Annotated in this window: 43 protein-coding genes and 1 tRNA gene; 14 read left to right on the forward strand and 30 right to left on the reverse strand. The window is 42.9% G+C overall.

The features are described 5' to 3' along the window. Positions 1 to 79 precede the first annotated feature (79 nt). The 3 genes from serS to F8L24_RS03795 all read right to left on the reverse strand — a co-directional run bounded on the left by serS (position 80) and on the right by F8L24_RS03795 (position 3,403). Positions 80 to 1,324 carry a serine--tRNA ligase gene (serS, locus tag F8L24_RS03785; protein WP_294951966.1) on the reverse strand — a complete coding sequence of 415 codons (1,245 nt, stop codon included), beginning with the start codon at positions 1,322 to 1,324 and terminating at the stop codon, positions 80 to 82. 122 nt (positions 1,325 to 1,446) lie between these two features. Next, positions 1,447 to 2,631, reverse strand: a complete 1,185-nt coding sequence (locus F8L24_RS03790; RefSeq protein ID WP_294951969.1) for a hypothetical protein — start codon at positions 2,629 to 2,631, stop codon at positions 1,447 to 1,449. Positions 2,632 to 2,857: 226 nt separating this feature from the next. Then, positions 2,858 to 3,403, reverse strand: a complete 546-nt coding sequence (locus tag F8L24_RS03795) for an outer membrane beta-barrel protein (protein WP_294951971.1) — start codon at positions 3,401 to 3,403, stop codon at positions 2,858 to 2,860. Positions 3,404 to 3,675: 272 nt separating this feature from the next. On the opposite strand from F8L24_RS03795, the gene F8L24_RS03800 reads away from it, so the two are divergent. Then, a complete protein-coding gene (locus tag F8L24_RS03800; protein ID WP_294951974.1) occupies positions 3,676 to 4,182 on the forward strand; it encodes a transglycosylase SLT domain-containing protein in 507 nt (168 codons plus the stop codon). A 114-nt stretch (positions 4,183 to 4,296) separates the two neighbouring features. Here the strand turns inward: F8L24_RS03800 and F8L24_RS03805 are convergent. Both F8L24_RS03805 and F8L24_RS03810 read right to left on the reverse strand, forming a co-directional pair. Continuing rightward, positions 4,297 to 4,373: transfer RNA gene (locus tag F8L24_RS03805), tRNA-Met, on the reverse strand. A gap of 63 nt (positions 4,374 to 4,436) precedes the next feature. Beyond that, the gene (locus F8L24_RS03810; RefSeq protein WP_294951977.1) at positions 4,437 to 4,679 is read right to left on the reverse strand and encodes a glutaredoxin domain-containing protein; all 243 of its coding nucleotides are present in this window, start codon (positions 4,677 to 4,679) and stop codon (positions 4,437 to 4,439) included. Between the two features lie 180 nt (positions 4,680 to 4,859). Between F8L24_RS03810 and groES the strand changes: the two genes are divergently transcribed. Next, complete coding sequence (gene groES / locus F8L24_RS03815) at positions 4,860 to 5,120, forward strand: co-chaperone GroES (protein WP_294951980.1); 261 nt, start codon at positions 4,860 to 4,862, stop codon at positions 5,118 to 5,120. Between the two features lie 39 nt (positions 5,121 to 5,159). Further along, positions 5,160 to 6,788 carry a chaperonin GroEL gene (groL, locus tag F8L24_RS03820; RefSeq protein ID WP_294951983.1) on the forward strand — a complete coding sequence of 543 codons (1,629 nt, stop codon included), beginning with the start codon at positions 5,160 to 5,162 and terminating at the stop codon, positions 6,786 to 6,788. 66 nt (positions 6,789 to 6,854) lie between these two features. Here the strand turns inward: groL and F8L24_RS03825 are convergent, their stop codons facing one another. The 15 genes from F8L24_RS03825 to F8L24_RS03895 all read right to left on the reverse strand — a co-directional run bounded on the left by F8L24_RS03825 (position 6,855) and on the right by F8L24_RS03895 (position 21,675). Further along, a complete protein-coding gene (locus F8L24_RS03825; RefSeq protein ID WP_294951986.1) occupies positions 6,855 to 8,669 on the reverse strand; it encodes a bifunctional diguanylate cyclase/phosphodiesterase in 1,815 nt (604 codons plus the stop codon). A 93-nt stretch (positions 8,670 to 8,762) separates the two neighbouring features. Next, positions 8,763 to 10,028: an exodeoxyribonuclease VII large subunit gene (xseA, locus tag F8L24_RS03830; protein ID WP_294951989.1), complete on the reverse strand. Its 1,266-nt coding sequence runs from the start codon at positions 10,026 to 10,028 to the stop codon at positions 8,763 to 8,765. A gap of 75 nt (positions 10,029 to 10,103) precedes the next feature. Next, on the reverse strand, positions 10,104 to 10,841 hold the full coding sequence (gene ubiE / locus F8L24_RS03835; RefSeq protein WP_294951992.1) for a bifunctional demethylmenaquinone methyltransferase/2-methoxy-6-polyprenyl-1,4-benzoquinol methylase UbiE: 738 nt from the start codon (positions 10,839 to 10,841) through the stop codon (positions 10,104 to 10,106). Beyond that, positions 10,831 to 11,841, reverse strand: coding sequence for a bifunctional diaminohydroxyphosphoribosylaminopyrimidine deaminase/5-amino-6-(5-phosphoribosylamino)uracil reductase RibD (ribD, locus tag F8L24_RS03840; protein ID WP_294951995.1), 1,011 nt, complete (start codon positions 11,839 to 11,841; stop codon positions 10,831 to 10,833). The genes ubiE and ribD overlap by 11 nt, the downstream gene beginning before the upstream one ends. 117 nt (positions 11,842 to 11,958) lie before the next feature. Beyond that, positions 11,959 to 12,387: a ribosome maturation factor RimP gene (rimP, locus tag F8L24_RS03845; RefSeq protein WP_294951998.1), complete on the reverse strand. Its 429-nt coding sequence runs from the start codon at positions 12,385 to 12,387 to the stop codon at positions 11,959 to 11,961. Then, on the reverse strand, positions 12,377 to 12,757 hold the full coding sequence (gene rbfA, locus F8L24_RS03850) for a 30S ribosome-binding factor RbfA (protein ID WP_294952001.1): 381 nt from the start codon (positions 12,755 to 12,757) through the stop codon (positions 12,377 to 12,379). Before rbfA ends, rimP begins: the two co-directional genes overlap by 11 nt. Position 12,758: 1 nt before the next feature. Continuing rightward, positions 12,759 to 15,539 carry a translation initiation factor IF-2 gene (gene infB, locus F8L24_RS03855; RefSeq protein WP_294952004.1) on the reverse strand — a complete coding sequence of 927 codons (2,781 nt, stop codon included), beginning with the start codon at positions 15,537 to 15,539 and terminating at the stop codon, positions 12,759 to 12,761. Between the two features lie 47 nt (positions 15,540 to 15,586). Then, positions 15,587 to 15,820: a DUF448 domain-containing protein gene (locus F8L24_RS03860; protein WP_294952006.1), complete on the reverse strand. Its 234-nt coding sequence runs from the start codon at positions 15,818 to 15,820 to the stop codon at positions 15,587 to 15,589. Between the two features lie 35 nt (positions 15,821 to 15,855). Then, positions 15,856 to 16,737 carry a homoserine kinase gene (thrB, locus tag F8L24_RS03865; RefSeq protein WP_294952009.1) on the reverse strand — a complete coding sequence of 294 codons (882 nt, stop codon included), beginning with the start codon at positions 16,735 to 16,737 and terminating at the stop codon, positions 15,856 to 15,858. Positions 16,738 to 16,751: 14 nt separating this feature from the next. Beyond that, positions 16,752 to 17,219, reverse strand: coding sequence for a hypothetical protein (locus F8L24_RS03870; protein ID WP_294952012.1), 468 nt, complete (start codon positions 17,217 to 17,219; stop codon positions 16,752 to 16,754). Continuing rightward, entirely contained in the window at positions 17,200 to 18,084 is an 885-nt protein-coding gene (gene lpxC / locus F8L24_RS03875; RefSeq protein ID WP_294952015.1) for a UDP-3-O-acyl-N-acetylglucosamine deacetylase, read from the reverse strand. Before lpxC ends, F8L24_RS03870 begins: the two co-directional genes overlap by 20 nt. Positions 18,085 to 18,190: 106 nt before the next feature. Beyond that, positions 18,191 to 19,597 (reverse strand): M23 family metallopeptidase, encoded by a 1,407-nt coding sequence (locus F8L24_RS03880; RefSeq protein ID WP_294952018.1) that lies wholly within the window; start codon positions 19,595 to 19,597, stop codon positions 18,191 to 18,193. Beyond that, on the reverse strand, positions 19,581 to 20,555 hold the full coding sequence (locus F8L24_RS03885; RefSeq protein ID WP_294952020.1) for a bifunctional oligoribonuclease/PAP phosphatase NrnA: 975 nt from the start codon (positions 20,553 to 20,555) through the stop codon (positions 19,581 to 19,583). Before F8L24_RS03885 ends, F8L24_RS03880 begins: the two co-directional genes overlap by 17 nt. A gap of 3 nt (positions 20,556 to 20,558) precedes the next feature. Then, on the reverse strand, positions 20,559 to 21,377 hold the full coding sequence (gene nadC, locus F8L24_RS03890) for a carboxylating nicotinate-nucleotide diphosphorylase (RefSeq protein ID WP_294952023.1): 819 nt from the start codon (positions 21,375 to 21,377) through the stop codon (positions 20,559 to 20,561). A gap of 76 nt (positions 21,378 to 21,453) precedes the next feature. Continuing rightward, entirely contained in the window at positions 21,454 to 21,675 is a 222-nt protein-coding gene (locus F8L24_RS03895) for a hypothetical protein (protein ID WP_294952026.1), read from the reverse strand. A 334-nt stretch (positions 21,676 to 22,009) separates the two neighbouring features. On the opposite strand from F8L24_RS03895, the gene F8L24_RS03900 reads away from it, so the two are divergent. From F8L24_RS03900 to F8L24_RS03920, 5 genes are all read left to right on the forward strand, one after another. Continuing rightward, positions 22,010 to 23,968: a hypothetical protein gene (locus F8L24_RS03900; RefSeq protein ID WP_294952029.1), complete on the forward strand. Its 1,959-nt coding sequence runs from the start codon at positions 22,010 to 22,012 to the stop codon at positions 23,966 to 23,968. 256 nt (positions 23,969 to 24,224) lie between these two features. Beyond that, positions 24,225 to 24,851, forward strand: coding sequence for a response regulator transcription factor (locus F8L24_RS03905; protein ID WP_294952031.1), 627 nt, complete (start codon positions 24,225 to 24,227; stop codon positions 24,849 to 24,851). Further along, entirely contained in the window at positions 24,838 to 25,893 is a 1,056-nt protein-coding gene (locus F8L24_RS03910; protein ID WP_294952032.1) for a HAMP domain-containing sensor histidine kinase, read from the forward strand. The genes F8L24_RS03905 and F8L24_RS03910 overlap by 14 nt, the downstream gene beginning before the upstream one ends. Further along, positions 25,890 to 26,240: a hypothetical protein gene (locus F8L24_RS03915; RefSeq protein WP_294952037.1), complete on the forward strand. Its 351-nt coding sequence runs from the start codon at positions 25,890 to 25,892 to the stop codon at positions 26,238 to 26,240. Before F8L24_RS03910 ends, F8L24_RS03915 begins: the two co-directional genes overlap by 4 nt. Next, complete coding sequence (locus tag F8L24_RS03920) at positions 26,233 to 27,042, forward strand: thrombospondin type 3 repeat-containing protein (protein WP_294952040.1); 810 nt, start codon at positions 26,233 to 26,235, stop codon at positions 27,040 to 27,042. Before F8L24_RS03915 ends, F8L24_RS03920 begins: the two co-directional genes overlap by 8 nt. A gap of 78 nt (positions 27,043 to 27,120) precedes the next feature. Here the strand turns inward: F8L24_RS03920 and F8L24_RS03925 are convergent, their stop codons facing one another. The 6 genes from F8L24_RS03925 to nadA form a co-directional block, all read right to left on the reverse strand. Continuing rightward, positions 27,121 to 28,878 (reverse strand): hypothetical protein, encoded by a 1,758-nt coding sequence (locus F8L24_RS03925; protein WP_294952042.1) that lies wholly within the window; start codon positions 28,876 to 28,878, stop codon positions 27,121 to 27,123. Between the two features lie 152 nt (positions 28,879 to 29,030). Further along, complete coding sequence (locus F8L24_RS03930; protein WP_294952045.1) at positions 29,031 to 29,165, reverse strand: hypothetical protein; 135 nt, start codon at positions 29,163 to 29,165, stop codon at positions 29,031 to 29,033. A 43-nt stretch (positions 29,166 to 29,208) separates the two neighbouring features. Beyond that, positions 29,209 to 31,935 (reverse strand): UPF0182 family protein, encoded by a 2,727-nt coding sequence (locus F8L24_RS03935; protein WP_294952047.1) that lies wholly within the window; start codon positions 31,933 to 31,935, stop codon positions 29,209 to 29,211. 464 nt (positions 31,936 to 32,399) lie between these two features. Then, positions 32,400 to 32,816: a DUF86 domain-containing protein gene (locus F8L24_RS03940; RefSeq protein WP_294952050.1), complete on the reverse strand. Its 417-nt coding sequence runs from the start codon at positions 32,814 to 32,816 to the stop codon at positions 32,400 to 32,402. Beyond that, positions 32,809 to 33,222 carry a nucleotidyltransferase domain-containing protein gene (locus F8L24_RS03945; RefSeq protein WP_294952052.1) on the reverse strand — a complete coding sequence of 138 codons (414 nt, stop codon included), beginning with the start codon at positions 33,220 to 33,222 and terminating at the stop codon, positions 32,809 to 32,811. Before F8L24_RS03945 ends, F8L24_RS03940 begins: the two co-directional genes overlap by 8 nt. 73 nt (positions 33,223 to 33,295) lie before the next feature. Then, entirely contained in the window at positions 33,296 to 34,291 is a 996-nt protein-coding gene (gene nadA / locus F8L24_RS03950) for a quinolinate synthase NadA (protein WP_294952055.1), read from the reverse strand. Positions 34,292 to 34,373: 82 nt separating this feature from the next. Between nadA and plsY the strand changes: the two genes are divergently transcribed. The 5 genes from plsY (at position 34,374) to F8L24_RS03975 (ending at position 38,094) form a co-directional block, all read left to right on the forward strand. After that, complete coding sequence (gene plsY, locus F8L24_RS03955; RefSeq protein WP_294952057.1) at positions 34,374 to 34,985, forward strand: glycerol-3-phosphate 1-O-acyltransferase PlsY; 612 nt, start codon at positions 34,374 to 34,376, stop codon at positions 34,983 to 34,985. Continuing rightward, positions 34,986 to 35,312, forward strand: a complete 327-nt coding sequence (locus F8L24_RS03960; protein WP_294952059.1) for a dihydroneopterin aldolase — start codon at positions 34,986 to 34,988, stop codon at positions 35,310 to 35,312. Between the two features lie 149 nt (positions 35,313 to 35,461). Continuing rightward, positions 35,462 to 36,139 (forward strand): homeostatic response regulator transcription factor HsrA, encoded by a 678-nt coding sequence (gene hsrA, locus F8L24_RS03965; RefSeq protein ID WP_294952061.1) that lies wholly within the window; start codon positions 35,462 to 35,464, stop codon positions 36,137 to 36,139. A 171-nt stretch (positions 36,140 to 36,310) separates the two neighbouring features. Continuing rightward, positions 36,311 to 36,562 (forward strand): YfhL family 4Fe-4S dicluster ferredoxin, encoded by a 252-nt coding sequence (locus tag F8L24_RS03970; protein ID WP_294952064.1) that lies wholly within the window; start codon positions 36,311 to 36,313, stop codon positions 36,560 to 36,562. 8 nt (positions 36,563 to 36,570) lie between these two features. Beyond that, positions 36,571 to 38,094: a Ppx/GppA phosphatase family protein gene (locus tag F8L24_RS03975; RefSeq protein ID WP_294952066.1), complete on the forward strand. Its 1,524-nt coding sequence runs from the start codon at positions 36,571 to 36,573 to the stop codon at positions 38,092 to 38,094. Positions 38,095 to 38,103: 9 nt separating this feature from the next. Here the strand turns inward: F8L24_RS03975 and F8L24_RS03980 are convergent, their stop codons facing one another. The 4 genes from F8L24_RS03980 to F8L24_RS03995 are packed head-to-tail and all read right to left on the reverse strand — an operon-like array spanning position 38,104 to position 42,241. Beyond that, entirely contained in the window at positions 38,104 to 39,840 is a 1,737-nt protein-coding gene (locus F8L24_RS03980) for an FMN-binding glutamate synthase family protein (RefSeq protein WP_294952069.1), read from the reverse strand. A gap of 12 nt (positions 39,841 to 39,852) precedes the next feature. Then, positions 39,853 to 40,470 (reverse strand): hypothetical protein, encoded by a 618-nt coding sequence (locus tag F8L24_RS03985; RefSeq protein ID WP_294952072.1) that lies wholly within the window; start codon positions 40,468 to 40,470, stop codon positions 39,853 to 39,855. Between the two features lie 11 nt (positions 40,471 to 40,481). Then, entirely contained in the window at positions 40,482 to 41,477 is a 996-nt protein-coding gene (locus F8L24_RS03990) for a hypothetical protein (protein ID WP_294952075.1), read from the reverse strand. After that, positions 41,474 to 42,241: a DUF2092 domain-containing protein gene (locus F8L24_RS03995; RefSeq protein ID WP_294952077.1), complete on the reverse strand. Its 768-nt coding sequence runs from the start codon at positions 42,239 to 42,241 to the stop codon at positions 41,474 to 41,476. The genes F8L24_RS03990 and F8L24_RS03995 overlap by 4 nt, the downstream gene beginning before the upstream one ends. A gap of 298 nt (positions 42,242 to 42,539) precedes the next feature. On the opposite strand from F8L24_RS03995, the gene F8L24_RS04000 reads away from it, so the two are divergent. Further along, positions 42,540 to 42,804 (forward strand): DUF3302 domain-containing protein (locus F8L24_RS04000; protein WP_294952080.1); only part of this gene is annotated, 265 nt, incomplete at its 3' end.

The following is a 42,804-nucleotide window of genomic DNA, read 5'->3' on the forward strand; positions in this document are numbered from 1 at the left end:
CTTGTGGTTGCCCTTGCCCTCAAAACAACAAACATAATTGTCGTTCAAAGGGTAGCCACATAGGGCTACCCCTACGGGATTACATATATTTCTTCAATACCTCTGGAATCTCAATGCTTCCATCTTCATTTTGATAATTCTCCATGATCGCTATCAAAGTACGTCCTACCGCCAGAGCAGAACCGTTCAGTGTATGTACCAGTCTGTTTTTCTTGCCCTCTTTAAACCTGATTTTCGCACGTCTAGCCTGGAAGTCCCTTGTATTGGAAATTGAAGAAATTTCCCTGTATTTATTTTGACCGGGGAGCCATACTTCAAGGTCAATAGTCCTTGCCGCAGAGAAACCGAGGTCACCCCCGCAAAGTTCTACCACTCTGTGCGGAAGCCCAAGTGCCGCCAATATATCCGAAGCATTCTGGACCATCATTTCAAACACTTCATCACTTTGGTCGGGGTGGGCAATGGCAACCATTTCCACTTTATCGAACTGATGCTGTCTGATCATTCCTCTCGTATCACGCCCTGCCGAACCAGCTTCTTTCCTGAAACACGGTGTATAGCCTGTCATCAGTACCGGCAGCTCTTTTTCAGAAAGTATCTCATCATTGTACATATTGGTAAGCGGTACTTCTGCGGTTGGGATAAGATAGAGATCCTCCCCTTCTATTTTAAAGAGGTCGTCTTCAAATTTAGGAAGCTGCCCTGTCCCCTGAAGCATCTGTGCATTGTTCATAAACGGTACACAAAGCTCTTCAAATCCTTTTTCTCTGTTGGTATCAAGGAAAAAGTTTATCAACGCTCTTTCAAGCCTTGCCGCATCGCCGCGAAGTACTGAGAAACGGCTCTTTGCAAGTTTTACACCACGTTCAAAGTCTATCCACCCGTTCTTCTCTGCCAGAGCCCAGTGTTCTTTGGGTTCAAAGGTAAAGCTTTTCGGTTCCAGTACTTTACGAAGTTCGACATTGTCATCCTCATCTGTGCCGGCCGGTACAGAATCTTCAGGGAAATTCGGAACGGCCAGGGCAACCCTGTAAAGTGCTTCTTCCGCTTCTCTGGCTTGTTCCTGCAAAGGAACCATCGCTTCCTTATTGGCATCCACTTTGGCCTTGAGTTCAGTAATATCTTTGCCTTCGCGCATATACTGTCCAAACAATTTGGACATACTGTTCTGCTCTGCTTTGGCTGCTTCCAGTTTTGCATTGGCTTCTTTAAGGTTCTGAAAAAGTGCCTGAAGCTTTTCAAGTGTACCTGTGTCTACACCTTTTTTTTGCAACTTGCTGCTTGCTTCATTAAAATTGTTCTGAAGATATTTTAAGTCTATCATAAAATGTACCTGCTTGAGAAATATATATGGAATTATAGTAGAAAGTATTGAAGATTAACGCTCTCTTGCAGAAGTTGGAGAAAAGATGTACTCCAACTTCATCGTTTTAATGAAAACTGATCTTAATACTCATAAAGTAACGATGAAATATCTCCATCCCACTTTATGGTACAGTTCTCTGTTGCTGTTGTATTTCCGTCTGTATTGACAGCAATAACTACGGTTCCGTAACCATCAGTATGGAAATCACTCTCACCATGGTCGATCTGGCAATTCTTTCCGGGTTCTGCATGAAAACTGCCTGGACTTAGAGGTACATCTATAAGAGGCTGGTTCCCTACACAAGTAGGATTGATGGTAATAGGAATACGCGCTTTTACCAAGCCTCCTGCATTTGGAACTTCGGTATCCGGAGCAGTGAAACTGTCTCCTTCAAGTCTTAAGCCTGTCTTCATAGCTACCCCAATACGGCGTCCGTCTTCATTTCCATGTGCTTCTACGGTCACGGTATGTCCTGCCAGAATAGGATCAAAAACAATATCAAAATAGACATACCCGTTGTTATCGGTGGTGTAGTTAGGTTCAACATGGGCTGTAGCCAGTCTGCCTGCCGCTCCGTTCTCTCCGCCAAGCAGCCTTTTTTCATTACCTATCATATATGTCAGTGTATTGTCCTGAACAAGATTTGTATATTGCTCACCCAATGTTAAAATATCACTTACTGACTTAATATCCCATCCTCCGATATAAGAGGCATCTGTCCGTCCCTGTGAAGGGAAGATGATCAGATTATCACCTTCTTTGACTCCTGCCTGGGAAAAATCTGCACTTCCATCGGCAAAATCTATAGTACTAGTTACCTCTGACGGATTTTCATAGAAAATACTGCCTTTTCCTTTTTGTACCTTTTCATTGTTGATCAGCGTTATACCATTCACCAAAGAAACCCTTACAGGTATATCGACAACAGGCACTCTGGAAAATCTGTCAACTGCATGAATGGCATAATGTCCTATGATACCCCTCGATGCGTCACATTCTGACGTCAGATAAGTTATAGAAAGTGTTGTTGCACGTCCATCAGTAGGTATATCTGTATTCAGGTCAAACGTCAGGGTCACTGCCTTCTGAAGGGTAATGTTTCCATCCGTAAATACAACATACAGTTTTTCACGTTTATCCGGGAAAACTGCAGGCGGCGTGTAAGTAAAGGCACCTTTTCCGTTTGCATCTGTTGTAACAGTATAAGTATTGATCGAACCGATACTTTTATCAGGTACTTTCATAGAAACGATAGCATCAGGCACGACCAATCCGTTTTTTGTCAATTGAAAGCGGATTGGGTATGTTTTGTATTCATCAATATTCAGTTCAGAAGTAAAATTCGCGAATACATATCCACCTGGAGGCGGTGGCGGTGGCGGTATCGGATCTTTTTTACTATTACTCCCACACGCTGTCAATAATATACTTACTGCAACCATTACAGTATATAAAATCTTTCTTTTCATAAACTTACTTCCTTAAATTTGTTTAAAATATATAGTTAACACCAAAAACCACACTGCCTATATGATCCAAAGCATCAGCATCCGACAATGAGTATCTGTATCCGAGATCTACATTGATCATATCTGCTACTTCTATTACAACACCTGCCTGTCCGCCATACAGAAAACCACTGTCATCGACGTAGTCGCTTTCATAATTGGCATACCCCACATTAAATCCGATATACGGCTTAAATGCAGAATCATTTTCAAACAAATAGTAATCTATTGTAAACAAACCTTTTTCGTAATTCTGGTCGTTATCTGTACTGTCATAGTAGTCAAAGAGGAAAGTAGTTCTCCACTGTCCGTTCTGTGCACCGATACGCGCTCCGAATTCAACATCATTGTCACCGGTAAAGTTCGGTTCAATGATTACTTCATCCCCTGCCATGGATCCGACACTGCCCTGAACTTCAGCATATCCGACTTCCAGACCTATAAATACTTTACTTTCTGATATCTCCGTTGCATAAAGCGAACTTCCCAATCCTATACCCATTAAAAGCATTGCTACTTTCTTCATCATCACCAACTCCTTGTCCTTGTTAAAATTATGCATTATAAATGCTAATATCACAAGAATATCATAAATTTATATTTTTTAATCTTAAAACAAGACAATTTTTATAAAAAATAGACTATATACGTAAAAATTATCCATAGTAGATAGGTACGTTGGGCATTTGGAAGAAAAAAATATTCCCAATATACCCTTATATTTCCTCCTAAAAAATGATATACTTAAAATATAAAGTAAAATGGATTCTTATTGAAGTGATGAGGGGGAATTATTTTAACATGAAAAAATATGTGGTTCTACTTACAGGGGGTCTTTTGTCAATAGGGCTGCAAGGCTGCGGAGAGCCTTCGCTTAATGAGATCAAAGACAAGATAGTGAAGGTTGAAACACCAAACGGAAAATATACTACTGTCAATAAAAATTCCGGTGCCTATGGCAAATATCAAATTATGCCAAAAACGGCAAAACATTACACCCGAAAACTCAAAATCCCCCGTTCAGAATGGAAAAGACCCAAAAACCAGGATAAGATATTTACAGCCTTATTGGAAGATAATATAAAAAACTTGAAAAAACATAAATTCAAAGTAGATGCTTTTACGGTATATGGCTGCCACCAGCAAGGGGCAAATGGTTTTATATGTATCATGAAAAATCAAAATCTTTCGAATAAATCATATAAGAAATTAAGAAGAAACCTACCAAGAAAATATAAAAATATAGACAAAAATCAATTGAGAAAAATGTGGATAAACTATTGGAAGAATAAAATGAGGGAGGTTTAGCATCACCAATTCTAACAATAAACGCAATTTTTGGGAAGAGACGTGAAAGAGTGGTTTAATTGATCGTAGGCTAAATTAAAATTATTTGTAGTACGTTATATTTGGGATTTATAGTGGTAGCAAGACGGGAACTCGAATCCCGGACCTCCGCCTTATGAGAGCAGCGCTCTAACCAACTGAGCTATCTTGCCACTAATGAAGAGACCGGAATTTTAGCGAAAGTTTGCTTGATTGTCAATAGTTTTTTCGAAAAATCATAAATTTAACAATTTTTCAACTTTTTTCTGGTCGAATCCGCAGATCCACTGTGAACCGATCAGGTAGACGGGAACCCCTCTGCATCCATGCTGTTCACAGTCTTTCGCTGCTTTCTGGTCTTTGGAAATATCAATGAGCTTAAACTTGATACCGTGTGATTTCAAATGATTTTTTGCTGTACTGCACCATTTGCAGGTCGGGGTCGTAAAGAGTACTACTTTTTTTTGTTTTTCTTCCATGATAACATTTCTCCTTATTGTTTTTTTAAATAATATTATACTTTATTTATAGGTTGATTTCAAGTATATATTAGAGTAAACTGTTAAAAAACTTTAGTGTAGTTGACTAAAGACTATTGACAAACTTAACATTTTTTTGTATGATGCCACTACAAAATATAATTTTCAAAAGGAGATATTATGAATTTTAAGCCATTAGGTGACAGACTTTTGATCCAAAGAGTTGAAGAAGCCAATACCACAGCTTCAGGAATCATCATACCTGACAATGCAAAAGAGAAGCCGTCAAAAGGCAAAGTGATTGCTGTAGGCAGTGAAGTCGAAGATGTCAAGGTAGACGATACCGTCGTGTTCGGAAAATATTCCGGCAATGAGATCATCCTGGATGGCACAGAGTACCTCATTATGGAAAACTCTGACATTTTCGGGATACTTGTATAACATCAAAGAAATTTACAAAGAATTAAAAAAGGATAGAACATGGCAAAAGAAATATTTTTTTCAGATAAAGCAAGAAACGGACTGTACGAAGGTGTGACCAAACTGGCAAATGCAGTAAAAGTCACTATGGGACCAAGAGGCCGGAATGTACTCATTCAAAAAAGTTTTGGTGCACCGCACATTACAAAAGACGGTGTAAGTGTGGCCAGAGAGATAGAGCTCGAAGATACGCTTGAAAATATGGGTGCACAACTTGTCAAAGAAGTGGCGAGCAATACAGCAGATGAAGCGGGTGACGGTACGACCACAGCGACCGTACTGGCACACTCCATTTTCAAAGAGGGATTGAGGAACATCACGGCGGGGGCAAACCCTATCGAAGTAAAAAGAGGTATGGACAAAGCATCTGCTGCGATCATAGATGAGCTTAAGAAAGTATCTAAAGAAGTAAAAGATAAAAAAGAGATCGCACAGGTAGCGACTATTTCCGCAAACTCCGATGAGACCATCGGTAATCTCATTGCCGAAGCCATGGAAAAAGTCGGCAAAGACGGTGTTATCACTGTTGAAGAAGCCAAGGGGATCAATGATGACCTTGAAGTGGTCGAAGGTATGCAGTTCGACAGAGGATACCTTTCACCCTACTTTGTAACCAATACAGAAAAGATGACATGCGAGATGGAAAATCCGCTGCTTCTCATTACTGACGGGAAGATCACTTCGCTGAAAGACCTTGTGCCTATTTTGGAACAGATACAGCAAAGCGGAAGACCGCTGCTTATCATTGCAGACGATCTTGAAGGCGAAGCCCTGGCAACACTGGTACTCAACAGACTCAAGGGAGTACTCAATATTGCTGCTGTCAAAGCACCCGGTTTTGGTGACAGGAAGAAAGAAATGCTCAAAGATATCGCCATCCTCACTGGAGCGAATGTCATTACTGAAGAGCTTGGACTCAGTCTTGACAAAGCAACACTGAATGACCTTGGACAGGCTGCAAGAGTAGTTATTGACAAAGACAACACTGTCATTGTAGACGGTAAGGGCGACAGCACTGCCGTTGAAGCAAGAGTAGCTGAGATCAAAGTACAGGTCGAGAACACTACCAGTGAATATGACAAAGAGAAACTCCAGGAAAGACTGGCAAAACTCTCAGGCGGTGTAGCGGTCATTAAAGTAGGTGCAGCCACTGAAACAGAAATGAAAGAGAAAAAAGACAGGGTTGATGATGCACTCTCCGCAACCAAGGCCGCTGTAGACGAAGGGATCGTCATCGGTGGCGGTGCAGCACTTGCCAAAGCAAGCAAAGCAGTCAAGCTGGACCTTTCTGATGATGAAGCAGTAGGTGCAGATATCATTCTCAGAGCCGTGTATGCTCCCATGAAACAGATCGCTGAAAATGCAGGATTTGACGCAGGTGTCGTAGCAGATAAAATCGCCAACAATGATGATGTAAACCTTGGATTCAATGCAGCAACAGGAGAATATGTGAATATGCTTGAAGCCGGGATCATAGATCCGCTGAAGGTAGCACGTGTAGCACTCCAGAACGCTACCTCTGTAGCCAGTCTGCTGCTCACGACCGAAGCAACTGTCTCAGACATCAAAGAAAACCCTACTCCGGCTCCGGCAATGCCTGACATGGGCGGTATGCCTGGTATGATGTAAGACGCATAAAAAACGTGAACTGCTTCACGTTTTTTTACGTCGGAACCAATCTTTTACTTTTTGTCTTTATTGACGCAGCATTTTTTGAAATTCAAATACCGGCAGGGGTTTGGCGAAATAGTATCCCTGCATACAGTCACATCCGTAACTCGCTATCAGATCAGCCATATTCTGATTTTCAATACCCTCAACAACAACTTTCATTCCCAAACTGTGCCCCAGGTCAATGATCGACTGTACAATATGCTGATCTTCCTCATTGGTAAGAATATAATCAATAAGTGCCTTGTCGATCTTCAGGATCGTCGCAGGAAATCGCTTGAGATAGGCAAAAGAAGTATATCCCGTTCCAAAATCATCCAGAACAATTCCCACCCCCAGTTTTCTCAACTCTATGAATTGCTGGGCAGATGATTTTTCATCCTTCATAGCAAGCCCTTCAGTAATTTCAAACTTTATCAGTTCCGGATTGGCATGATGATATTTGAGCCTATCAATGACATGATCGACAAAATTACCTGTTTCTATTTCAAGCAGTGAAAGATTTATGGAAACTTCAATCTGTCTGAATTTAAAAAGTTCCCATCGTTTCTGCTGCTTGAGTACTTCATCAAGTACAAATCTGCCCAACTCGACAATAAAACCGGTTTTTTCCATAATAGAGATGAACACATCCGGCGGTATCATGCCGTATTTTGGATGATGCCAGCGGATAAGCGCTTCCGCAGATTTGATCTCTTTGCTCTGAGCATCTACAATAGGCTGGTAGTACACTTCAAACTGATCACGTGCAAGTGCTTCATGCATATCGTTATAGAGCATCAATTCATCATAGCCGTGTTTCTGTATCTCCGGAATATAGATCTCCATACGCCCATAACCGGTTTTTTCTGCTTTTGCCAATGCTTTGTAGGCATTGTCAAACAGTTTTATGACAGGACCACTGTCCGGATAAACACTCATACCCATAGAAGCAGACAGATAAAGTCTGCTGCCCCCTATTTTATAGAAAGTACTCAATTCTTTTTCTATCCTCTCTCCCCATAGTTTGATCTCTTCTATATCGTCAACTTCCGGGATGATCAACAAAAAATTATTGTAAAAGGTATGATAGACTTTAAAGTGCTTTTCCTGCCCCAATTGTTCAAGATAACGGGCAAATTTTTGAAGTATGGCATTGGTTTGTTCATATCCGATAATAGAACGCAGCACCAGCAGCTTATCGATCTCTATCAGTACCAGTACCAGCTTTTTATCGGAGAGATGCAGTTTTGCATTCAAGGCATTGATATCATGCAATGCCTTTATCTGATTGGGTAAATTCGTCAAACGGTGATAATACTCGGCTTCTTCTTTCTTCTTCTCCTCGCTCAGGTCATGGATAGATATAATACTCCAGCCTGAGGTAGTGTTTTCCCCTTCTTCCACGGTATCTATATAAAGATTGACCGGTATTTCTTTTTTATCAAGGGTCAAAAGTTTTGTCTGCATAAGAGAAAAGCGATATGCTTTTTTTGACATTTCCTTCTCTTTAATCAATCGGCTGAGTGTACGCCACTCTTTTCCGGCCTCAACCTTGATCATGTTGTTCAAAAATGTTTCATAATAATTTTCATCCAGTTTGAGCAGTTTTTTCATCGGTTTGTTGGCATAAAGTATTTCCTGCGTATCCGACAGGATCAAAACAGCATCTTTACAAACTTCAAATGCTTTTTGCATTACACTGATCTTGTCTGAAACCATGGAGCGCAGTTTCTTTTTTTCTACCCGAAGCCGGTATCTGTAAAAGAAGATAAAGAACAGCAGCAGGATACTACCTGCAATGATATTACCCCAGCCTGCCTGCTGAATAATCTTGCCTATTTCCGATACAAAACCCATTACTTGCCTTCGCTGAAACTGACCCGTTGGAGTGTTTCATTTGTTTCATTTGTTTCATTTTACAATGATTATATCATACCGCTGTTAAAACCCTTACCTGTCAAACAGTACTTTTTTGTCAAGACATACAGCTTCTATCTTTGTCAGAGTATCTTCAAGTACAAAAATCTCATCTTTGTTGATATGCTCAAGCGTTACAGGTTTGCCATTTTGTGATATCTGCGCCCATCCCTCCCGGCATTGCAGGCGCGGATCGCTCAGCTGCAGTTTGTTCGCAAGATAATCAACATACTGTTCTTTTTGCTGAAGCATCAAATGCATGGTTTGCCCCAATAGTTCTTTCTGGTTTGGCAGTACAGAGGAAAAGTGTTCCATTTTATAGGAAATCGCCCGTCGGAACTCTTCTTCGAGACGGGAGAACTCAGTTTTCGATACTTCAAGTCTGCGCAGGGGGGAAGTGCGTCGGAACATTTCTTCCGCATGTCTGAGTTCACGCACCGACTGCCCAAGTTTTGATCCGACAGCCTGACTGAAATGCTTTTCATTTTCTGAAAGCGTATAAAGGATTTCCTGAAGATCCGGCAGGATCATCTCTATGGCAGCACTCGGAGTAGGTGCACGCAGGTCGGCAACAAAATCACTGATCATCACGTCAACTTCATGTCCTACCGCACTGACCACCGGTGTATGCATGGCAAAGATTGCATCTGCTACTTTTTCTTCATTAAAACACCAGAGGTCTTCCGTACTTCCGCCTCCGCGCCCAACCACAACAATATCTGCATTCAGACTGTCTGCATAACGAAGCGCATGGGCGATCTGTGCAGCTGCCGCGTCACCCTGTACCAGAGTATCTACAATCATTACTTCCAGCAGCGGCCAGCGTTTCTCTATGATCTTAAGCATATCGTAAAGTGCCGCACTCTCTTTGGCAGTGACAAGTACGATCTTCTGTACCGTTTTGGGAATGGGCTTTTTTTGATGTGTATCAAAATAACCTTTGGTTTTCAAACGTTCTTTCAGCTGTTCGTAGGCAAGTGCCAAGGCACCCTGGCCGTAAGGTTCTATATGCACTGCATAAAACTGGTATTCCCCGCGTGGGGTATAGACCCCGACGGACCCTTCTATGACAATATGCATACCTTTTTCTATGCGAAATTTGAGTTTGGAAACGGAGGAACGCCACATTACACACTTAATGGCACTTTTATCATCTTTGACGGAAAAGTAAAGATGCCCTGATGAGTGGTAGGTAACAGAAGCCACTTCTCCTTCGACAAGGATGTGCATAAAAGTAGCTTCGAGAAGAGATTTTATCTTGGTGTTGAGAGATGAAACAGACATCATGTTTTGTGACATAATATATCCTGTAGGGTACGCAGTTACGCACCTTTTTATGAAATCTTTTGGTACATTTTAAGATGTGGTAAGTATCTATTTTTTTTGTGCTACCAAAAGTGTAGAGATCCCCATTGAAAATGATTTGGTATACTTCATCTCGAATCCAGCTTCTTCAAGCTCCCGACTCAGCATTTCCGTTGTCAGAAATTCTTCGATGGAATCAGGCAGATATTTGTAGGCTTCATAGTTTTTTGAGATCAGTCCACCGATCCTCGGCAAAACATTTTTCATACCGAAATCAACTACCTTGTCCACCATACCGCTTCTGTCCTGCTTTGTAAATTCAAGGATCACAACGATACCTCCCGGTTTCAATGCTCTGTAAAATTCCTGCAGTGCTTCTACCCTGTCTACTACATTACGAATACCGTAAGAGATGGAAATGACATTCGTACTCTCATCCTCAACGGGAAGTTCCTGCGCTTTCCCTTCGATAAAATCGGCAAAATCTACCTTTTCTCTTGCAACATCAAGCATACCTACCGAAGGATCAACACCCACGAATCTGTCTATATCTATACCGCGTTCCCGGGCAATATCTCTCCAGTAGATCAGCAGATCTCCCGTACCGGTCGCAACATCTGTAATTTGTGTCAGTCTGTCAGTATTCAGAATATCATAGGCTTCATTGCAGCCTTTTTTTCTCCACTGTTTGTCGATACCAAAACTTAATACTCTGTTCGCAAGGTCATAGGTCGATGCAATATCATCGAACATATTTACTATTTTTTCCTGTTTTTCCTGTTTGTCCGTCAGTTTTTCAATGCCCAACTTGTCTACTCCATATTATCAGATCTACATCTTTTTTCGCTTGATGCAGAAATTGTAAATTCATGTCGATATTATAGGATAATTGATTGGTAGAGAGCTTAGGCGTCTGATAGATGAGCATCCAGTCGATCTTCTCTTTGAGTGCTTTCAGCATTCCCTCACCGCCTTCTACCAATACAAAAGAGGGGGTTTCCATAAAGTTCAGTTGATCTGTAACTGTGACCGTTCTGTTTTTTACAGCAAAAAGCGGTATTTTTCTGTCTGCATCATCTTTTTTGGAATAGATCACAACATCCGGTGCAGTACCATCCGTAAACCGGCAGTCCAGTGTCGGTCGGTCTGTTCGCACCGTATTGCCACCGATAAGCAGTGTGTCGCACACTTCTCTCAGCTGATGTACATGTTTGAGTGAATTTTTTGAACTGAGATATCCGCCGCCTATGCGTCCATTGACTGTCTGTGCCAGCTTAAAAAGTACAAAGGCCCGCTTCTGCCATATCATAAAGGGTTCCAGCAGAGCTTCACATTCTTCTGCCAGTACGCCCACTTTCACCGTCGGGGGCGGGGTGCCCCGGCCTACGATCCCAATACCGCCGCCATGCCCGCTGATAGGGTCTTTGATGCCTATGAAAACCTTTTTGAGATTCAAGAGGGCCAGCAGTGTCGCGCACGAAGGTGTTCTGCCTTCATGGGAACAGGGTTCAAGCGTCACATAAATACTACACTCGGAAAAAAAACTTTGGGGAAGTGCACGCAGAAATTGATGGGCTTTTTGCGCGTTCATCGGATCGAAATCAATACTGTTTTGGGAAATGACTTCATACGCACTGAGGAGAGCCAGAACTTCAGCATGGGAAGTTCCTGCTTTCTGGTGTGCTTCTATAGCAAGAATTGTACCATTAAGTGTTACCACAGCCCCCACCGCAGGGTTCGGATAGGTACGGAGCTGATATTCCCAGGCTTTGTCGAGTGCGAGCTGCATATAAAATTCATCGTTCATCGCAACTCCTTCCATCATTCGCATTAGGTTGACAGGTTTAGTCTACGGGTCGCTCTGCTCCACCGCTTCGGTTTCGAACCTGCAAATGACAAGCAGTTCTCATTTGCTTAACGGTTCTCACCACTCAAAATATGTTTTGACTGTACCTAAGTCACCATAGGCAAAAGTCTCTTCACCCTGCTTTGTCTCAACAGTAATACCCTTCTCATCAGCCTCTTTCAGTACGCCTTTGAGTTTGTCGCCGCCCAAAAGTTTCACTTTGACTTTCTCACCGATAGCATTTTTAAAATGTACAGGCTTTGTCAGTTTTCTTTCAATCCCGGGAGAGCTCACTTCCAGACGGTAATGCCCGTTCATTGGGGGATGTACGTCGAGAAAGGGGGAAAGCTCGCTGGAAATTGTTGCACACAGGTCAAGATCTACTCCGCCTGTTTTGGTAATGAGCACACGATAGATCGTCTCATCAAACTCATTGGCTGTTTCAATATCGTAAAGTGCCGCTCCGTTCGCTTCCACGATCTTTGCGATCTGTGCTTCAAGATTCATCTGCGCTGTCCTTTGTTTCTTTGTCTCTGCTGATCTGCTTGAAGAGTTCTTCCATACGGCTCACTTTTTCAAGCTGTTCATCAAATTCAAATGTAAACCTTGGTGCTTTAAACCAGCCTTCACTCTGTTTACAGTGGTTCTGTATGTACCCTGCAACCGCTCTAAGCTGTTTAAGTGCTTCACTCTGCTCTTTAGGCGAGAGGAAAGATTTGTCCAGGTACACCTTGGCATCCGAGCGTCCTTTGGAACAGACGACATCAGTGACAAGAAGTGCATTAATGCGGGTATCGTCCAGTGTAGCAAAGGCTTCGGGAATAATTTCTTTGAGCACAGACTCTACCCTGTGCCGTTTAATTTCTTCCTGTGTCATTTTACAGTGTGACCTGCTCTTCGACATCTTTGAATGTTTCGATCACATCACCTTCTTTAATATCATTGAAGTTTTCAAGCATAATACCGCATTCGTATCCGTTCTTGACTTCCCTGGCATCTTCATTGAAACGTTTAAGTGAAGCGATACTGCTTTCATAAATAACCACACCGTCACGGATCAGTCTTGCTTTGGAATTTCTGGTGATCACACCCTCCGTCACCTTACATCCTGCGATCGTACCGACTTTTCCGACCACAAAAGTCTCTCTGACCTCCGCCTGTCCTGTTACTTCTTCTTTTATAACCGGACTCATCATACCGCCAAGCAGTGCTTTCACATCGTCAAGAAGATCATAAATGATCGTATAGGTTCTGATTTCCACACCCAGCTCTTTGGCCTTTTTCTTGACTGATCCGGTAGGACGTACATTAAATCCAAGGATGACAGCATGTTCACTGGCATCTGCCAGGGTGACATCACTCTCTGTTACGCCGCCCACCCCTTCATGGATAATATTGACTTTAACTTCTTCGTTCCGGAGTTTCTCCAGACTGCCCTTGATCGCTTCAAGCGAGCCCTGGACATCTGTCTTGATAATGACAGGAAGTGATTTGAGCTGTCCTTCGGCAATAAGTGCTGAAAGGTCATCCAATGAAGCTTTTGTACTCTTGGAAAGCTGTTTGGCACGTTTGTACTCTGCCCGCTTTTCTGCAAGTTCTCTCACCTCTTTGTCGCTTCCCATCGCTACAAGTGCTTCACCTGCACCCGGTACGTCATGCAGTCCTACGATCGCTGCAGGTGTACTCGGTCCGATCTCTTTGACGGATGTTCCGTCATCAAGTTTAATCGCTTTGATACGTCCGTAAGTGGTACCGACAATCACATTGTCGCCTACATGCAGCGTACCGTTCTTGATGATCACATTGGCTACCGGTCCAAAGCCTTTTTCCAGAGAACTCTCTACCACAACAGCTTTTGCTTCTCTTTCAGGGTCTGCTTTAAGCTCCATGACTTCCGCCTGAAGCAGAATAGTTTCAAGCAAGTCATCAATACCTAATCCTGTATGAGCGGAAACCGGCACAAATTCATATTCTCCGCCCCAGTCTGTTGCCATAACATCGATTTCTGCAAGCTGTGACTTGACATTGTCAGGGTTGGCACTTTCTTTATCCATTTTATTTACAGCAATGATCATCGGAACACCTGCCGCTTTGGTATGTGCGATCGCCTCTTTTGTCTGAGGCATGACGCCGTCATCCGCTGCAACTACTATAATGACAATATCGGTTGCCTGTGCACCGCGCGCTCTCATTTCTGTAAATGCTTCGTGGCCCGGGGTGTCGACAAAGGTAATTTTTTTACCATTCTTTTCTATCTGGTAGGCACCGACATGCTGTGTAATACCGCCGGCTTCTTTATCTGCCACTTTGGCAGAACGTATTCTGTCAAGCAGTGATGTCTTACCATGGTCAACGTGACCCATAATGGTAATAACAGGAGGTCTCTCTTCCTGATGCGTGTCTTCTTCGGCATCATAGACCTGTATATAGTCAAGTTCATCAAGAGGGTTCATTGTAGTAACTTCCACTTCAAACTCTTCTGCAAGGATCTCTATCTCGTCTTTTGAAAGGAAATCGTTCTTTGTCACCATCATACCGAGTGCGAAAAGGACTTTGACCACTTCACCCACAGAACGGTTTACCTTTTCGGCAAACTCATATACTCTTACATTTTCCGGGATTTCCACTGATGTTACAACCTCGCTGTGCTCTTCTTTTGTATATTTCTTGCGTTTTCCGCCACGTTTCAAAGAGCGTCTCTGCTGAGGACGGAACGGCTGTCTGCCTTTTGCAGGACCACCGTTTGCCGCTTCTCTTTTTTTCATCTCTTCTCTTCTTTTTTGCTCCTGACGCATCATATCTTCATAAATATTTTTGTCAGAAAAGTCAAGCAGTACTACTTCCTCTTCTCCAAAACCGCTGTCAATATCACTGCTCATACTGTCATGGTTGAAGATATCGATCTTTTTACCGCTCTCTTTTGCCTGTGCCGGCCCTTTTTTCACTTTTTTCTTTGAAGGCAATGCCGCTGCATCTCCCATGGAGATTCTTGTGGCTGCCCTCACCGGTGCCGGTTTTGCTTTTCTGACGATCTTGATGCCGGTACGGGAAAGGGTTCTGCGTCGGGGCTTGGCTTCGTCTGTTTCGCTTTTTATCTCTGCTTCCGTTTTTTTACTGACGACAGAAATACCTTTACGCTTTTTCACTTCTTTTGCCACCGGTACTTCGGCAGGTGCTTCAACTTCTTCAACTTCTTCAACTTCTTCTTCAACGACTTTTTCTTCAACGACTTCTTCGGCAACGGCAGTTTCCGGCTTATTTTGTACTTCTTTTACTGCTTCTGTTTCCGTTTTTTCTTCCGCAGCGGGCACGTTTTTCGATTCATCAATCGACATGCTTTCCGGTTCAGCAACAGGTGCCTCAGTCGTTTCTACAGCTTCTGCAACTTCTGCTTCATCTACGGTTTCCTTCGTTTCTTGTGTTTCTTCTTCGACAACTTTCTTTTTTACCACTTTAAGCTTTGGCTTCTCGCCTGGTTTGCTAAAGCCTTTTGGCAGCACTCCGCGTATAGCATAGTCTACGAGTACACCTGCATCATCCATACTGATAGCACTGTTGGCTGCTTTGACATTGAAACCAAGCTCCTTGGCTTTCTCTATCAATTCGCCGTTCGACAATCCCGCTTCTTCTGCTATTTCTTGGATTTTAACTTTATCCATACTTGATTAACTCCTTTAATATAATGCGATACTACGCATATACCGGCTTATGCCAGTGTACCCAAAAGTCTTGTCAACTGCTCCAAATCCTGTTTGAAACGTTTGGCAAGACCTTTGCGTTTTTTTTCATCTTTTACACAGCTTCTACAGAGGTAAAAACTTCTGCCTGTACCATCAAATGCCACTACCTCTTTACTGTTTTGCTTTAATCTGATCAAACTTTTTTGAGGATGTCTACTGCGGCAGATGATGCACATTCGAATGGGCTGTGAATTTTTCATGCGTATTATACCTAAAAAGAGATTAAGCCTATCGCTTAATTTCTGGTGGTCACACCATTATTGTCCAAAGCCAGTATAAAAACCCTGAACTGTGGAAATCTGGCCCTTAGACTCTGGGCGATCTTTTCTGCATCTTTTTCGTAAACCAGGTTGAAGAAAGTGGAACCCGAACCTGAGAGTGTACTCATTAATGCGCCGTGTTTAAGCGCTGTTTTCTGTACATCAAAAAGTTCCGGCATCATTTTCATACGTCTTGCCTGATGCAGTTTGTCTTTGGATGCAATACGGAGCAGATCCCAGGATTCACTCATAAAAAGTGCTGTCATATAGGCAGCCCGGGAAAGAGAATAAACCGTTTCCTCTTTTCGGTACATTTTCGGCAGTACAGTGCGTGAACGTGCTGTAGATATCGTTCTGTTGGGGACAACAACAACGGCACGAAGGTAGTCCGGCATACGCCGTTTCTTGCTATAGACCCGATCTCCTTCGACACAGGCCACATTAAATCCGCCCATGACTGCAGGCGTAATATTGTCCGGGTGATGTTCGTAGCGCAGTGCCTGATTGAGTATCTCTCTTTTATTGTATTTGATTCCCGCCATGACATAGGCACCGCTGAGTGCCGCAACAATCACAGCCGAAGAACTGCCTAATCCGCGGGATATAGGGATACGGTTTGTGAATTCAAATCTGAAATTGTCCGTTTTGCCGCTCAGACGCTTATAATTCTCATTGAAAATACTCAAAAAAAGCGAATTCTTTTTGATTTTTGGATTGTCAGCACCCTCGCCATGGGTCGAAAGACTGAGAAATTTGGAAGGCTTGATGATGATCTCGTTTCTAAGATCGACTGCAAGTCCCAGGGTATCGAACCCCGGTCCCAAGTTTGCGCTGGTTGCCGGTACACTAATAAGCATCGTAATATCTTTTCCTAAACAGCCGGCAGCAGATACTCAGGTGTCGATTCTTCATCCAATTCAAGATCATGAATACGCTGAGGCAAGCTGAACTGTGCCAGAGGCGGCTGTTCATATTTTTTTGTAATTATAGTCTCTTTTTCCTTGATAAAATAGAGATTGCCTATTGCTTTGATAGGCTGACCTCCGTTAAAGAGGAAACCGCTGCATCCGTAGCAGGGAATATCGCGTACGATCTCGATCGTTTTCAGCATAATATAGGTAAGCTTTGTTGCCATATAGGAACCTGGGCTTCTGGTGTAGATAATACTCTCTATCGGGTAGTCTTCCAGTGCTTCCTTAATGATCGGAAGAAGAATATCCGATGTTTTTTTTTCACTGCTGAAGGTTTTGATCAGTTTTCCGTGCGCATACACACCGACAAGAAGCGGTGAAGCAATGGAAATAACAAGCAGCTGGTATTTATGCGAAGGATTTTGCAAATGCTCTGCTTTGTAACTCGTCTACAGCAACGAATTCATAGTTTTTACTGTCAGAGAGAAGCTTTGAAGTCAGTCTGTAGTTCAGGTTGTGGCTCCCTGCAAATGATTCGTATTTTGCCAGAATATTGTGACCTGAAACCATCATATCTCCCATTGCATCGAGAATTTTATGTCTCACAAATTCATTTTCAAAACGCAACCCTTCAGGATTGAGTACTTTATGGTCATCAAGACCGATCGCATTTTGCAGCGTAGCACCAAGAGCCAGATTCTGGCTCTGAAGGTACTGAATATCTTTGGCAAACCCGAATGTTCTCGCTCTTGCAATCTCTTCTATGAAGTTGTGGGTGCTGAATTCAAAATGTTCACTCTGCTCACCTATTACTGGGTGGTTGAACTTGATCCGGAAATCAAACACAGCTTTGTTTGAAGGAAGCAGACGTACAAATTTGTCGCCTTCTTTGATCTCAACAGCTTTTTTGACACGGATGATCTTTCGTGGCACTTCCAGTTCTTTGATACCCGCTTCATCAAACAGCAGACAAAATGAAATTGCCGAACCATCCATAATGGGCATTTCGTTACTGTCCACAACCACACGCATATTGTCTATACCATAGGCATAGACAGCTGACAGAAAATGTTCTATCGTCGAAATAAACCCTTTTTCACTGCCTATGACCGTGGCCATACGTGTATCAATGACAGCCTTGGGAGAAAGCGGTATGCTTAGTGCAAGATCTTCACGGTAAAAAACGATACCCGCATCCGCCGAGAGCGGCTCCAGTCTCAGTCTGACAGGCTCGCCTTTGTGCAAACCGATACCGACCACTTCAATCGCTTTTTGAATAGTTCTCTGCTGCATCTGCTTCTCCTTTCCCGAAATTTTTTTATTATACTATAAAATATAAATAATTACAACTCTATTATTTTTTCGGAATTTTACCTTAACATCATGAATGTACAGTAAATCAAACCTTTGATTTTCCTTTTGCCGGCGGCGGAGAAATAATCGCATCCGCCTGTTTAAATACATGATTGATGAATTTGTTGATCCATGACTGGTCAAACCATTCTATCGGTCTGACTTCAATACCCTGGACCAGGATACCGAAATGAAGGTGATCACCCATTGCAAGGCCTGTCATTCCCGTCTTTGCGATCACTTGGCCGGCATGGACTTCGTCCCCTTCATTGACAAACAGTTGAGAACAGTGCCCATACAGTGTATACAGTCCAAGACCATGATCTATCATCGGCATATTTCCATAAATTCCGTTATCTTCCGCAAATACCACTTTACCCGGATTGGAAGCTTTTATATCAGCCATACTGTTGCTGGCAAGATCGTACCCTACATGATAGGATTCTGAAACAATGTTGTTTTTGTTACCATAGTAATAGTATCTGTGGTCACCGAAACTTGCTACTTTTTTGCCGTTTCTGAGCGGGTAGAACTTTTTGATCTTCCAGCTGTCAAGCATTTCATCCGAGACATGCCTGCTCAATTTGTGGATCAACGCTTCATTTTTCAAACGCATCGTTTCATTGATCGCTTTAAGTTTTTTCAGCTTGTCCATAATGGTCGCATATTCCGGATCACTTGATGCCAGATCCGTGATCTTCCCGTCAATAAACTTATCTGTTGCACGAATATAGGATGTTTTATAATGCGGATTCCCATGGTAGAACGGTATGTGTACTTCCCGTCTGTTGCCTGCCATATCGGTTGCTACAATTTTTGCATCAAACGTGTTATCTACAAACGGCCATGCGACCAGTGCCGCATAATATCCCTCTTTTTTGTAAGGTTCCGCTTTAAAGGTATTTTTATTGGCTTTAATATAAAGTTTATCCATATTCTTGTCATCTGCCTGGAAAACGACCAAGGCACTTCCGCCCTGATTGATCATGCGGGAATTGGAAAGGATATTGACATTGGGCCTTTTATAGTCTACGGTAATATCAATATTTTTTGTCGCTGTATTGCCTGCCATCATATGCCACATACTTTTATCGCCGACTTTTATGGTCAGTTTGTAGTCATTTGCCTTGGGATCGAGCACTCTGCCTTTGGGATATTTTACTTCGATGGTCTCTTTTTTGGGGCCGTTATCGAAAAAGCCCTGATCCAAAATCACTTTCTTCTTGCCGTCAGAGAGTGTCACTTCATAAGAGTTCAGTCCTACATTGTCGGATACCTTGATTTTTAAAGGCGTTCTACGGTTCCAAAAAATATGTTTCGGGCTTTCAATCTTCGGTGCGACTCTTTCAAACTCGGGTGCAGTATAGATATACCAGGCACCCACGCCCACACCGACCAAGAGGAGTAGACCGAATATTTTATTTGCGATATTCCCTTTACTTTTTTTTGCCATTTATGTATCCTGTATCTTGAATTTTTGCTATAATTGTATCTATTATTTGTTGTAAACTTCCTTCCCCGAAAGTGATGCCGGCGGCAACTTTGTGCCCTCCCCCGCCAAAGCAGGCGGCAATGGCATTGACATCTACACCTTTGCTGCGTAGGGAGACACGAATACTGTCCTCAAGCTCCATGGCAAAAAGTGCCACTTCTACGGTTGCCAGAGAACGTGCATAATCCACAATGCCGTCCATATCGGGTATCGTTGCTCCCGTTGCGCTGATATCTTCTTTGCTTACAGAAAGCACTGCGATCTGCGCATCAGCATAAAGGCGCAGGCTTCCAAGCGCTCTTTGCAGTATACGCAGCGAACTCAAAGAACGTCTCTGGGTAAAATTGTATGCTGTTTTTGCAGGGTCAGCTCCCAAAAGAACCATTTCATGTGCTGCTTCAAAAACCCTGGCATTGACACTGTCGGTAGTAAAATAGCGTGTATCTGAAAGCAGTGCTGCATAAAAACACTCTGCACTTCGGGCAGAAACAGGGAAAATTTTCCTGAAAAGTTCAAATGCAACCTGCGAAGACGAGGCGTATTCCGGAATCACGACATTCAGAGAACCATACAGATCATTGCTTTTATGGTGGTCAATATTGAGGATATCTCTGTCCGGAAGCATAAATCCGAGTCGCTCGACACTGCCGCAGTCACAGGCAATGATCAAACTCTCTTCATAATCGATTTTTTCTTTGATCTTCCCATACCCTGAAAGAAAATCAAGATACTTGGGAAGCACTCTGGAAGCATTCGCTACCTCAACCTTTTTGATACCGGCTTCTTTGAGCAGCGTATAGATACCCAGTGCCGTTCCAATGGCATCAGGATCCGGATTGAGATGGGAAAGGATTGTGATTGAATCAGCACTTTCTATCTTTTCTTTGACTTCATTACGGGGAAAATATCTGTCATCCATAAACTATTCGACTTTCATGGAGAGGTCTATCCAGTTTGCCTGGTGAATGATAGCACCCGAAGAGATCGCATCGACACCTGTTTCGGCAATAGCACCAATAGTTTCAAGCGTCACATTACCGCTTGCTTCAAGCAGAATATGGGGGTAGTTGGCATTTCTGTAGGCAACGACCTCTTTTGTCTTTTCAGAAGACATATTATCGCACATCACAATATCTGCTCCTGCATGCATTGCTTTTTTTACCATTTCCAGTGTTTCACACTCTATCTCCACTTTCGAGGTAAACGGGATTTTCTGACGGACTTCCTGCATGAATCCATCCAAGTCATCTATGGTCTTTAAATGGGTATCTTTCAGCATGAGACAGTCATCCAGCCCCATACGGTGGTTCAGTCCGCCGCCGCATCGGACAGCGTACTTCTCAAACTCCCGCAGCAGCGGTCTTGTCTTGCGGGTATCAAGCAGTTTGACCCCCGTACCCTCAATCGCTTTGACATACTTTGCCGTCAACGTAGCAATAGAGCTGGCATGAAGCACCATATCCAGAATAGAACGCTCCAGTGAAAGTATGATTTTGGAATCGCCGGAGATGAACAAAAGTTTTTCTCCTTTGGAAAAAGATTCCCCGTCAGTGACCTTCCATTCAAGTTTCAAATCATACATCTTTGCAAAAGCATCCACATACTCCTGCCCTGCAAATATCCCGTTACTTTTGGCGACAATATACGCTCGTATAGGCTTTGAAGTGCTAATACGTGCAAACAAATCACCACGGCCTACATCTTCAGCAACCAAAGCTTTTAAAAATTCTTCTTTTAACATCTGTTTCCTTTAGGGTCAGGCGCTGATTATAGCACTGTTTCTTTTTATCTTGTCTTTCTCTTTTGGAAATAGCTATCTAATGCTTTAAATCCTGCAATGCTTCTGCATCCAAAGGCACACCTGTCATCTTCTGTATATTCTCACAAAAAAGCGCTTCAACAAGTTTTGATTTGTTTGCACAGGCGACGGGTTTGTTTTTGTTCAGTATGACAGAACCCAGTGTACAGGGGTACTCTCCCACTTCATTTACGATGTCTGCTTTTACGGGATTTTGTTCTATGTATGAGTGTGTAGTCATATGCTTCATAAAAAGAGAAAGATTCTCCAGCCAGGTTTTTACCAGCAAATAAAAATGATTTGTTATCAAACAATAGTCATGCAAAACAACCCTTCAATGCCTAACTTCTCTATACTACCTCTTTCTCTTTTCGTAGCCAAACGATACCTATTGTAGAGACAAAATCTAAAATATATCACGGTTCCAATGGTAGACTTAGTATTATTTCTACTAATACTTAGGTAATACTCTTTTTGATACAATTAATTCTGTATGGAAATGATTAAATGATAGTAGGTGCTATACATACAGATAGTGTCTACAATCCAACCAAAAAATTATGAAAAGGATTGCGATGAAAAGTATATTATTAAGTATATCACTTTTATCTTTTATAGGTTTACAAACACTTCATGCAGATGATCATGGAGATAAACATAAGACCTATAAATTAAAAGTAAAACACGTACAAACAGGAACAGAGGTGGTGGTCAGGTGTAACAATGGCTACTATGAGAAAAAAACCGCTTCAGAAGAGGAAGACAAACTCAAATTTAAAGTTCCAAAAGACGCAACATGTACACTTGAGGTTACAACGGATGAACCTTGTTATAAAAACATGAAGATGATACTAGATGGAGAAAATAAAATTGATTTGAAAGATTTCTATACGAAATCATGTGAAGATATACCTTCACCTATGCCTTCACCTACACCCACTCTTCCACCTGATACAAATACTACACCTCCAATGAATGGTAATTACATGCTCACCGCATGGAATGACTTAGGAATGCACTGTATGGACGGGAATGATTTTTCTGTATTCTCTGTACTTCCTCCATACAATAACCTTCATGCACAACTCAAAGATAAAAATGGAGATTTGATCACTTCAGGTGTCACATTAACGTATCAAGCTACCACAGGAACAGATGGTCAAATCAATACTTCAAGTAGCGATAAGACTAATTTCTGGGACTTTAGCAATAAGCTCTTTCCAAATTCAAACCTTCAACCCGATGTTGGTCTACTTGGTAACAAAACACCAAGTACTACACCACAGGCCTTGACATTTGATACCAAAGAAAAATGGTGGAAAGCAGAAGGTTTACCCCTTACCCCTTACAATGACAATGGGAGTAAAAATTACTATCCACTTATAAAAGTTACAGCTAAAGATAGTACAGGAAAGGTACTTGCCACAGCTAAAGTTGTACTACCTATCAGTGATGAAATGGATTGTAAGCGTTGTCACGCAACAAATTCACTTTCACCGAAAGCAAAACCAAATGCAGGATGGGTTGCTGACACAGACCCGGAAAAAGACTTCAAATTGAACGTACTGCGTCTGCATGATGAACGTATGCCAAATGCAGTCAAAGATCATATGGCATCACTTAATGCAAAAGGATACACTTATGATGCCAAAGGACTTGAAGCAACTGCAAGAACAGGCACACCTATCTTATGTGCAGCATGTCACAGTTCAAATGCACTGCCAGGTACAGGTGTAGATAATATTAAAGCTTTTACCACAGCTATTCATAGTTACCATGCTAAAGTCATCGATCCATATACTAACTTGACAATGAATGACAGTACCAACAGAGGTGCATGTTATGCTTGTCACCCAGGAGCAACAACCAAGTGTCTCAGAGGTGCTATGGGAGATGCCAAAGATACAAACGGACAAAATATTATGCAGTGTCAAAGCTGCCATGGGCATATGAGCAATGTAGGAAATGCCAACAGAAAAGGTTGGTTAGATCTACCAAACTGTCAAGCATGTCACCACAACGGTGTACGTGAAACATCGGCGATTGATCCAGCGACAAATACACTCAGACATGTGATAGACACAAAATTTGCAACCAATCTTAATACACCTGCGAGTGGCATAAGTCTTTACAGATTTAGTACAGGCCATGGTAAGTTACAATGTGAAGCCTGTCACGGTGCCACACATGCCATCTATCCTGCACACAATGCTGACAATATCTTAAGTGAAGGAATCCAGGGACATACAGGCACCATCGCAGAATGTGCTTCTTGTCACACCAGTGTACCAAACACAATTACAGGTGGACCTCACGGTATGCACCCCGTTGGACAGTCTTGGGTCAGCAGTCATAAACATGTGGCAGAAAAAAACCCAACACAATGTAAAGTCTGTCACGGACAAAACTACAGAGGGTCTGGCCTTTCTGAAATGTTCACAACACGTACACTCAGTGTTGAACATGGAAGTAAAACACTTCAAAAAGACCATCAGGTCTCTTGTTATGACTGTCATAATGGCCCAAATCCTTAAGAAGCATAGACTTCTTTTACTTCAATGAGTAGGTAAGATTAGTCTCCTGCCTGCCCATTTCATTAAACAGAGTAAAGATACTCTTATTGCCGATTTGTCCAATCCGAACGCTATAACTGGCAAATATTGCTCACATTAAAAATATTGCCAAGGAGAATAAGGATATACTCACTATTATTAATCTATTGCGTGGTTGCACTCAAAAGAGCTTTGGTTTATATGCGAATTGAGTTACTTATAATTAAGGGATAGACAAATGAAACTCCTTCTGCTGGAAGATGACCAGATATTGAGTGAAACACTGGAAGATTTTTTGCTCAGAGCCGGCTATGAGGTAGACCTGGCTTTGAGTGAAGAAGAAGCAGAAGAGTTAACCTTTGCCAGGAAGTATGACCTCTATCTTTTCGATATCAATCTCCCTACCGGCAACGGTCTGGATTTCCTGCGTGCGCTTCGCCATGCGGAAGATGAAACCCCCACCATATTCATTACCGCATTGACCGATATGAACTCTATGGCCCGTGGCTTTGAACTTGATGCGATCGACTACATTAAAAAACCTTTTGAACCCGAAGAACTGCTGATACGCCTCAAGGCAAAATTCAAAGATGATCTTCTGTATTATGATGACATACAGTACGATCCGAAGAACAATATACTGCGTAAAGCGGGAGAGGTCGTGCATATAGGGAAAGTTCCCTGTCGGGTCTTTGTCACACTGCTGAAGCATAGGGGCAATGTCGTCACACAGGAGATACTCTTTGAATGTCTTGAACACCCTTCGGGCAATGCGCTCAGGGTAGCCATTAACAAAGTGAAACAGAAGCTGGATATAGAGATCACCAATATCCGGGGAGAAGGATATATGCTTGAAGCGGTATGAAAAAGAATCACTCCTTAAAAACTTCTTTGTTTTCTTCTCTTTACTGGAAATACTGCTGATCCTGCTTTTTACGGAGTTGTACCGTACAGAGAAGAGAGAATACCACCAAACACTTTTTCAAACGATGCAGGTGTGCAGTTACACATTGGAGTGTGAACAGTTCACGTTCGACTTTGTATCTAAAGAGAGCGGAAAGCCCAATACCCTATACGGAGAAAATGAACTCTACAGCTATTTTCAGATCCCCAAGTCGGACAAATTCTATATCAAAATCGCCTACCCTCCCGGTTCGTTACAGGCAGACATGCGAAAAATCATCTCTACGCTACTTGTCAAGTTCGTTCTGGCAACACTGCTTTTGCTTCTGCTGGCACTCTTTTTCACTTTTTACAGTCTGAGGCCCATCAGGAAAGCGCTGCATCTGAATGACGAGTTCGTCAAAGACATACTGCATGACTTCAACACGCCTGTTACCTCTATGATGCTTAATCTAAGAATGTTCAAAGAAGAGTGCGGGGAAAATATTTTTGTAAAAAGGATCTCCCACAGTATCGATACACTGCTTTTTTTGCAGAACAACCTCAAGAGCTTTCTGTATCATTCTCCTGTACAGAGCAGTGAAGTGAATATTGCCGGTTTAGCTGAAGAGCGTATGCAGTTGATGTCGAATGCCTATCCAAAAATATCCTTCTCCTTTATGCGAGGGAATATGCTTTTGAAGGCGACACAGCCTGAACTTCTTGCCCGGATCCTTGACAACCTTTTGAGTAACGCTGCCAAATATAACAAAAGTGACGGGAAAGTGACAGTAAGGGTGGCAGGAGAGACGATTACTATCGAAGATACGGGCAAGGGCATCGAGAATGTAGACAAGGTGATGCAGCGTTACTACAAGGAACAGGAGCGCGGTCTTGGTATCGGGCTGCATATTGTTAAAAAGCTGGTCACGGAGCTGGGTATTGGAATGCGGATAAACTCCCACAAAAGCAAAGGTACAACAATAGTACTGGATTTCAGGAATCTTCCGGAGAAGCATACATGAGAGCTGTGATCGTTGCGTTGTACATTACGCTGTACAGTGTGCCGCTTTGGGCAAAGAGTATAGATACCCAGATAGAAGCCATACAGAAAGCGCCCGTCAAGGAACGTTTCAAGCTGATGAATGCTCTCAAAAAGCGTCTGGTTAGGATGAAAGAGAAGGAACGGATCGAAGCACTTTCCCAACTGCGTTCAAGCACGAAAAGCAAAAGTGCGAAAAAGGCTATTGAAAAAGTGGAGAAAGATACAAAACGTATCTCAAGAGAGCATTTGGAGAATGAGATGGAGAGTCACATAGAAAACGAGGTAGAGGAGAACAATGCCGACCATAAAGGAGGTGATGATGATTAAACCGTTTTGTATAGCACTTTTGCTGACAGGGAGCCTATGTGCCAAGGAGATCACCGATATGGATTTTGACGGTGTTCCGGATACACTTGACGAATGTCCGAATACCCCCTTTCTCCACCAGGTGAATGCCAGGGGATGTACGACGGTGGAATTGAGGCTTCCGGACGAAACCGACCATGACAGCATGACCATGACCCTTTCGAGCGGATATCAGAACAACGATGACCTGCCGAGCTATCTGAAGCAGTACAGAACCAAAGTGCAGCTCAACTACTACCACAATGACTGGGCCTACTCTGTCCGTACTTCCTACAATGCAAGAGAAGAGAATGAGGGCTTTGGCGATACGACACTCAAGGTCAGAAAACGTTTCAGTCCGAGTGATGACCTTCGACTCAATCTTGGCGTAGGGATTAAACTGCCGACCTATGACTATCCGGGTAACAGGACGGACTACAAGCTTTACAGTTCACTCTATTACTATCCTGCGGAAGGCCTTTCCTTTTTTGGAGGGTTCAATTATACTTTTATACAGGACAAAGAGGTTATGGGTCCACTGCAGAACAAAAGTAATTTCTTTGTGGGTACAGGGTATTTTTTCACGCATAGTCTCTATGCCAATCTGGGGTATGCCTATGAACAGAGCAAATATGTGGATGAACATTCGGAACATTCTCTGTCAGTAACACTTTTTTACCAGATCACAGCTGAATGGTTCACTTCGGTATACTACAAACAGGACATTATGGATGAAGATTTCCATGATGAATTTTATTTCAACCTGGGATACAAGTTTTGGTAGGGTATCTAAAAAATGATAGAGAGGACAGAGTGAAGGGTAAAGAGAACCTTAACCCTTCCGGAGGGAGGGAACGGAGTGCTAATCTCCATTCGGTCCGTTGTGGCAATCGTAGCAGCTAACCTTGTGTCCTTTGGCGAAGTTCTTCTGTCCCCATTCGGTGGAGAAGGAACGGTTCATCCAGGTAGATGAGAGTGCAGAACCTCTATAGTCCTGGCCATGACACACCTTACATTGTGCCGCATTCTTCTCTGCCACATCTTCATGGCCCTTGACCCAGCTTTGACCTACAAGGTGCATGTCGTGCGGCCCTCCGGTAACGGTATTTGGCACGGAGGAGTGACAGGAGCTGCATTCTGCAACGGTACCCGTATGTCCCTGGATCTGACTGCTTAGAATGTTGTCTGCATTATGTGCAGGGAATACGGCATGTGTTGCACCGTGACAGGCCTCACATTGCAATTTTCCGTGTCCTTTGCTGTAACGATACAGGCTGAAACCCGTTGCCGGTGTATTCATGTTGGTCGCGAACTTTGTATCGATGACATGTCTGAGCGTATTGGTCGCAGGATCGATAGCAGAGAGCTCTCTTTTCCCGTCATGGTGGCATGCCTGACAGTTCGGTTCATGCAGCCATCCTTCACGGTTCTTGTCTCCCACTGCACTCATATTTCCATGACAGCTCTGGCACTGCATGGCATTGTTGCCGTTGGCATCCTTGGCATCCCCCATGGCACCTCTGAGACATTTGGTCTGTGCCCCCGGATGGCAGGTGTAACAGGCATTTCTGTTATTGATATCATTAAGCGGCAATCCGTTGAGCGGATCGATCACCTTGGCATGTTTGCCGTGAATGGCTGCCGTGAAAGCTACAATATTGTTGACCCCGGTATGAGGCAGGGCATTGGTTCTGTGGCAGGAGGCACAGAGAATGGCGGTGCCGCCATTTGCCGTGGCTTCAAGTCCTTTTGGATCGTAGTTGTATCCTTTCGACTGCAGGGCTGCAGCATTCTTTGTCACGGCATCCGGGTTCTTCTCATCATGCAGACGAAGGATGTTGAACTTGTAGTCTTTTTCCGGGTCGGCATTGTTCACCCATCCCGCTTTCGGCTTTGCAGCGTTGCTGGATGCATTGCTCTGATGACAGCGCTTACAGTCCATTTCGTCACTCACAGGCAATACGGTAGTGGCTTCGGAAAGAATATTTCCCTGTGCATCTTTTGCCACGACTTTGACAAGAGGATAGTAGTTCTTGCTTCCGTCATCATTGTACGGAGTAAGAGGAATACCTTCGGCCTCCCACCATTGGTGCGCAGCATTGAATGTCAGCTTCTGAGGTGTGGTGCTCGGTGTCTTGACACCAGTAAGTCCGGTATCCTGTGCCAAAATAATACCAAAGAGCTGTTTACTGTGGCTCCAAAAGTTCGTTTTATCTGCACTTGAAGTATTCCATTTTCCGTCAGTACCCTGTACCGATTCATAGGTAAGAATAATCCCTGAAGTGACCAAATCACCCTTCTTGTCCTTTATCTGTGCATGTAGGTTGTTGTAGGGTGGCAGTACAGAAAAGACGGAAAAGTCATTCCCGTCCATACAGTGCATTCCCAAATCATTCCAGGCAGTGAGCATGTATTTAAAGTTTGACTGTGGTGTGGTTGTCGGATTTGTATTTGGGTTATCTGATTCTTCTGAAGAGTCATTTGTTCCAGTTTCGTCATTGGAAGAAGTATCCGAATACGTACTGTTTTGTGTATCGGTATTTCCGCCACCGCTACCACCTCCGCATGCCACAAACAAGGGTGCTGCCAATATAAGTATCCATAGGGATTTTTTTTTCATTTTTCTCTCCTTCAAATAATAGAATATTCTACATTCTAACCAATGAAGTGTTAGCACTTTATGTCCGACAGGAAAGAAAAAAAATACTGAGGCCGCAGCAAAATTGAAAAAAGGAGAGAGGAGAGTGCTTTCCTCATCTGAAAAGGGGAGGCTCATCGTTTGGCGACCACCGCCATCAATGATGACATATCAGCAGGTTTTGTCTTGACATGGCAGATACCGCACTTGTTGTCAAAGAGCGTTTCTGGATTTTGTGCAGTCGCAGTAGTGAACACACCTTGCGGCATACTTCTTTCATAGTTATTTTACGGATCTGGATTTAAGGGAACCTCATTCTTCCTGGGACATTTTGGAAAGAATAGATTTTACCTGTTGCATCTCTTTGCCGAAACCTGCCCAATTTTCCTTTTGTAAGAATTGCAGTGCTTGATTATAATGTTTAAGTGCGGCTTTTGCCTCTTTGGACAGCACAGGCTTGTTCGCACTTTGTACTCCCATTGTTTGTACCGCTTCTTCTTGGGATGAAGATATGTTAAACACGGCTTGAAGTGCTTCATCCAGGGTTCTTCTCATCGCAATTTTATCTTTGAAAGCTACGATCACTCTTTTGAGTTCCGGGATCTGACCCTGTTCTGACTGCAAATAGACAGGTTCCACATAAATGAAAGAGTTTTTAATAGGAATGACCAGCTGATTGCCTTTTATGACGCGTGAGCCTTCTTGCCCCCAAAGTGTGAGTTCGGCAGAGATTTCCGGTTTTTGGTTAATTCGCGCTTCTATTTGCATAGGTCCGTAAATAAGCTTCTCTTTAGGCAGTGTGTAGACTATCAAATCACCATAATGAGGCATATCACATCTTGCACACATCCATGCTACCATATTGTCCTTTTTTGAAGGATTCAGCGGCAGCATCAAAATATACTCTTCACTTTTCATTTTAGGTAAACGCATAATAATATAATACGGAACCATCTTTTGCTGTCCGCCCTGATAGATCACATTTGGTATTTGCCAGTAATCTTCCTGATTATAAAACACTTTCGGGTCAGTCATGTGGTAGGCATTGTATATCTTCACCTGAATATTGAACAGATCTGTAGGATAACGGATATGTGCCTGTAAAAAGTCCGGCATTTCCTGAAACGGTTTGAATAGTTTTGGATAGATCTTTTCATAGGTCTGCAGCAATGCATCGTGAGGATTAACAACATAAAAAGAAACAGCACCGCTGTAGGCGTCAATCACTACTTTGACAGAGTTTTTAATGTAATTTACCCCTCTTCTTATTGGGTTGCGTGAGAGCGGTTCTGAGTAAGGATACATATTGCTGGTTGTGTAGGCATCCTGTATCCAGTACACTTTTCCATCTTTGCCAACTACACTGTATGGTTGTCTGTCATAGGCAAGAAAAGGTGCCAGCGTTGCAGCGCGCTCGGTAATATTTCTATACAACATCAGACGACTTTTATCACTCAAATAAGTTGTAAAAAGAATGTTGATATCAGAAAATTTCCACGCATAGACAAGGCGTTTAAAAAGAGAAGCAATTTGTACCCCTCCATTTCCTCTGTAGTGAGTATAAACGTTCTTTGCCCCTTTTGGATAATCAAATTCTTTTGCCTTTGTATTGACCAGAACAAATTGGTCTGTTGATTGACCGTAATAGATGCCCATTTGCTTTAGTTTTAAAGGTACACTGCTCACAGGCGGAATGTCTTTGACGATAAGATTTGGCATACCGTTTGAAGTTATTTCATTGACCGGATTCATGACAATTCCGTACCCATGAGTATATATGAGATGTTGATTGACCCATGTTTGTGCTCTGTAGGGTATCTCTGAAGCTGGAAGCTCTCTTGCGCCAAGAGCCACTTCAGTGTATTTGTCAAAATGATAACGATCCACTTCTATATTTTTAAAATCATAGTAAAGACGGATCTCCTGGAGTTGTCTATAGGTTTGTATCAGAGGTCTTCTGTCCCATAGGCGGATATTTTTGATGGTGTTATGATTTTCTAAAATATCCTGGTAGCTTGCATTGTTGTCTGCTGCAAAAGGTTTGACTTGAATCTTATCGAGCCCATAGGCTTTTGTGGTAAATTTTATGTTGTTTGCAATATAAGGAGTCTCTTTTTGTAATTCGGTTGGTTTTACAATGTATTTCTCAATCAGAGTGGGATATATCCAGACAAATCCTATAAGAACAAGCAGCCAAAAAAGCAGTGCCCCAATAACAACCTGCATTTTTTTATAGAGTGGATAAAAGAACAGAAGCAGCGTAACAACGGCTGTCATAACAATAATAGTTTTGTAAGCAGGAATTTGTGCATGCACATCCATATACGAAGCCCCGTAGGCAACACCATTGGACGAGTAAAGGAGATTATAAAGTTGTATTATAAAATAGGCACAGACACCCAAGGCAAAAAAAGCACCTAAAAGCAAAACATGGTTTTTTGCTTTTGTTTCCACTTGAAGTTTACGCTCTTGGTAGTTAAAAATATTGTGCGTATAATAAAAAAGCAGAACGAAAAAAGTAGTCAAAACGAGCATGGTAAAATACCAGTTTAGGACAATTTGATAGACAGGCAGCTTAAAGAGGTAAAATCCTACATCTTTACCTAAAACAGGTTCCTGCAGATGAAAAGAAGTGGGATGCAGAAATTTTAAAAAATCGATCCAATACTCGGATGCAGAAGAGCCCATAATAAGCCCAAACAATACAACTATAGTACCCCATGCTAAAATGGAGAATTTTTTATGGCTTAGAAATGAAAGCTTTTGCCGTAAATCATTATCAAGAAAAGCAATAGAGCTCTGATGCTCTTCATGTTTATGATACGCATAATAGAGATTAAGCCCAGCGAACAAAAGAAAAAGAAAAAAGAACAGAACAAAAGAGAGAATCTGTGCTAAAAGATTGGTATCAAAGACTGAGCTGTATCCCAAATGTTTAAACCACAGCCAATCCCCGTAATATCCTACAAATAAGCCAAATAGAGAGATAAATACTATTAATAAGGCTAATGCAACCATTCCCTTTATCGTTTTGTTCATAATTCTGTTTTCCTAAAAATTGAATTTTATAACAGTAACCTACTCAGGCTCAACACAAACCAAACCACAACGGACTGAAAGTCCATACAATATAGGCCTGCATTTGACTGACGGTATGTCCACTGCTTCTCATGCAACCATTTTAACACATTTGTAGAAGCTAAAGCTTTGCAATGAAAGTGCATAGTTTCGGACTATCATGTTTACCCTAAAATCGAAATAGGAGAAAAGCCGCCAGAAGCCCTACCTGACCGTTAACACCCGTTGGGTGAGACTTCTGCCAAGGAGTAGAAGTATGACACAGGGAGTGTTGCCCTGAACGTAGCGATGAAATGCCCTTGGGGTGAAATTTTACTGTAGAAAGTACCGATGAGACTTAGGAGGGTCAGGCGTTAAGAATACACTTTTTACCATTCTAATTTCTCAAATTTAAGGAACTAAATCCTAACTTAACATTCAAACATTCAAACATCCAAATACCCCTCAAAAACCTCTCTCACAAACCCTTCAAAATCCCCAAGATGATTTTCGACAATAGCCACGACTATCTCGATATTCAAATTCTGATAATCATGCACGGCTATGTTACGGAACCCGACCATCCCTTGCATTTGCTTACAAATTTTCTCACTGATGATACCTGCATTTAAGAGCATACTAAACAGTTCACGGCTGGAATTAGGCAGACCCAGATTTCTTGTTTTCACAATGTGCGTAGCAATGTCAATACTCGCTTGTGAAGCACGCTCCAAATTAAGTATCACCGAGTCTTGTTTCGTATAGTTTTCTTCAAAACTCTCTTCATATCCTATGTATTCTTCACGTATACGTTTTAAACATTTTTCAATGGTCTGTATTTTATTGAGCACTACGTTAGGCATGTGCACTTCCAAAGACAGATTTGTTTTTCAAGATTTCATCTACAATAGGCTGACGCTCTTCTTTAAAGCGAAGATAAAAACTATACGCCAACGTTTCAAAACTCTCCACCTCATACCCTTCACCGTAAATCCGCTCTGCGGTAGAGAGAATCTGATATTTAAAAACCGTATTGGCAGATGATAGTTCTATTAAATCCACATCAAGAGAAAGTAATGAAGCCAGTTTTTGAGAAATATTCCAACGTTCCCAGGATGTGAGAGAATTTTGACTCAAATAAGCAATATCTACATCACTCTTTTTCGTAGCAGAACCATCATTTTGGCTTCCGAACAGGTAGAGTGCCTGAAGTTTAGGTATCTCTTGTTTTAAAGTATTGACAATCAGTTGCTTGTCTAATGTTTTCAACACCACCCAAACTCCTTTTTTTAACTTACAGTATACCTGCTTTTCTTCAGATCAGACGTTGAGAATACAGGTATTATTTAATCGCCAGCATTCTTTCCAATGCAAGATTGGCATACTTGACCGTATGCGGATCAACAACGATCTCATTGATCGGGTTACCGTCCTCTATGGACTTGAGCGTATTGTAGAGGTCTTCAAGTGTTGTTTCGTTCATGGTCGGACATTCCGGCTTGGTAGAAGAGAGTACATAGGTATTTTTCGTTCGCATTCTGTTGACCAGATTGTACTCAGTCCCTACCGCTACCTTCTGTTCCGGATCAAGCTCGGAAACATACTTGATAAGCTGAGAGGTCGAACCGGAAAAATCGGCAGCGGCAACGATCTTCGGATCACATTCCGGGTGTACTGCTATCTTGATACCGGGGAACTTGTTACGGTAGAATTCGATATCATCCAGCGTAAAAAGCTGATGCACGGAACAAAAACCATTGAAACAGATCACATCGGCCTCTTTGGGGTCACACTCCCCCTCCCCGATCACACAGGACTTCAAGCCCATTTGAATGGCAAAGTTCTGTCCCAGACACCTGTCCGGTACAAAAAGAATTTTCTTCCCGCTTTCAAGTCCCTTCTCGATGATCTTGAAGGCATTGGAAGAGGTACAGACCATCCCGCCCATTTCTCCGACTTTGGCTTTGACTGTCGCATCGGAATTGATATAAGTGATAGGCAGAATATTCTCTTTGGCAATACCATGCTGCCCCATATATGCCACAGAATCGTCAAAATAGCTTCCATCAATCATACGTGCCATGGCACAGCAGGCAATTTTCGGCATCAATACACGTTTTTCGGGAGCAATCACCTTGACACTCTGTCCCATGAAACCCACGCCGCAGAACACAACCCAGGGGTTCTCATCTGCCTTGCATTTACGTGCCAGTTCAAGGGAGTCACCGGTAATATCGGCCATTTCAAATACTTCATCTCTTTGATAATAGTGGGCCACCACAGTTACAGGAAGCTCTTTCTTTAATCTCTCTATCTCTGCTTTATAATCTATACTCATTTATCATCCTATAATTGATTGAATAGTCATTTTAACAAAATTCGGCTAAAATTGCAGTATAAAATTTAATTGTGGAACAATCATGAACATTAACCTTATACTTTACCTTTCGGCCTATCTGATAGCAGGCATACCTTTTGGATACCTTTTAGCCAAAAAATTTGCCGGTGTTGACATTAAAAATGCAGGAAGCGGCAATATCGGAGCCACCAATGTCCTCCGGGTAGTGAAAGAAAAAGACCCGAAACTTGCCAAAAAACTTGGCGCTGCCACACTCTTTCTCGATGCCGTCAAAGGGATCGTGATTATCCTTATTGCCAAAATGCTCGGTGTGCCGCAAAGTGTCCTCTGGACACTTGCGGTATTATCGGTCGTGGGTCACTGTTTTTCTGTATTCCTCATGTTTGAAGGCGGCAAAGGCGTTGCCACAGGTTTTGGTGTACTGCTTGTTATGATGCCTGTTCCGGCACTGATCGCAATCGCTGTCTGGCTGGGGGCAAGCAAAGGGTTGAAAATTTCTTCTCTCTCCTCTCTAATCGGACTTGCCGCATTCATTATTGCTTCATATATACTATACCCTGTAGTACCCGGCATTGGCTCTCATGCTCCTATCTGGGTCATTGCCATCATTATTTTCTATAAGCATATTCCCAATATTGTACGGCTTTTCAAACGGGAAGAGGCAAAAGTATAAATGACGATCCATATAGAAGCTCTGACCCTCGATGTCATTATCGGTCTGCTCGACTTTGAACGCGAGCGGACACAGCGTGTGATCATCGATATGAAAGGCTCCTACCGTTACGAGTCGGAGAACTTCGTTGATTATGCGGATATTGTCCTTCTCATAGAAGAAGAGCTTAAAGAGAAACGCTACGAATTGCTTGAAGAAGCCCTGCTTGGACTTCAAAATGTTATCTGTACCGCCTACCCTCAGATCAAAACGCTCAGCCTGAAGATCACAAAACCCGATATTTTAGACAAATGTCATGTGGCATTAAGTCAGCAGTGGACATTTTAAGCCATTTTATCAGGAATACTGCTCTGCTTTTAAAAAAACTTTCAGAAACCCCTCTTTTTATGCTATAATTAAGAAACATTTAACTTTAGAGGGCCTCTAACAATCTATAAAAGTCCATGTGACTGCTGACAAAATGAAGAAGGGATAACATGAGAGTATTGATCATTGAAAAAGATGCAACATTAGGCAAAACACTTATCCAGATGCTTGGTGACAACAATTATCAGTGCGACCTGGCTGAAAATCTGGGAGATGCAAAATACTATCTCGATATCCGAAACTATGACCTTGTATTGATCGGATGGGGCAGCGGTAGCGGGGAGCACAATACGTCGCTGATTGCTGATATCAAAAAAGAAGCACATAAAACATCCGTTATCATTCTTTCCCAGGACAGCGACAAAGAGAGCGAGATCGAAGCCCTGCGTTCGGGAGCGGACGATTTTATCCGTAAACCTGTAGATGAAGAGATCCTTTTGGTGCGCATTGAAGCCAAACTGCGTTTTGGTATCTCCAATATTATTGAAATCGAAGATTTGATCATCAATCCGGAAGAAGAGAAAATCATTTATCAGGGCAATGAGATAGAGCTTAAAGGAAAACCGTTCGAAGTGCTTACCCATCTTGCTATGCACAAAGACCAGATTGTTTCCAAAGAACAGCTTCTCGATGCTATTTGGGAAGAACCTGAGCTTGTTACGCCCAATGTCATTGAAGTGGCCATCAACCAGATCCGCCAAAAAATGGACAAACCGCTCGACATCACCACCATAGAAACAGTCAGAAGACGTGGCTACCGCTTCTGTTTTCCAAAGAAACTGGGTTAGCGATATCTCATCTGTCAAAGGGATGAAGAAGTATCAAAATGCTTCTTCATTTTCAAAAATTCTCCCAAACCTCTTTTTTCCTTTTTTTTTAAATAAAGCATAAGGTTTGTTGGGTTATAACTCCTATACATAATTAACGGCCTCTTGCAAGGCCGGCAAACAGAGGAAACAATGGCACTATTAATAACAGATGAATGTATAGCGTGTGACGCATGTAGAGAAGAGTGTCCGAATGAAGCGATCGAAGAAAATGATCCCATATATATTATAGACCCGGATCGCTGTACGGAATGTGTAGGACATTTCGATGAGCCCCAGTGTATTGCAGTCTGTCCTGTTGACTGTATCATTTCCGATCCGGACAATGTGGAGAATATTGAAGAGCTTAAATTCAAGTTCAACAAACTTCAGGAAGAAGAGTAACCACCGTCATGGCCAGGCGGACCGCAATCATCGATATCGGTTCAAACTCAGCCAGGCTGGTTATTTTTGAAAAAAGCAGCCATTACGGCTTTCACCTTATCTGTGAGCAGAAATCCAAAGTCCGTATCGGACAGGGTGCCTACGAAAAAGAGGGTTATCTTCAGCCCATCGGTATTGAACGTGCTTTCCTTGCACTTCAGTCTTTTATCAACACCATTCAAAAATACCGCGTACACAAAACGATCTGTGTAGCTACCTCTGCACTCAGAGATGCACCCAACGGCAGACAGTTCACACAATGGATCAAGAAAGAGCTGAACCTCAGTATCAAGATCATTGACGGAAAACAGGAAGCACGTTTCGGTGCGATCGCAGTAAACAATCTGCTTCCGCTTGACAGTGCCGTCACCATTGATATCGGCGGCGGTTCTTCCGACATGGCACTGATCGAAAAGGGACAGATTGTCGATACGTTCTCACTCAACCTCGGCACGGTCAGACTCAAAGAACTTTTCTTTGACAAAGAGTGCCCGGTCGAAGAGAGCCATACCAAAGCAAGGGAATTCATCCGGAAGGAACTGTCTCGTCTGCCCAAACATTTCAGACACAGCTTTGCCGTAGGCATCGGAGGTACTGCAAGGACATTGAGCAAAGGAATTATGAAGCGCAGCGGCCATCCCCTTGACAAGCTGCATGCTTTCACCTATGAAGTCGATAAGTGGTCTGCCTATTTTGCCAATATTCCTCTAAGTTCGGCCAAAGGGCTGAAAAAGTTCAACCTCAAAAAGAACCGTTACGATACCATACGTGAAGGGACACTCATCTTTCAGGAAATTCTTGCCTGTATCGGTGCACAAAAAGTGATCAGCAGTGCTGTCGGTGTACGGGAAGGGGTCTTTCTTGAACAAATGCTCCGAAACGAAGGCCACCGTTTTCCCAAAGACATCAATCCCAGTGTCATTTCCATTCTTGACCGCTTTCATCCTCTGACAAAAATTGAACGCAGGAACAGAGGCAAACTGAAAATGGCATCACATCTTTACAGTGTTATGCAGCAGGAGATCGGTGACGCTAAAAAATATGAAACCCAGCTCAACTGGGCATTGAAACTTTCCTACATCGGTAAGATTCTCAATATCTACAGTTCGCATCAGACAGCCTTTTTCATTGCCATACAGGAGCTGAACTACGGTTTTACCCATGAAGAGATCGTGCTGATCTCTTCTTTGCTTCGTATGCACGGCAAAGAACTTCTTTTCCCTCCGCTTATCGAGCAGTACGCTACCCTTTTGCCCCCCATACAAACACTTTCATGGCTGAGTTTTATTTATACACTGACTATCTTTCTGCATGAAAATTCACACTCCGCCCAGATCGATTTCACCTATCGTGACCAAACATTGACCATCACTTCCGACCAGCCGCTCTATCTTGCCAAAGAGAAGATCAAAAAGCTTGAAAAACCCGTACCTTTTGCCATCATTATCAAAGACAGGAACAAAATCCCGCATAACAGGGTTTTGGGGATATAAACAAAGGGCCTAATGGTCTCTGTAAATATGGAGTTTGCTTTTGAAGTACTCTTCCACATCAAAAAATATTTCGCCGTTTCGGTTTCGGAATGTCAAATTCTTTTTGCCAAGCTTGCTTTTATGGTCAAAGCCCATGACTGCCAGCATCATCTTCATCCCTTTAATAAGATTATTGTGATAATTTGACATTTGGTATGCCTGTTTGACAACCATATAGGAAGCCCGTTTTTTAGGATCCTGCGTTGCCATTCCTACAGGACATTTATGGCTTCCGTATCCCGAACACATACGTGCACGGATACATCCGCCGCTCATCATGAACCCTCTTGCAATACCCACGGCATCTGCACCGAGGGAAAGCATGATGATCACATCGTCCGGGGTCAGAATTTTACCACTGATGATAATTTTTATATCATCTTTAAGACCATGCCGCCTCAATGCGGAATCGAGGACATAAAGTGCATTGACCGTGTTGAGTCCTACAGACTCCATCAGTTCCAGAGGAGCAGTTGCACTTCCCCCTTCCCCGCTGTCCACGGTAATAAAATCAGGAACAGGAAGCCCCTCTTTTTTGCGTTCAGCCACCCTTTCAGCAAGCTTGTCTATCATATTTTCATCAGAAATGACGATCTTTACTCCCACAGGTTTTTTGGATATTTCCTGCAGTCTTCCGATAAAGTCCAGTAAATGGTCCGGTGTATCGGCATAGGGAAAACGGTTGGGAGAAAAGAGATCTTTTCCCTCTTCCACCCCTCTGTAGTAGGCGATATCAGCTGTGACCTTCGTTCCTGCCAGTTTACCGCCGGTCTGCTTCGCTCCCTGTGCAATTTTGATTTCTGTCATACGGCAGAAAGTCATTACTTTGGCATAGCGTTCTTCATCGAAGTTCCCGTGCTCATCACGTACACCGTATAGGCCTGAACTCATTTGAAAGATCATATCAGGCAGAGATGCAGGAATCTCTTTGGGGAAAGCACTCAGCGGTGCCTTCCAGTTGACCCGGAAAAGGACATTGGCGTCCTGTCCGTAAATGTAGGTATTGGCGGTACGTTTATTCAGCAGGACTTTTCTGTAAGCCTTGATCGCATAGGTACGGTTGACAAACTTCTCGAGCATCTTGAAAACAATATCTGCCAAGGGTGTACTCTTGATGATTTCCAGATACTCTACATTGTCATCCGGAGCAGGATTGAGTGTATAAAGGTGGTTTGAAGTCAAACCGCCTTCCCCGGTATTGAGCGTATAGCCTGAAAGGGCAGCTCCCAGAGAAAATGCACGTACCGCTTCCGGGCTGAGCGCCCCGTCTGACATGGCAGAGCGGATAATCGGTGTTTTGCCGACATAAGGATATTCGCGTGTTTTACCATAGGTAACGGTCATATCGTCTGACACTTCATTATCGTTCAGTACGTTGGTAGCATGTTTGACAATGAAACGGTCTTCTGAAAAAGGCTGATCAACCGAGAAAGATTTATAGTTTGGAACATCTTTCGCTGCTTTATATACCCAGTCGACCTTGTCTCTGGACTCATAAAAGTTCTCTTCGGCAAAATACTGTCTGAGCGGCTCGCGCAATGCTTCAAAAAGATATCTGAAACGTCCAATGACCGGATAGTTCACCAACAGTGAATGCTTACGCTGAATATAACGGTCATAAATAAAAAGGACAATCAAGCCCAGAAAGAACAGACTCAATACATACGGAGTGACTATTTCCAGGAATACCCATATCTTAGCTAACATTTCGATCCTTATTTATATATTTAACGATGCAGGTCTGTGCATATCAAGTTTGCCGATAGACGTACCGTTTTCACGTTCCACCTTTATTTCTGCATCGTAAGGCGGCTTATGGTCGGTCAGAACAGGGATAAGGTGGCTGAATACCAGTCCATAGTTATTTCCCAGTGAAAATATGATCTCATTGATATGGGAATCATGTATTTTATCTGCCAGTGCATTCAGCGCACATTCATAAGCACGTTCATTTGTCACATACTGAAGATAATAGTCCCGCATAATTTTAATATTGCCCAGCCATGCTTTCCGCTCATCTTCTGTAATATTGACATTATTTTTTACGCGTAGCGTATATTTGTCTATCAGTGCATTGGTCATCTCTTCACGTTTGTCAAAGATGGTATCCAGGTTCGGACAGTATTTCTTTAAAAGATCCATCATCTGTCTGCCGCTGTATATGTTTGTTTTTATTGCCCTAAGATCGACCGTTTTTTCTTTCTGCCCATTTTTTTCAAGGGCTTCAAGCAATTCAAGTGCCGCATTCAGAAAAGTATATCTGTCCGGTTTCGTTTGATCGAACGATACACCTTTGGCTGAAACACTCGGTTTGGCTCCTACATATTTTAATTGCATCTGTTATCCTTTTATTTTTTAATTTCTACCACTTTGTACTCTACGTCATTTCCTTCATAAACCGGTTCGAAAAGTACACCTTTACACTCTTTGTAATATTTGCCGTCTATATACATATCGGTACAATCATTATCCGGAATAGTGGAGACGATCGCACCGATCGTAATGGCACTGCCCCAGAACCACGGCCAGTATCCGCCCCATCCATAATGCGGATAGTGGTGATAATGGTGATGATGTCCGTGGTGTGGATGATGCCCATGGTGCGGAGGCCGATGATGCGGCGGTTTGCCATGTCCCGGACGATGACCGTTACCGGGTCTGTTCCCGGGAGGACGGACTCCGGGCTTGCCAGGTCTGTTTGGTCTATGTCCATTGCCGGGTCTGTTCGGTCGATTTGGTTTCCCGGCTCCCGGTTTGCCGGGCCGGTTAGGTCTTTGTCCATTGCCAGGCTTGTTCGGTTTTCCGAAAGAAGGTCTTCCCGGCTTTTGTGCCGGTCTGGTCGATGGACGTGTACCGGGACGTTTTGAAGGTCTGGCGGCAGGCCGTGTCGATGGTTTCTTTGCAGGCCTGGTCGATGGACGTGTCACAGGTCTTGTTTTGGGCCGGCTGACAGAGGGGCGTTTGCTCTTGGAAAAATTTCCTCCCTGATAACGGTTACGGCTGGGAGCTCTCATACTGCTTCTGTTGAAACTGCTGTGATTGAAACTTCCTCGGTTGAAACTGCCACGGTTAAAACTACTGCGTCCCATTCCTCCGCCTCTGCTGAAACCACCGCTCCGTCTCATTCCGCCGCCGCGCATCCCGCCGCCACGCATTCCACCACCACGCATTCCACCACCACGCATTCCGCCGCCGCGTCTTGCTTCCACTTCATTGAGAATCGTAAAGTGTACTTCCTGCATACCGGTTGAAGGGTCAACCTGTACATTGACACTCGGAGAAAAGAAACCTACGGCAAGAAATACCACAAAGAATTTTACGCTGAATATACTAAAATTTTTCATGATTGCTGCTCCCGGACTGTGTCAGGTTCTATAGATATCTCTACGGTATTTTTCGGTGGAGTGAATTCAAAAACTTCGTCATTGAAGTGTGGTGAAAGATCCCACCGAAGCACAGTACTGCTTCGGGGCAGAAGCGCTTCAGTTTTGTCAATTACGATGAATTTTCTTATCAACGGTCTTTTCCCCTTTTCTATCCAGTACTGTATTTCCTGTACTTTGTTTGAAAAACCGATATGATGGCAAACGATACCATCCACGTCAGAGAGGCCGAAATAGTACCCCTCCTGCTTTGGCGGGATACGTTTGTACAGATCAGAGTAGAGCACATTTGCCAGTGCCGTCTTGATGTCATACTGTTCAAACAGATCATCCAGCGCCGCATCGATGGAAACAGGCAGTTTCAATTTCCCGTAGTAGCCAAGTACTTTGTCATAGATCACAAACCGGCCATTGTTCAGGTAGAAACTTCTCTCTTTCAAATCACCATCAACCGATATATGAAGTTTTCCAGGACGCTGGAGATCGATATGTATCCAGTGGGTATAGGTTACAAGCATTTTATTCCGGAACACATCATCATTGCTGGTCACGGCATCAAGAGAAAATTGATGCTGTTTCCCCAGATAACGGAACGCATCCATCACGATCGCTGAAGGTTTGGAAGAGAACATTTTTGCCCCATTCATTTGATGCTTGTCTCCGGCAGACAGTATTACGGTACTCATCAATGACGCGAGCAACAGGTAAAACATCTTTTTTTTCATCCTTTTCCCCCTTTGAATGACCATTTTTTATGGATTGATTCTATCACAGGCTTTCATAAGTATCGCTTTCCTTCAAGTCCATGTAAACAAAGTACTTGGAAAGTATCAGAAGACTGTGTATATCTTACTCCGTAACAGGCTATCGCTTTGTTAAAAAGGCTGCCTTTTTTTCCTAAAACAGTTTCACTTGATGGTATGCGTTCTCTCTATTATCTCTATAAGACTGTTCTGATACAATAACTACGCATAAAACTTTCACTATTGCAGCAAGCAATACATGAATCTGTAAGGAGTATTTATGGCACTGGCTATTGACCCCAGGACACTGGATTTTGTGGCACTTGGTATTTTTGTCACCGTTGTTATCGTTTTTATCTATCTTGTTATCTATATTCATGACATTCCCTATGAAATCGCAAAAAAGAGAGATCATCCCCATCGGGATGCCATACATATAGCCGGATGGGTGAGCCTCTTTCTCATGCATGTCATCTGGCCGTTCCTCTGGATCTGGGCTTATCTTTACAAGCCCGGTGAAGGCTGGGGACTTGAAACGGTCGAGC

Source organism: Sulfurovum sp., assembly GCF_015493435.1.
Lineage (GTDB): Bacteria > Campylobacterota > Campylobacteria > Campylobacterales > Sulfurovaceae > Sulfurovum.

Excerpts from the sequence above, each read along its gene's own strand:
- serS (WP_294951966.1), bottom strand. The coding sequence starts at position 1,324 with ATGATAGACTTAAAATATCTTCAGAACAATTTTAATGAAGCAAGCAGC.
- F8L24_RS03795 (WP_294951971.1), bottom strand. The coding sequence starts at position 3,403 with ATGATGAAGAAAGTAGCAATGCTTTTAATGGGTATAGGATTGGGAAGT.
- F8L24_RS03800 (WP_294951974.1), top strand. The coding sequence starts at position 3,676 with ATGAAAAAATATGTGGTTCTACTTACAGGGGGTCTTTTGTCAATAGGG.
- F8L24_RS03810 (WP_294951977.1), bottom strand. The coding sequence starts at position 4,679 with ATGGAAGAAAAACAAAAAAAAGTAGTACTCTTTACGACCCCGACCTGC.
- groES (WP_294951980.1), top strand. The coding sequence starts at position 4,860 with ATGAATTTTAAGCCATTAGGTGACAGACTTTTGATCCAAAGAGTTGAA.
- groL (WP_294951983.1), top strand. The coding sequence starts at position 5,160 with ATGGCAAAAGAAATATTTTTTTCAGATAAAGCAAGAAACGGACTGTAC.
- F8L24_RS03825 (WP_294951986.1), bottom strand. The coding sequence starts at position 8,669 with ATGGGTTTTGTATCGGAAATAGGCAAGATTATTCAGCAGGCAGGCTGG.
- xseA (WP_294951989.1), bottom strand. The coding sequence starts at position 10,028 with ATGTCACAAAACATGATGTCTGTTTCATCTCTCAACACCAAGATAAAA.
- ribD (WP_294951995.1), bottom strand. The coding sequence starts at position 11,841 with ATGAACGATGAATTTTATATGCAGCTCGCACTCGACAAAGCCTGGGAA.
- rimP (WP_294951998.1), bottom strand. The coding sequence starts at position 12,387 with ATGAATCTTGAAGCACAGATCGCAAAGATCGTGGAAGCGAACGGAGCG.
- rbfA (WP_294952001.1), bottom strand. The coding sequence starts at position 12,757 with ATGACACAGGAAGAAATTAAACGGCACAGGGTAGAGTCTGTGCTCAAA.
- infB (WP_294952004.1), bottom strand. The coding sequence starts at position 15,539 with ATGGATAAAGTTAAAATCCAAGAAATAGCAGAAGAAGCGGGATTGTCG.
- F8L24_RS03860 (WP_294952006.1), bottom strand. The coding sequence starts at position 15,820 with ATGAAAAATTCACAGCCCATTCGAATGTGCATCATCTGCCGCAGTAGA.
- thrB (WP_294952009.1), bottom strand. The coding sequence starts at position 16,737 with ATGCTTATTAGTGTACCGGCAACCAGCGCAAACTTGGGACCGGGGTTC.
- lpxC (WP_294952015.1), bottom strand. The coding sequence starts at position 18,084 with ATGCAGCAGAGAACTATTCAAAAAGCGATTGAAGTGGTCGGTATCGGT.
- F8L24_RS03880 (WP_294952018.1), bottom strand. The coding sequence starts at position 19,597 with ATGGCAAAAAAAAGTAAAGGGAATATCGCAAATAAAATATTCGGTCTA.
- F8L24_RS03885 (WP_294952020.1), bottom strand. The coding sequence starts at position 20,555 with ATGGATGACAGATATTTTCCCCGTAATGAAGTCAAAGAAAAGATAGAA.
- nadC (WP_294952023.1), bottom strand. The coding sequence starts at position 21,377 with ATGTTAAAAGAAGAATTTTTAAAAGCTTTGGTTGCTGAAGATGTAGGC.
- F8L24_RS03895 (WP_294952026.1), bottom strand. The coding sequence starts at position 21,675 with ATGACTACACACTCATACATAGAACAAAATCCCGTAAAAGCAGACATC.
- F8L24_RS03900 (WP_294952029.1), top strand. The coding sequence starts at position 22,010 with ATGAAAAGTATATTATTAAGTATATCACTTTTATCTTTTATAGGTTTA.
- F8L24_RS03905 (WP_294952031.1), top strand. The coding sequence starts at position 24,225 with ATGAAACTCCTTCTGCTGGAAGATGACCAGATATTGAGTGAAACACTG.
- F8L24_RS03915 (WP_294952037.1), top strand. The coding sequence starts at position 25,890 with ATGAGAGCTGTGATCGTTGCGTTGTACATTACGCTGTACAGTGTGCCG.
- F8L24_RS03920 (WP_294952040.1), top strand. The coding sequence starts at position 26,233 with ATGATTAAACCGTTTTGTATAGCACTTTTGCTGACAGGGAGCCTATGT.
- F8L24_RS03925 (WP_294952042.1), bottom strand. The coding sequence starts at position 28,878 with ATGAAAAAAAAATCCCTATGGATACTTATATTGGCAGCACCCTTGTTT.
- F8L24_RS03930 (WP_294952045.1), bottom strand. The coding sequence starts at position 29,165 with ATGCCGCAAGGTGTGTTCACTACTGCGACTGCACAAAATCCAGAAACG.
- F8L24_RS03935 (WP_294952047.1), bottom strand. The coding sequence starts at position 31,935 with ATGAACAAAACGATAAAGGGAATGGTTGCATTAGCCTTATTAATAGTA.
- F8L24_RS03940 (WP_294952050.1), bottom strand. The coding sequence starts at position 32,816 with ATGCCTAACGTAGTGCTCAATAAAATACAGACCATTGAAAAATGTTTA.
- nadA (WP_294952055.1), bottom strand. The coding sequence starts at position 34,291 with ATGAGTATAGATTATAAAGCAGAGATAGAGAGATTAAAGAAAGAGCTT.
- plsY (WP_294952057.1), top strand. The coding sequence starts at position 34,374 with ATGAACATTAACCTTATACTTTACCTTTCGGCCTATCTGATAGCAGGC.
- F8L24_RS03960 (WP_294952059.1), top strand. The coding sequence starts at position 34,986 with ATGACGATCCATATAGAAGCTCTGACCCTCGATGTCATTATCGGTCTG.
- hsrA (WP_294952061.1), top strand. The coding sequence starts at position 35,462 with ATGAGAGTATTGATCATTGAAAAAGATGCAACATTAGGCAAAACACTT.
- F8L24_RS03970 (WP_294952064.1), top strand. The coding sequence starts at position 36,311 with ATGGCACTATTAATAACAGATGAATGTATAGCGTGTGACGCATGTAGA.
- F8L24_RS03975 (WP_294952066.1), top strand. The coding sequence starts at position 36,571 with ATGGCCAGGCGGACCGCAATCATCGATATCGGTTCAAACTCAGCCAGG.
- F8L24_RS03980 (WP_294952069.1), bottom strand. The coding sequence starts at position 39,840 with ATGTTAGCTAAGATATGGGTATTCCTGGAAATAGTCACTCCGTATGTA.
- F8L24_RS03985 (WP_294952072.1), bottom strand. The coding sequence starts at position 40,470 with ATGCAATTAAAATATGTAGGAGCCAAACCGAGTGTTTCAGCCAAAGGT.
- F8L24_RS03990 (WP_294952075.1), bottom strand. The coding sequence starts at position 41,477 with ATGAAAAATTTTAGTATATTCAGCGTAAAATTCTTTGTGGTATTTCTT.
- F8L24_RS03995 (WP_294952077.1), bottom strand. The coding sequence starts at position 42,241 with ATGAAAAAAAAGATGTTTTACCTGTTGCTCGCGTCATTGATGAGTACC.